This window comes from Clostridium lundense DSM 17049, assembly GCF_000619945.1.
GTDB lineage: Bacteria > Bacillota > Clostridia > Clostridiales > Clostridiaceae > Clostridium_AO > Clostridium_AO lundense.
In genome coordinates, this window is record NZ_JHVC01000006.1 from 57,672 (window position 1) to 115,342 (window position 57,671).

Genomic DNA, 57,671 nt, shown 5'->3' on the forward strand with positions numbered 1-57,671 from the left:
TACTACATCACTATTAGTTGCAACACAATTTTCAGGTACAATAACTTTATAGTTTAAAAAATAAGCATCATGCACTGTAGATCTTATACAACAGTTAGTTTTAGTTCCACATATTATAATATTTTCTACTCCATGCTCTCTTAAAATCAAATCCAAATCAGTTCCATAAAAAGAACTATATCTTCTCTTTATTACTGTAAAATCCGTTTCTTCATTGTAGCCAAGACATGGCATTATTTCATCTCCGCCTGTCCCATGTATGCAATGTTTTCTAACAGCTGCAAGTTCTGAGTCATATTTACCTGGCCTATGAGAATCTACCACAAATATAATCAAGGCATTTCTCTCTCTACATTTATCTATTACCTTTCTTATTCTTGGTAAAATCTCTTCATTTTGTGGATAATAAACAAGCCCATTAGGATCTGCAAAATCATAAACCATATCTATTACTAAAAGCGCTGTCTTATTCATCGAATCCCTCCCTTGATAATCTTCCTTTGTTTTGTACAATGGCAACAACAGTCAAAATAATTACTATAAAAATAAATGGTATCATTTGGATGAAACTACCTGGTATATTTAAGCTTTGTAATCGCATTTGTAAAGAATCTGCAAATCCAAATAATACACTAAATATAAATGTTCCAATAGGAGTACCCTTTCCACAGAAAATAGCTGCTAATGCAATAAACCCTCTTCCATTTGTCATATTTTCAACAAACATATTTAGGTTTTCCAAAGATAAATTAACACCTGCTAATGCACAAAATACTGAACTTATTAATACTGAAGAATATTTTATTTTGTTTATATTTAATCCAACAGCTTTTGCAGCTTCTTCATTTTCTCCAACAACCCTAACATATAATCCAAATTTTGTTTTATATATTATAAAATTTACTAATATTACAGATAGTAAACTTATATAAACTATAGGAGTTTGATTATTTAATATAGGGCCTATAAAAGGTATTTTATTTAACATCGGTATACTTATTCTATGAATTCCTACAATTTGAGGATTAGAAAATACACCTCTTGTACCAAAAGCAGTCTGCAAAATGTATGATGTCATACCTGCCGCAAATATATTTACAGCAAGTCCAATAATTATAAAATTACCTTTAAGTGATATTCCAAATACAGAAAATAACAATCCAGTGATTAATGATGCAATAACAGCTAATAATATCGCTATCCAAACATTTCCTGTAAGATAACTTACTATGACTGATACAAAAGCTCCGATAAGCATCATTCCTTCAAGAGCTATATTTAATACCCCTGCTTTATGTGTGAAAAGCCCTCCAAGTCCTGCAAGTATAATTGGTGCAGACATTCTAAGTGCTGAATTTAATATAGAAACTATATCCATACTCTACATCTCCTTTTTAACTTTTTTACTAAAGGATTTTTTTAGAGCTGTAAATCTTGGATGCTTTATTACCAAATCTACTGCTAACAAGAAAATAATTAGTCCTTGTAATATATTAATTAGTGATCTTGGAACTCCTACTGCCAGCTCCATAGTACTTCCACCACTTTTTAATATTCCAAAGAATATAGCTGCAATGAATACTCCTATAGGATTATTTTTACCGAGAAGCGCTATAGTCATTCCATCCCATCCATATCCTGGAGAAAAGTTTGCTATAAATCTATGATGTACCCCTAATATCTCACCAGCTCCAGCAATTCCACCTATCATACCACTTATAACCATAATCATTACTATTTTTAAGGATGTATTCATTCCATTTGCTTCTGCAAAGTTTCTATTTTCCCCTATGGATCTTATTTCCAATCCTAATGTGGTCTTTTTAAATAAAAAATAAGCAAAAATCACTACTGCTACTGCTATAATAAATGACATATTAAATTGAGATACTCTTGAAAACCTTGGTAACTCTGATGAAGTCCTTATAATTTCTGTAGCTGCAAAACCAACACCTTTTGCCTTAAAAGGATAACTTGCTAAATATCCTGTAAATAATGTAGCTACATAATTAAGCATTATAGTAACAACCATCTCATCTACATTTAAATATCCCTTTAAGAATCCTGGTATTGCTGCAAACAATCCTCCAACTACAGCTGCAGCCAATAGACATAAAATCACATGAGCTATATGTGGAAGTCCAGTAACATATGCTCCAACATAAGCCGCAGTAAAGGCTCCTAAATATAGTTGACCTTCCACACCCATGTTGAAAATATTGGCCTTAAATGCAATGGCAGTAGCAATACCTGTATATATTAACGGTGTGGCACAAAACAACGTATTATAAAAGCCACCATTTCCAGAAAAAGCACCTTTAAATAATGCTGAATATGCCATAAAAGGATTTTTACCAGATATAGCGATTAAAATTCCACCAATTATAAAAGCTATAAATATTGTAACTAAAGGTCTTATGATTACACTCATATATCCTTTTATTTTCTCCATTAAGCTTTCACCTTCTCATCTTCTTTTATTCCAGCCATAAGGCATCCTAATTTCTCATTTGTAGCTTCTTTAGAAGAAAGTTCACCAATAATCTTTCCTTTATACATAACTATTATTCTGTCACTTAAACTCATTATCTCTGATAGTTCTGAAGAAATTAAGATTACAGCATTTCCTTCATCTCTATATTTAACTAATTGCTTATGAATAAACTCAATGGAACCTATATCTACCCCTCTTGTTGGTTGGCTAGCTATAAGCACCTTAGGATTCATAGAAATTTCTCTTGCTATAACAACTTTTTGAGCATTTCCTCCTGAAAGCTTACCTACACCTTCAGTTTTAGATCCTATTCTTATATCAAATTCCTCTATAAGATCATCTGATTTCTTTTCTATTTCTCTTAGATTCAAAATACCTTTATTAGAAATTGGTTTTCTTTTATGGTATCCAGCTATAATATTTTCAGAAATAATCATATTTTTGCATAACCCATGCCTATATCTGTCTTCTGGAATGATACCTATACCCCTATTTTTTATGTTATAAGGTGTAGAATTAGTCATGTCTTTATTCATAAAAGTTATACTTCCTTCAGTACTCTTCAAAAGACCTGACATTACTTTTATAATTTCAGACTGTCCATTTCCTTCTACTCCTGCAATTCCAAGTATTTCTCCCTGCCTTACTTCAAAAGATACCTTATCCAAAACCTTGATATTTCTTTTGTTGTAAGTTGATATATCTTTAACCTGGTAAACTAAATCACCTGGTTTGCTTTCATCTTTTTCAACTTTTAATAAAACATCTCTACCAACCATCAATTTAGCCAACATTTTTTCATCTACATCTTTTGTCTTGACAGTATCAATAACTTTTCCTCTTCTTATAACAGTTACACTATCTGAACATTTTTTTACTTCATTTAACTTATGAGTTATTATTATTATGGTTTTACCTTTATTTTTAAGCTCAACTAAATCATCTAAAAATTCATCTACCTCTTGAGGTGTAAGAACTGCTGTTGGCTCATCTAATATTAATATGTCTACATCTCTATAAAGCATCTTTAATATTTCTACTCTTTGTTGTATTCCAACAGATACATCTTGAATTTTTTCTCTTGGATTTATATCTAGCCCATATAATTTTGATACTCTTTCTACTTCTGAAAAAGCTTTTTTGTAATCTAATTTTATTCCATTCATAAATTCCTGACCTAAAATAACATTTTCTGCAATAGATAAGCTTGGTACTAACTTAAAATGCTGATGCACCATTCCTATTCCAAGTTTTATAGCATCTTTAGGACTTTCTATATTCACTTTATTTCCCTTAATATGTATTTCGCCTTCATCGCTTTTTAAAAGACCAAAAAGACAATTCATAAGAGTACTCTTACCTGCTCCATTTTCACCAACAATGGCATGTATTTCCCCTTGTTCCACAGATAAATTTATGCTGTCATTTGCTACAAAGTTTCCAAATCTCTTAGTAAGATTTATAGTTTGGATAATCTTCAAGGATACCACTCCTTTTTATTAGAATATTGCAATAAGAAATCTTATTGCAATATTCTTAAATTTGTCATAATCCTGTATATTATTTCTGAGTTACATCAGTAACTTTTATCTTTCCATCAATTATATCTTTTTTAATTTGTTCAATTTTAGTTAAATATTCTGCTGGAATTTTACCTTTTGTAAATTGCATTGAACTTAACTGTACACCATTTTCTTTAAGACCTAATGATAATGTTTTCATGTCGCTTATTTTTCCATCCTTTAATGCCTTAACAAGATCATATACAGCTACATCTGTTCTTTTCATCATGCTTGTTAAAACATTTCCTTTAGCTATATAGTCTTGGTCTGAGTCAACACCTATAGCGAATACGTTTTTATCTTTTGCAGCACTTATTACACCTTCACCAGTTCCACCAGCAACTTGATAAACTACATCAGCACCTTGTTCTATTTGTGATAATGCCATTTCTTTTCCTTTTCCTGGATCACCAAATGAATTTGTATATCCTGATAAAACCTTTACATCCTTGTCAATTGATTGGGCTCCTTCTTTATATCCAACAAGAAACTTATTTATTCCTGGAGAATCTATTCCACCAACAAAGCCTATAACCTTTTTATCATTCATTCCCTGTACTTTTGCATCTTTTGTTACCATTGCAGCAAGTGCTCCTGCAAGATATGAACCCTCATGCTCTTTAAATATTACTGAAGTAACATTAGGCTGATCTACTTCTATATTAAATATTGCAAATCTTGTATCTGGAAATTGAGGTGCAACATTTTTTAATATATCAGCATGTGAATATTCAAGTGTCATAACTAGGTTATAGCCTGCCTTTGCAAGTTCAGTTAGATATTTTTCTCCTTCTGAAACATCCTTTGGTTCAACAACCTTGATGTCTACTCCTAATTCCTTTGATGCTTTCTCAAGTCCAAAATAACCTGAATCATTATAAGATCTGTCTCCTAAACCACCTTGGCTACATATTAATGCGACTTTTACTTTTTTGTTATCACTAGCCCCTTTCTTAGGTTCTTCTTTTTTCCCTCCACATCCTACAATGCTTAGCGCAAAAATTAGAACTAAGAGCATAGCGAAAATTGATTTTACTTTTTTCATTATAAAGTACCTCCCTATATAATATTTTTTTATTTATCTTATTTGTTCAATATAAAACTTAGATATATCACATCTATATTTTGATATAAAATATTCTATGGGTTTTTCTTCGCCATTAATAATTCCATAAACTAAACCATTAAATAATAAAATAGGACTTCCTACACTTATTTGTAGTAATTCTGCTTCCTTTTCATTTGCTAGTACTGCTTCAATAGTTCTAACTGAATGATTAATTTTTATATTAAACTTATTTTCAAGAATGTTATATAAAGACTCTTTTTCAAAATCATATTCTTCTATACCTTGTACATATTTATATACTGTATGTGAAGTTGTTATATTAATTGGCACATTATCTCCATATAATACCCTTTCTAATTTAAACAACTTCTCTTCTGAATCAATTTGCATGTGCGTTGCTATATTTTTTGTTACAGGAATAACTGCTGAACTCAATAATTTTCTACCTGGATTTAACCCCATTTTTTTTATGCTTTCAGTGCAACTTGTTAACTTTATAAGTCCATCATCCATTTTCTTCTTTTGTACAAAGGTCCCTTTACCCTGAACTTTAGTTAATAACCCTTCATTAACTAAAATATCTATAGCCTTTCTTACAGTAGTTCTACTTAAATTAAATTTTTCTATTAATTCTCTTTCAGATGGTATTGTTTCACCAGGTTTTAACTCTTCGTCTTCTATCTGTTTCTTTAAAAATTCAACTAACGTATAGTAAAGAGGAACTGGCGGATTGCTTTTAAAGTTATTCATATTTACCTCCTTAAATTCATCTCTATATTATGATGTCATGACGTAATTACCACTTGCTTAATAATATTATACTACATATTTTAAAAAAATCCTCACATTTTTAAAAAATTTTTTATAATTTTTTAATATATATTTATAAATGATAAATTATTCCTTTTTATACATAAATACACACCCTAAATATCGGCTAATTTTTCCATATATTTAGGGTGTGCACATAAATATTCTATTTTAATTCTCCTACTTCATATTCCACTATTTCTACTAACTTATGACTTGATACTAATTTATAACATTTATTCATATCTAAATACATAATTCTGTCATTATCTAACGTAGCCACTTCTTCTCTTATTTTATTATAAGCTGCTCTAGTTCCAGGAGCTAGCTTTTCTCCAGCACCAAAATCTATTGCTTGGGCTGCTGTCATTATCTCTATGCTAAGTACATTCATAACATTATTTAAAATTTCTCTAGACTTTCTAGCTGAAATAGAACCCATACTAACATGATCCTCTTGATTAGCTGAAGTAGGTATAGAATCTACACAAGCTGGATGAGCTAATACTTTATTTTCTGATACCAGTGCTGCAGCTACATATTGTGGTATCATAAATCCGCAATTTAGTCCCCCATTTTTAACCAAAAATGCTGGCAATCCACTTAAACTAGGATTTACAAGTCTTTCAATTCTTCTTTCACTAACATTTGCAAGTTCGGCTACTGCAATGCCTAAAAAATCAAACGCTAAAGCCATAGGCTGTCCATGAAAATTCCCTCCAGATATAACTTGTCTACTTTCTGCAAATATTAATGGATTATCTGTAGCGGAATTTATCTCTGTGCTAATTCTATCTATAACATAATCTATAGCATCCCTGCTGGCACCGTGAATTTGTGGTACACATCTTAAAGTATAGGCATCTTGTACTCTTATATCACCTTGTCTTGATGTAGATTTACTTCCACTTAAAAGTTTTAACATATTTTTCGCGCAATTAATCTGTCCATTATGAGGTCTTACTTGTTGAACCTTTTCATCATAGGCATCAATTATGCCGTTTAATGCTTCTGCTGTCATAGAGGCAGCTATATCTGCTAATTTTGTTAGTTTCTTTGCATCATAGGCTACTAAAGCTCCAACTGCTGTTAGCACCTGAGTACCATTTATTAAAGCCAACCCCTCCTTGGAAATTAACTCTACTGTATTTATCAAAGCTTTATTCATAGCTTCTTTTCCAGATAATCTTTCTCCTCTATAAATAGCCTCTCCTTCTCCTAACATTACTAAAACCATATGAGCTAACGGACATAAATCTCCACTTGCTCCTACAGATCCTTTTTCTGGTATTACAGGATGCACACCTTTGTTTATCATTTCTATCAATGTGTTTAGTGTACTTAGTCTTATTCCTGAATATCCCTTTGCTAAAGCATTAGCTCTTAAAAGCATAGCAGCTCTTACTACTTCTTCTGGATAAGGATTCCCTACACCACAACAATCACTTACAATTAAATTTTTTTGAAGATCCTTAGTCTGATCTTTTGATATAAGAACATTGCTAAATAATCCAAAACCAGTTGTAATTCCATATATAACCTCTTCATTATCTACAAATTCGTCTACTACTGCTCTTGATCTATTTACCTTTTCAATGGCTTCTTTAGCCAGTTCCACCTTATAATTTTCTCTAGCTACCTTTACAACATCCTCTAACGTTAAACTATTTCCATCAATATATATAACCTCCATCTAGTAACTCCTCCTTTAAATTGTAATTAATTAAACTTTATATAATATTTTTTAGAACATAAGAGCTCCAATTAAACCAAATATAAGTAGTGGTATATTGTAGTGTAAAAATGTTGGAACGCAGGTATCCCAAATATGATCATGTTGACCATCTGTATTCAATCCTGCTGTTGGTCCTAAAGCTGTATCTGAAGCAGGCGAACCAGCATCTCCTAATGCTCCTGCAATAGCTATTAATAAAATGGTAGACTTTGGACTAAAACCTACTGTTGCAGAAAGAGGAACATATATAGCTGCTAAAATTGGAACTGTTCCAAAAGAGGTACCAATACCCATGGTTACAAGCAGACCTAATAATAACATAACTAAGGCCGCAATAAATCTATTTCCACCCATAGCCCCAGCAGCTGCATTTACTAAACTTTGAACACCGCCAGTTTCCCTAATTACAGCTGCATAACCAGCTGCAACTAACATAACAAATGCTATAAGTCCCATCATCTTAATCCCACCATTTAATAATTCATCTAAATCACTCCACTTAATTGCCTTTGCTATTAACATAATAGCAAGACCTACAATTGCACCTAGCGGTAATGATCCAAATTTCAGCTGAATACCTAACGCTGCTACTCCAGCAGCCAATGTAGCCCAATGAGCTGAAGTTACTTTAACTTCCTTAATTTCTTCCTTCACAGCTGCTACCTGATCTTCTACCATTTCTTCCACTTCATAGTTTCTTGGTTTTCTATAAGTGAAGAGAGAAATAATAAAACCAACTAGCATAGCAAGCCCTCCAACCCAAGTAGCCTTCCAAACCATGTCTAAACTTATAGGCATTCCATTAGCTATCATCTGGTCTTTTATTATTCCATGAAATATTAGACCATAACCAATAGGCCAAGTAATATATGGAGCTTTAAGTCCAAATGCTAATGCACATGCTGCTCCTCTTCTATCCATTCTTAACTTATTCATTAATGGCAATAATGGTGGTATAAGAATTGGTATAAAAGCTATATGAACAGGTATAACAGTTCCTGATAAACAAGCAACTACAGCAAATATAATTAGTAAAATAATTTTCTTTCCTTTAATCCAACCAGCTATTTTTATTGAAAGAACTTCTGCAGCACCAGTTTTATGTATTGCTGCTGCTAATGCCCCAAGTAAAATATAGCTTAAAGCTGTTTGAGAATTTCCTCCCATACCTGAAATTAATACATCCATAGTTTTAGAAATAGGCATACCTGACACAGCACCACCTACCAAAGCTGCAATTATTAATGAAATGATAACATTTAATTTTAAGAGACACAGTATTGTCATAACTAAAACTGACAGTACCACAGGATTTGTTAACATATAATTTCCCCCTTGTTATTTGAAATTCATGCAAACATATAACGTGATTAAAAGATAAATGCAGCTATACGAGAGTAATTATTGAAAATTATGAATATTACCTTTATAATTTACCTTACCCTAGTTTATATCAAAAACTAGAAAACTAAATATACAATTGGAGCAGCTATAATTAAAGAGAGTACTACCCTTTCAAACCATATAATTACAATATCCTTTATACTAATAGGAATATCTGTTGCCAAAATACATGGTACTGATGCTGATAAAAATAGTATTTCTGATATACAAACTATTGCAATTATAAACCTTGTACTAAACTCTGCTCCTTTAGCTACAATAGCAGGTACATACATGTCTGCTAACGTTATAGCACTAGCTTTTGCTGCTAATAATGGATCTGGTATCCTAAGCAATGATGTAAAAGGATAAAATAAATATCCAACAACATCAAATATTTTTGTATATTCTGCCGCTAGTAACGCAAGAACACCTATAGACATAATATTGGGGCCAATATTTATGGCAAGTTTAATACCATCTTTAAGATTATTTGTAATATTTTCCACTAAAGAAGGTGCTTTTGCCATAGTTTTCATTTCTTCTTCCCAAGCCCTTTTAATAATGTCACCCCTCTCTTCTGATTCTAAATCAGGTTCCACATTATTATAATAAGTTTCTGGTTTTTTACTTAAAGGATATATTTGTGCCGTTATAGCTGTTACAACAAATGTAACTACTAAAGTAATCCAGAAAAAAGCACTCCAGTGTTCCATAATTCCTAAAGTACTTGCAACAATAATCATAAAAGTTGCAGACACAGTTGAAAATCCAGTAGCTATTATAGAAGCTTCTCTTGTATTATATTTTCCTTCTTTATAAACTCTATTGGTAACCAATAATGCCAAAGAATAGCTTCCGACAAAAGATGCTACTGCATCAATTGCAGAACGACCTGGAGTCTTCCATATAGGTCTCATTACAGGTCTCATAAATACACCTATAAATTCCATCAATCCATAATCTACAAGAAAAGCTAAAAATACAGCTCCTATAGGAACTATAGCAATTACTGGTACAACAACAATTTTAAATACATATGGTACCATGTTAGGCTCTAACAAGAATGCAGGTCCTACATTAAATATAGCCATAAATGCTGTTATTAAGCCTACTATACCTAGCAAAGAAAAAACTGTGGTTGTCTTATTTTTGTTCCAGGTTTTATTAATAAATGGTATTATAGTACCTATGGCTATCATTATCCCACCATAAACAGGTATGAAATATGGTATTTTTCTAATCCATGTAACGATATGATCTATTGGAATAGTCTTTTTATCTCCAATTGTAATTGAAACAAAGAACATAAATATACCAATTAAACTGTACGTAACTAATTTTATTCCATTGAAATTTCTGTTTTTTTTACTAGAAGTATTTATTACATTATTCATACTTCTCCACTCCTATTTCAAATAATTTATGACTAAATATTATTGGAGTATTGTTTTAGATAGTTAATCTCCTGTTGAAATTTTTCTTTTATATTTTCATCTTTAATTAATGGAAGGTTTGCTTCTATATTTAATACACAACCTAAAATTGCTGCATTAACAAGCAAATTTCCTTCCTCCAAATCTGAAGCTGCATTAGGATTAGACTTATCCTTAAGCAAAACTCCAAGATCAAACACCCATTTACAAATTTTCCCATTATATAAAGGCACCGTAGCCGCTCCTACTGCTGCCTTCTCAACAGCTAAACTCCGAGCTGATTTATCATCCTCAGTTTCCTTAGGCATTGCATAAGCCTCTTTTATTTTTTTGAATGACTCTGTATCCTTTACCGTTCCTTCAAGTAACTCACTGCTAAGTTTATCTGCCTTATCAGCAATAGACGTATACTCTTCTTTAGAAAGACCATATCCCTTTTTTATAGATAATCTAGCCACCATACCAATAAGACCTGCAGCCATTGCTCCTGCTAAAGCTGCTGCTGATCCTCCTCCTACTGTAAAATCCCTAGAATCTATGATTTTATTTAATACATCAAACTGAGTCATTTTAATCATCCTTTTTACTAATATTATTTATCCGATAGCTACGCTCCTGGATAAGTTCTTCTAAGGTTCAGATGGAGAGAGTAGTTCTCTTAATCCAACTCTACCTGAACCTAAGAATCACTTGATAAAAGAAAATCCTGATAAACTATTTTCTATTACAACTTTACCTCTCTTTATAACCTTTTCTACCACATTTCCTCCTAATCGATATACCACATCCTCATAGGTAGGAACATTCCATATTTGAATATCTGCTAATTTCCCAACTTCAAGAGATCCCCTATCACACTCTAAGCCAAGAGCAATTGCTCCTCCTAAAGTAGCTGCTCTTAAAGATTCTGCAGCACTCATACTATGCTGTCTACATGCAAGAGCCATTACAAATTGCATAGACTCATTCCAACAACCCGGACAACAATTAGTAGCCAAAGCTATTGTCATTCCCTCTTCTATCATTGGTCTAGGATTAAAAGGTTTTGGATGATTAACAGCGAAATCGATTACAGGAAGTAATACTCCTGGTACATTAGCTTCTGATAGTTTTCTTAATGCAGTCCTTGGTGTGTAATTTAAATGATCTGCTGAAACCATCCTCATGTCTGCTGCCAAATCAGATCCGCCTATATATGAATAAGCATCAGTGTGTATCTTAGGTTCAATACCAACATCTCTTGCGGCTTGAAGTATTTTTTCACATTCTTTTTCAGTATAATGTCCTTCATCACACCATATATCACAAAACTTAGCTAGTTCTAGTTTTGCTATCCAAGGTATCATTTCTTTTAATAGTATATTTATATATTTTTCACGAGGAATATCCTCTGGCCAGCCATGAGCTCCTAAAAATGTAGAAACTATATCTATAGGTAGACTCTCATTTAACTGTTCGTTAATCTTTAACATTTTTATTTCATCTACAGTAGTAAGTCCATAACCACTCTTACTTTCTACAGTGGTAGTTCCAGAACTCAACATATTATATAATCTAGCCGCAGCTGTTTTATATAAAGATTCTGTTGAAGCATTTCTTGTCATTTCTACCGTTACCATTATACCTGTTTTAATCCCCATATCTTGTAGTATTTTTGGATCATCTGTAATTAATCTAGCAGCATATTCCTTAACTCTAGATCCTCCAAAAATCAAGTGAGTATGAGCATCAATAAAGCCTGGTACTACTACCTTTTCTTTCCCACTTATCACTTTTGCTTTACTACAATCTACTGCATTCATAACTTCTTCTTTGGAACCTAATGCAGCAATTTTTTCTCCTACTACTGCAATCCACCCATTTTCTATTACTCCAATAAAGTCTAAAGCATCTTTTTTACAGGTTACTAATTGAGAACAGTCAGCAATGACTAAATCAGCCTTCAATTTATTTTTCTCATTTTCCAATTTAGCTCACCTCTAATAATGCAACTTGTACCTCCCCAATTAAGGCACATTTAAAAAATAAATAAGTCAGTATGCTAGGCTATTTTGCATCATACTGCGTCATCAGAACCCACTGATAGCTCTATAGCAGTGGGACCTGTTTCCTTGTCTGATACAAAATATCCATCGCATCTTTGACTTGTTATTTATTTTAATGTGCCTAATGAAAAGGTACAAGTGCCATAAAAATTATAAGTTATTATTCTATCATCTAGGAGCTTTTCCGTTTGGTCCAAAGGTTGCTGTTGGTGTCCACCATAGAGGAATCTTAATGCTATCAGTTGTGTATTTTCCTCTTCCTTCAGCAATTTCTTTTGCGGTTTCATATCCAGCTTGAGCATGTCTTACAATACCTATTCCAGAGTCAGTTGTCATACAAGCGTCAAGTCTCATAGCCGCTTCGTCAGTACCATCTGCAATCATAGTAACTCCTGTATGAACAGCTTCACCCATGGAATAGTTAGCCTGTATAGCTATTAAATCACACATTCCTGCACAGTTAAGTAATCCATTTAGATATGGCCAGTCAGAGATTAAATCTCCACCATCTTTCATATTTTCTGATTCAAATGTTGGATTAACTATGGAACCACAGTCTAAATTATCTCTTGAGAAAGCTACTGGGCCCTTAATTTCCCCTTTCTTTATAAGTTCATTTATAGCTAAACCAAATTTTCTACGTTCACCAAATGCCATATAACAAACTCTTGCTGGAAGTCCTTCTATTGGAAGATGTTTATGAGCTAATGTAATCCATCTTGTTACTAGTGGGTCATCTTTGAATAATTCTAATGCAAGTTTATCTGTTTTTGCTAAATCTTCAGGATCTCCAGACATACAAGTCCATCTAAATGGTCCACGTCCTTCACAGAATAGAGGTCTAATATATTCAGCAACAAATCCTGGAATTATGAATGCTTCTTCATTAGACATTCCTGCATCACGACATTCTTTTCTTATACTTGTTCCATATTCAAATACTGCAACACCTTTCTTAAAGTATGCATTCATTGCTCTTAACTGCCTTATCATTGTTGCTCTAGCTTTTTCTAGATAAAGCTCACGGTCTTTTTCTCTTAATTCATCTGATTCTTCAGCAGTATATCCTGATGGAATATAAGAAATTGGATCATGACATGGACACATTTCGCTCATTATGTCTGGTATAAATCCCTTATTGTAAGCTTCCCAGAATAAATCAGCAGCGTTTCCAACAACTCCTATTGATAATGGTTCTTTTTTCTCTGCTGCATTTCTAGCCATTTCCATAGCTTCATCCATTGAGTAGACTATAGTATCCATGTAATTCTTCTCTATACGTCTTTTTATTATCTTTTCATCAGCATCAACTACTACAGCAACTCCACCATGCATTTTCATTGCCCAGCTCTGATTTCCTCCCATTCCACCTGCACCAGCTGTTAAGTAAATCTTTCCTGATAAATCACTATTAAATCTCTTTATTGCTATGGCTGATAGGGTTTCAAATGTTCCTTCTATAACTCCCTGTGTACCTATGTATTCCCAAGGAGCAGCTGTATACTGAGCAAACATTGTTAAGTTCTTGTCTTGAAGATCATAGAATGTTGGCCAGTCAGCCTTCATAATATTAGTAGTTGCCATAACAACACGTGGGGCTAATTTATGAGTTTTAAATATTGCTACTGGCATACCTGATTGTATAACTAAAGTTTCATTATCTTCTAATTCTTTTAGAGACTTCACTATAGCATGATATGATTCCCAATTTCTAGCACACTTTCCATTACCACCATAAATAACAAGTTCTTCAGGTTTTTCAGCATTTTCCATGTTGTTTTCTAACATTCTAAGTATAGTTTCTTGTTTCCAACCTTTACACCTTAATGTTGAACCTCTTTGAGCCTTAACTGAATATAGAATTTCTGGCTTTTCCATTAACAATTCCCCCTTAATCTTATATATTTATTTTTATTTATTAATTATTTTATTTACACTTTTATATACAGCAAACCTTATGCCAATGGGTTTATTGTAAAACAACCCCATAAAAGTAATGGTTTACATAGATTTTTGCTAATATTTAAAATACTCTCAATAACAGTCGCATAAAATTTATGCAGCTGTTTACGATACCTCTTAATAATCAATGGCAAAAAATTCCTGCTGGATGCATAAAATTTATGCATCCAGCAGGAATACATAGCTTAATACTTATCCTCTGGTCTTTTTATATTAAGTTTTTTTAATCTATACTCTAAGCTTTGGCGTATAATACCTAAGTCTTTGGCCGTTTGAGTTAAATTCCATTTATTCTTGCCTAAACCTTCTAATATCATTTTTCTTTCAATACTTTTTAAATAATCTGGCAAACTACTTTTTTCATTATTAGATAATTCATTGACTACTACATTTTTTATATATATAGGTACATGATCTGTAACAAGTTCTTTTTCACCATCCTTTACCCTCACCATAGCATTTTCAGTAAAATGCTCTAACTCTCTAATATTACCTGGCCATTTATAACTAAACATAATCTTTCTTAACTGAATTGAAAAAGTTTCTACACTCTTATTTAATAACTTATTATATTTTCTTATAAAAAACTCTCCAATGGATATTATATCTTCTTTTCTTTCTCTTAAAGAAGGTATATAAAGACAAAGTCCTGCTATCCTATAAAAAAGATCTTGTCTTAATCTTTCTTCCTTAATAAGCTTTAAAGGATCTTCATTTATAGCACTAATTACTCTACATTGAATTGGAGTTATTGATGAACTTCCTACTCTTCTCACAACCTTCTCTTGTAATACTCTTAAAAGTTTAGATTGCATCGAAATTGGCATAGAATTAAGTTCATCTAAAAAAAGAGTGCCCTTTCTGGCTTCCTCAAAAAGACCGCTTTGAGTGATAGCTCCAGTATAGGCACCCTTTACTGTTCCAAATAAAATACTCTCTAGTAAATTTTCAGGAATAGCTGCACAATTAATTGCTACAAATGGCTCATCTTTATTTTTTCCAAAATTATGAATGCTCTGTGCAAAAACCTCTTTTCCCGTTCCTGTTTCACCAACAATCAATACCGAATTATTTAACATTCCTATAGTTTGTGCTTCTCTTATAACATTCTTGGTAACTTCGCTATCCCCTATAATATCTTCAAAGGTATAGGTAGTTCCATTATTTTTATAGTTTTTTTCCTTTACCTCAATGGTACTAAATAGTTTTCTTTTTAATTCAATAGTTTCTGAAAGCAATGCTTGTAGGCTTGTCTCATTTTTGCTAATAGAATAAACAGCTATAGCTTCCCCATCCTTTATTATAGGATAAGTACTATATGATAAGTACTTAGGAACACCATTTTTAAATACATGAGCCCTATACTTTTCTATTATAGGCTCTTTAGTTTTAAAGACTTTTTTATGCTCAGCCATTTCAGGCTCAAATTCTGGATTATATTCATAAGCCTCCCAAAGGTGCTTTCCAACTACAAACTTTGAAGATAATCCTTCTAAGTTTTCTTGAGCTTTATTGTATAAAACAATTCGTCCATCATGGTCGCTAATTATAACCCCATCACATATAGATTCAATTATTTTTTCTAGACAATAAAGCTTTATATCTTTATTATTTAAATTAGTTATTTCATGTAAATTTACTATATAAATTTTCTCATCTTCTAAGTATAGTCCAAACATATTAAATATTCTTCCAGATAAAGTCTTTAATTTTCTTTCTTTTTTTATTAAATCCATTGCAGAAAATTTAAAAATTTCTGAAAAACTTTTATTCAATAAGTTCTTACCTTCTCCTATATTCTCTAGTATGTTATCTTCCCATAAAATCTCCTCCATTTCATTAAGTATAATAATACCTAAATCATACTTACTCAATAAATTTCCTAGAACCTGTACCTTCAACTTTTTTCACCCTCTTAATCATAATATTACATTTTTTTACTTCTGTATATTTCAACAATTTACTCGCTAATTCCTTCTTTTTTTGCTATTATTTTACATAGGGGTTCTATAAAATTTATCTTCACACAAAGTTTATAATTCCATAATATAATTTTATGATATACTATTGTTACAATTATCTAAATTGTAGATGGAGATGAGGTTATATGAAATTATGTGAGATATGCAATAAAAATGTGGCTACAATATTTACAGCAAAAATGGAAAATAATAAACCTCACATTATTGGGGTTTGTATGGATTGTGCTAAAAAATTAGGGCTTAATATGCCACTAAATCAGTTAATGGAGTCTACAGGTATGAATCCTGAAGATATGGAGATATATGCTGATGAAATGAATAACATGCTTGAAAATGTTGATATGAATGATCTTATGAACACAGAATCATTTAATAACTTTTTTAAAAACTTAAATAATGTTTCATCAGGTAACAATATTCAAAATTCTAGTGAAGAAAAATCTAATAAAGATGAAAAAATCAATTCAGATATAAAAACTAAAAATACAATATTTAAGAAAAAGAGAAATAACTTAGATAAGTATGGAACAAATTTAACAGATAAAGCTAAAAAAAATGAAGTAGATACTGTTATTGGAAGAAACAGAGAAATAGATAGAGTTATCCAAATATTAAATAGAAGAACTAAAAATAATCCTGTACTCATAGGTGAACCTGGAGTAGGTAAAACTGCTATAGCAGAAGGATTAGCAGTTAGAATTGCAGAAAAACAAGTTCCAGAGAAATTATTCAATGCAGAAGTATATCTCCTAGATTTAACTTCTGTGGTTGCAGGTACTCAATTTAGAGGACAATTTGAAGGTAGAATGAAAGCTATTATAGATGAAGCAAAAGAAAATGGAAATATAATTTTAGTTATTGATGAAGTTCATAATATAATAGGTGCTGGTGAAGCTCAAGGGGGAGCTTTAAACGCTGCAAACATCTTAAAACCTGCTCTTGCAAAAGGTGAAATACAGGTAATTGGAGCAACAACCTTAGAAGAATACAGAAAATATATAGAAAAGGATTCAGCTCTAGAAAGAAGATTTCAACCTGTAATAGTAGAAGAACCATCACCTGAGGAAACTATAGAAATACTAAAAGGAATAAAAAAATATTATGAGGATTATCATAAAGTAAAAATTTCTGATGCAGTAATAGAAGAAGCAGTAAAATTATCTGTTAGATATATAAATGACAGATATTTGCCTGATAAAGCTATAGATGTAATTGATGAAGCAAGCTCAAGAGCAAATTTAAAAAATAAAGGTCTTGTAGAACTTAAAGCATTAAAAGAGGAACTAGAAAAATTACAAAAAGATATGATAGATGCTGCTGACAAAGGGAATTATGAAAAGGCAGCAGAATACAAAACTGATGAATGTAGACTACAAGGAAAAATAAGTAAACTTAGTGAAGAAGTTAGTAATGTAGAACTTAGCTTAGATGATATTGCTTTTGTTATAGAAGCTTGGACAAAAATACCTGTTCATAAAGTAAAAGAAAATGAAGGTAATCAACTATTAAATCTTGAGGAACGACTTCATAAGAGAGTAATCGGTCAACATGAGGCAGTAAGGGCTTTATCTAGATCAATACGTCGTAATAGACTTGGCTTTAAGAAAAAACGTAAACCTTCCTCCTTTATATTTGTAGGTTCTACTGGAGTTGGTAAAACAGAACTAGTAAAAGCTATTGCCTCAGAACTTTTTGGTAATGAGGAAGCTTTAATAAGAATTGATATGTCTGAATATATGGAAAAACATACTGTATCCAAACTTATAGGTTCCCCTCCAGGATATATAGGATATGATGAAGGAGGGCAATTAACAGAAAGGGTACGTAGAAAACCTTATTCAGTAATTCTTTTTGATGAAATTGAAAAGGCTCATCCTGATGTATTTAATATGCTTTTACAAATACTTGAGGATGGAAGACTTACAGATAGTCAGGGAAGAACAGTTTATTTTGATAATACTGTAATAATAATGACCTCTAATGCTGGAACTAATTTTAAAACTTCTAAAATAGGTTTTGGAAATGAAAACTATGAAGCTCTTGAATCTTATGTAAAAGATGCTTTAAAAGAATTCTTCAAACCTGAATTTTTAAATAGAATAGATGAAATAATAGTATTTAAAAATCTTAAAAAAGAAGAACTTTACAGCATTATTGATTTAATGTTAAGGGAAGTAAAAGAAGAACTAAGTGAGAGAAATATAAAAGTATCTGTTCTTCCTGAAGTAAAAGACTTCATATTAAAGGTAGGTTATGATGAAAAATATGGTGCTAGACCTTTAAGAAGAGCTATTCAAAAATATATTGAAGACGAAATTGCTGAACAATACTTCTTAGATAATGTAAAAGAAGGTTCTAATATAGAAATAGCCGTTGAAAAGGAAAAAATTATTTTACGAAATTTAAACAATAATTAATAATATTAAAAGAACCTATACTAATTTTATTTTGTATAGGTTCTTTTAATATTAATTTTTCTATATTAATAAACAGAGTTTTTGACCTCAGAAGGAGTTTTCACTATTAACCCTTTTATTAAAAGCTTTATGCTCCAACCTTGGATAGCTTGTCCAATCCTGCATTGATAAATTTCCATTTTCCATTTTTATTTTCATACCCTTTAGAATATATAGCTCCCTCTTGAAAATCATAACCGACTTTGTTAAGTTCTTCACGATTTTCTTTATTGCTTCTTACATCATTTAAATCTTCAACATTAATTTCAACTCTATTCCCTTCCTTTGTCTCCACTAATGCTATAAACTTTGGAAAAACACTTTCCTTATTATTAACACAAAATAAATCTACAATCTTAAAATTAACACACTCTTCTAAAGACAATCTATCTCCATAAATACCCCATCCTTGAGCTAATGAAGCATAATCTCCTACTTTAAATACACTTTCTCCAATCATACATGCCTTTACTCTATCTTTTAACAACATATGTATCCCTCCATTATCTTCTTTAGTTCATTTGCTTGATAATATTATAACAACATTGTTAAATATTTGTCAATATAATTTTAAATAATTTTCTGAAATTTAAATATTTATTTCACTGCCAACAGTAATATATTCTACTTTATGACCTAATATTTTTTTCAATCTATCATATCCTTCTTTTCCAGTGCAATGACCTGTATACACTTTACCAATATTTTCCGAAGCAATAAAATTAGAAATAACATCCACCTTTTCTTGCTTCATGCAAAATAACCCCCTACTAGGAACAGTCATAAGATGAAATCCTCCAACAATAGCTTTAATATGTTCATCCTTAAAAGTATATTTTGCAGTTTTAATCATATTCATAATTCCATTATGCGAACATCCTGTAAAAGTTACTATTCCATCTACTTCTCTAATAACTAGCATAAGCTCATGATTGAAATCATCCTTTACATACTTATTCCCTTCTTTTTTATAAAGGCTCTTATTTCCTTCAGGCATAGGATATTCTTTTATTAAATCTGTAATAATAAACATATTTTTATGTATTTCCTGCAGCTTGTCCACCAATACTAATCTATCCATATATTTGTCTAAAACAGTTTTATCAATACCTATGTATTTATATAGACCTAGTTTTCCAGCATAATAATCCTTACAAGCATCGGTTTTTAAATATATCTTTGCTTTATCATTCACATTAAAAAAGTCTAATAATCCTCCTACATGATCATAATGTCCATGAGAAAGTATAGCCATATCTACCTTACTGAGATTTATACCAAGTCTTTCTGCATTTTTAACAAATTTTCCTGATGAACCTGTATCTAATAGTATCTTTTTATCTTCACTTTCTATATAAAGAGATAACCCATGTTCTACCTCTAATTCTTCCCTATCACATATATTCTCCATTAAAACTACTACCTTCATTTATTTATACCTCTCTTCTAATAATATAACTCTGTAGTAAATTCCATATAACTGTAACAAATCCTCTTTTTAATGACATGCTAATTGATAAAGTAGCATATAACTAAAACTTTTCTTGGTTACCAAACAATAAGAAAGCCTTTCCATAAAAATTAATTGATTCTTATGGAAAAGCTCTCTTATTGGCTCTTCTTCGTTGGAAATATTACCTTATAATTCTAAAATTATACTAAATAATCTCTACTCCTAATCTCATTAATTCTTCAAATACTTCTCTGTGCCCATTCTCTTCAACATAAGCTACTCCCTCTTTATATACACTTACATTAAATCCTTTTTTTAAAAGTTCTTTTATAGTTTCCTTTACACAAAATTCAGAAGCAATGCCACATACAATAACTTCATTACTCATCTTTCCCTCTATTGATTTTCCTTCTATATTTTTAGCATTAACTGCGGAATATTCCTCAACAACATCATCTATACCTTTATAAAAAATATTTTTTTCTTTTAATGGAGATTGAACATAATTTTCAATTTCATTATAAAACTTATTATGTAATTTAGCTCCATCTGTATTTTTCACACAATGTATTGGCCAAATTCCTCCATTAATTTTAAAAGATTTGTTACTTTCTTTATGCCAATCACAAGAATACACTACTACTGAATCCTTATTATTATTTATAAGTTTTATGATATTTTCCACAGCCTTTTCTCCATTAGTACATGCCAAACTTCCAGTTATAAAATCATTCTGACAATCTACAACCAAGATTGATTTTCCCATAATAAAACCCCTTTTCTATCTATTGTATGTTAATATTTTATCACATTGTATTGTCAGGTGTATATACGCTTTTAAATTCTTCTTGTAGAAAAAATCTCTTTTGCTAATTCAAACCCAAAATTAGCAATAGCTATTCTATCTTCCTCATCACCATTATATATAGGTGAAAGATTATATTTTTTGCAAAGCCTATTTATTATTTTTACATTAGCTATAAGTTCGTTATGAGCCGAAGTTCTTTCCTTATCTAATCCTTCAATATAATTTCTATAATCTTCTCCATCCTTATAGTACTTTGCAATTAAAATTCCGCCCTCAAGAACGTTTACATCTTTAATGTACTCTGCTGCAGATTCTATTAAATCTTCGAGTACCTCTACACAGTCTAAATCCTCTGAATTTGAAATAACAAGTCCAATTTCCCTTATTCTTTCTCTTAACATTTCCATCCCCCCCTATTTTATATACTTTTTATATTGATTCCTTACATTAAGTATATATCAATTATATTTAATTAATTACTATATACATTTTTTTATTATATTGATATATTTCTCTTTTCCATACTCTTAAAGCATTTATAGAAATAAACAGTTCCTATTATGTACATTCTAGAAGTTATAAAATAAGGGATTTCATTAACCTTATATTTTAAATAAACATTAAAATAAGGTACTACAAGTCCCGCTCAAAAGCCTATTATTGCTGAAACTATTCCATAATTACAATTATAACCCAAGTCTTGAAAAAAACAAAACTATCAAACTTTTCAATCTGATAGTTTTTATATAACACGTTTATAAAATTTACTATAATTTTATGTTAATTGTTTATTTTAACTACTTCATCCTCTATACTAAACATATTTTTCTCAACTTGTCCTAATTCCTCAACCTGTTCATTGGTTTTCAACAAGTTTTCATCTACAGTATTAGCTATATATATAATAAATTTTTTTATTTCGCCTAATATCTGTTCTATATCTTTTAAAGAATCAGCAGAATTTAAAGACAGCTTTCTAATTTCTGTGGCAACTACTGAAAATCCTTTTCCATATTCTCCTGCCCTAGCTGCTTCTATGGCTGCGTTTAATCCTAATAGATTGGTCTGTCTAGCAACATTTTTTATAAAATCTAATACTTTATTTATATTTCCTATCTCATTTTCTAGCTTTCTTGCAGTATCCCTTATATTTTCACTAGTTCCTGATATATCTCCAGCTGACTTAGAAATATTTTTAATTACCGCTGTAACTTCCTGTATTTGAGCTGAAACTGTACTAATAGTTTCCTGCTTTTTTTCTTCCTTAATTCTTTTATCAATTTCTTCTTCAATAATCTTCGAAGCCATTTGTTGCAATGGCTTTACAACTTCTGGATCACCTGTTAATCCAATACATCCAACTGTCTCTCCATTTATAACTACAGGTCCATTATATCCTGGTAAAACTCCTTTAAGTTTTTTTGCTTCCTCTACAGTAATAGATGCTGACTTTATTTCACCATCCATAATTTTTTTTGCAGCTCCATGAATATTACCAAGCCTCTCTTTTTGGGCTGTAGCAATAATTTCCCCATCTTCACCCATTATATTTACATTTTTACCTGTAATATCATATAACATTTCTACAGTTTTTTCTGCCAAATCTTTTGGTATTCTATGCTTCCATTCCATTAGTTTACCCCCCTAAAATTAAGTCTTAAAAATTACGTCTAGTTCTAAACCTTCAACTTATTTACACATTTATTATAGTTATCCCTATAATTACATTCGCTTACATTATATCATTTAATGTCTAATTTTAAAATAATTTAGTTTAATTAAATTTAATAATACATTTTATGTAGAATTTTTATAACATACAAAAAAATAATAAAGAATAAAAAAATATTCTTATTCTTTATTATTTTTTATTTATTTTTTAAAATCCTCCAGCTCCTCCTCCTCCAGCGCCACCACCACCTGATGAAAATCCACCACCACCACCCACTGATGGGCCTGACACATTAAAAGATGAGTTTATACTAGTATTAAAATCATTTAGTCCAGTTTTACCATTATACATTCCTGAATAAAAATAAAGCCAACCATAACCATAATAATTATAGCCATCATTATGATATATATTATCTATAACATCTTTAAATTCATTTATTTTTTTATCCTCTATTCCTAAAACTAATGAATATACAAAATACCTATCCATAGGATACATATGAAACAGATATTCTTTATCCTTTTTTAAAATACTTTCCTTAAAATTTCTCCACCTTTTATATTCTTTAATTCCATAATCAGTTTTTTTATAAATTAATTTATTTATACAAATACCTATCAATATAATGTATGGTGTCATTGCCATTAACCCATATAATCCAGAAAACACCATTAATGCTATACTAATTATAATCATCACTATAGATAATCCCACCATAGTAACCCCATAGTCTGCACTCTTTAAATCGAAATATCCTCTTTTCTTTGTCTCTTCCTTCACAAGATTAGTCCATTCATTATATGCCTGAACAAAATCTCCACTATTTTTCTTGCTATACTCTTTTATATTCTCAGTGGTTACTGAGTATGCATCTCCTATTCTATCTATTATCCACTTTATAAAATATTTTTCATGCTCCAAAAGCAGTTCATCATCTTTAACTTTTGTTATATTATAGTTTTTAGGTTTATCTTTTATTTTTCCCCATGAAGTTTTTTCATTTGGTTCTTCTATTGGTATCTCTTCTATTTTAAAGTAACCTTTTCTATTTAAGTCTAGTATTGTAGCCAACAATGCTTTTGAATCTATACTTAAATTATAAAATTGACTTAATACTGCTGGAGTACATTCTGATGGTAGCATATCTATTTCATTTATTTCCAATACGTCTTTTTCTTTATATCTTTTTTTTGAAGCTAAAATAATATATATACCAAGTAAACTTACTATAACAGATGCATATTTTCCTTTTTTCCTTGATTCTTCTTTTCTTGCCTCGTCCTCTTTAATTCTATTTATATAATATTTTTCTTCTTCCATTATTTGGGCATAACCATCCTTGTTTATTATATTATTTGAACTTTTTATATAATCTTTAGGAAATACTATTCTAGCAGCTACCAAATTATTTTCACTTACATTACTAACATTTAGATTTATAGCATTATTATTTACAAACTTTATTACACCATTCAAAGGCCCATGAGCAAATATTTTCACTCTATCTTTTTGAAAAGCATAAGGAAAATTAATATTTACATTAAAATTATCTATATATGTTTTATTTTCTTTTCCAAGAAAATTATAATATAACTCTCCCACATCATTATATTTCTTACATATATTTTTAACCTTATATACTATATTAAATGTCTTTTCTCCGTCTTTTGATGGTGAATAAATTTTTATGCTCACATTATCATTAAATTGATTTGTTTCATAAATTCCTGACTTTCCTTCTTGGCCCTTATCTACTTTTTTAAATAACCTATCCGTATTTGTACCCTTTTCTATTACTTTCAAATCGTCAATACCACTAGTATCGGTTGTGACTATTTCTCTGTATACTCCATTAAAATTTCCACTAAACTTAAAAGTTATATACTCATTTATAATAATAGAACCATCTTCTACAACATCGCATTTCACATTCCAATTTGTTATTTCTATACTGCCCTTAGCTTCTACATTAGTGTTTAAAATAAAAGTTAAAATAAAAAATAACGTCAGAGTTCTTATAAAATTTCTCATTTTACTAATTCCTCTTCTCTTTTTAATCCATAGATTAATTACTTAGAATCTATTTCTACATTTCTAATCTTTTTCCTTCATTATATACATAGAATATTTTTTCACCTAATATCCGTTATTTTTATAAATCTATATCCATTATTATAAAAGGCATTTACAATCTGTTTTAATGGTGAATTTTCACTATATACATATGTGGGATAGCCATTATTTTCTTTACTTAATTTAATATATTCAAATTCTATATTAGGATGATAAAAAAAGCTGGCCAAAGTATTCTTATTTAAATTTTTTATTTTTCTTATCATATTATTAGTATCCCCTTTACCGTCCACATAATCAAGCGGTGTAGGTATATATTTTATTACCCTACTTCCTTGTTTTCTTCTAGCCACATTATTTCTATTTCCAAACTTAGGTGGCTCATACATATATTCAAAATATTTTTCTATTTCCCTATGTTGAGCATCTGTTGCATCATAATGAGGACTTTCAAAAAAATGAATAGGAACATTTATTTTTTTTCCAACTTGAATAGATTTTTGCACAATATTCTTAGTTTCTTCCTTACTTTTATTTCTTTTGCCACTTAATTCTGTACCATCTATACTAATTTCTTTACCATATTGATGAGTATACCCATGAAGGCCTATAGTTCCATTTTTATCAACAAGATAGTCCAAAGTATAAACAAAGTCCACATTATGCATAGTGTATTTTTTAGAAATATCATTATCTATACCTTTTTTAGGATTAATATATCTAGGAACCCAAGCTACATGAAATGGTATAGATTTTGAATAAAGATAATCTCCTACTATTCTTAATTTTTCTAGGCTTTCACTGGTTGAATATCTATCTTCCGAGGATATATCCTCAAGCCTTATTAAAGCAACTTTATTCAAATTTTTATTAGTGTACATATTTAATTTATCTTTATTATAAAACAACGATACTGTTTTATTTTTAGTATCCCAAGAAGTCTTTAAATTCAGCATTTTTGTAAAATCATACAATGAAATATAAACTAAATCCCCACTTAACATAGGAGCCTCTTTTAATTTTTGTAAATTATTGTTTTTTACAAAATTATTTTTAACTAAATCCAATACTAAATTATTATTATTTAAATTAAACTGTATTTTGTTATCTTTATAACTATATTCTCCGCCAAGATTTTGAATAAACTCAGTTATAGGAATAAAATATCTATTATTCTTTATATAAGTCGGAAAGTCGCTATTAATTTTATTTTCTTCTAACTTAAATGTGACATTATCCTTAAGTAAATTCAACTCATTAAATTCCTTCATATTTCCTTTATTATTATCCTTAGCTAATAACTTTTTACTTTCATACCAATTATTATTATGACTGTAAAATTGCATATTAGGCATTGCTAATAACACTCCAATCAGTATCATAAATATAAATTTTTTACACCTTATTCTCATATATTTCTCCCCTTAATTTTATACTCTAAAATTATGATACGTTATTTTGTTTATAAAATTCCTATAAAAAAATTTTTTTTAAAAACCTATTGCATTATATTTTCAAATACACTATAATTAAAAACAAATTTGAAGTTGTGAAAGGCAGTAGTAAATGATCCTTCATTTTCAGAGAGCCGATGCTTGGTGAAAATCGGTAGTGAAGCTTGTTGAATCCGGCCTGGAGCTGTATAGGGGTAAAAAACCTATGCCGGACTAATCCGTTAAAATTAAGAGACTACTTGCAAGTAGTAAAATAAGGTGGTACCACGTGGAAATTCCCCGTCCTTAGCATTTAGCTAGGGGCGGTTTTTTTATACTTAAAATATGTTTGCTTAGTTATTTCTTAAAAAATTGAAAGTAATTGAACATTTTTAACATATTAGCATATTATAGATAATTAAAATTAATTAAATCGGGGCGAAATAAATCTAAATATTGGAGGGTTATTTATGAATAAGTTATTAATGACACCAGGACCAACAAATGTTCCTGAAAGAGTTATAAAGAAAATTAGTGAAGGAATGCTTCATCATAGGACTTCAGAATACAGTAAAATATTTAAGGAATTGAACGAAAGATTAAAATATGTTTTCCAAACTCAAAATCCAGTACTTACTTTTCCATCATCTGGTACTGGTGGATTAGAAGCTGCTATTGTAAACTCCTTTTCCCATGGAGATAAAATCTTAGCAATATCCATAGGTGATTTTGGAGATAGATTTATAAAAATTGCTAAAGCATATAATCTAATTGTAGATGAAATTAAGGTTCCTTGGGGAAAAGCTGTTACTATAGATGAAATTAAAGAAAAACTTACAGATGAACATAAAGGTCTTATAGTTACCCATAATGAAACTTCTACTGCAACTGTAAATCCTATAAAAGAAATTGGCGAATTTTTAAAAAATAAAAATGTAATTTTTATAGTTGATGCTGTAAGTTCTCTAGGTGGAATTGATATAAAAATGGATGATTGGGGCATTGATGTTTTAGTTACTGCTTCTCAAAAAGCTTTAATGAGTCCTCCCGGACTAGCTTTTATAGGAGTAAGTGAAAAAGCTTTAGAAACTGCAGCAAAATCAAATTTACCGAGATTCTATTTTGATTTTCTAAACGCTAAAAAATTCTTGGATAAAAAAAATCCAGAAAATCCTTATACTCCTGCTGTTCCTCTTATTGTTGGAGCAAATGAATCATTAAAAATGATTGAAGAAGAAGGATTAGAAAATGTATTTTTAAGACATAAGAATTTAGCAAATAAATTTAGAGAAGAAGTTAAAGGAATGGGACTTGCCCTTTTTGCAGATTCAAATGCTTTTTCAAATACAGTAACTGCAATAAATATAGAAGATGGCAAAGCTTCTTTTATAAAAGAAAGATTAGAAAAAGACTATGGAATTATTATAGCCGGCGGTCAAGGTCATACAAAAGGAAAACTTATAAGAGTTGGACATATGGGATATGTTAATGAAGAAATGATAGATAAAACTTTAAACGCTTTAAAAAATTTAATTTAGAAACTATATACAGTAAAATTTGAAAATTAAAACAACAAAAATATATTACTAATTTGGAGGTAACAATTATGGAATTAAAAAAAGTATTAATAATTGATAAAATAGACGATTTAGGAATAGAACTTTTAAAAAAGGAACCAAACTTTCAAATAGATATAAAAATAGGAATAGCAAGAGAAGAATTGTTAAATATAATTGGTGAATATGATGGCCTTATTATTAGAAGTGATGCAAAAGTTGATGCTGAACTTATGGAAAGAGCTAAAAAGCTTAAAATAGTTGGTAGAGCTGGTAATGGAGTAGATAATATTGATATTCCCGAAGCTACAAAAAGAGGAATTATTGCAGCTAACACTCCTGATAGTAATAGTATTTCTGCTTGTGAACTTACAATAGGACTTTTACTTTCCCAAGCAAGAAATATTGCTCGTGCTGATAAATTCTTAAAAGAAGGTAACTGGGATAGAGATAGTTTTATGGGAAGTGAACTTTTCAATAAAACTTTAGGTATAATAGGCCTTGGTAGAATCGGCGCTCTTGTTGCCACAAGAATGAATGCTTTTGGTATGAATGTTATAGCTTATGATCCATATATTGCTGATGAAAGATTTGAAAAATATAATGTAGAAAAGAAAAATACATTAGAAGAATTATTAAAAGAAGCAGACTTTATTACAATTCATACTCCAAGAACAGAAGAAACTATAGGAATTATTGGAGAAAAAGAAGTAGATCTAATGAAAGACGGTGTTAGAATCGTAAATGCTGCTCGTGGAAAGCTTATTGAAGAAAAAGCTTTATGCAAAGGACTAGCAAGTGGCAAGATCGCTAGTGTTGGTATAGACGTACACGATAAGGAACCTAGATACAGTGCAGAATTATACAATTTCCCAAATGTAGTAGTTACTCCTCATATAGGTGCAACTACAGTAGAAGCTCAACAAAATGTAGGACTAACTATAGCAAAACAAGTTTTAAAAGGAATTAAAGGCGAAATTGTTCCTAATGCAGTTAACCTTCCTGCTATTCATAGAGATGAATTAAGAGAAATTCAACCTTATATTGATCTTATGGAAAACTTAGGCAAAGTGTATTATCAGCTTAACAAAGAAGCAATTAAATTTGTGGATATAACTTACTGGGGCGAAATAGGCACTCAAGATACTGAAATGATTACTATAGCCTTTACTAAAGGTTTATTAGAACCTGTTATGGTTGATAGAGTGAATTATATAAATGCTCGAATCAAAGCAGAAGAAAGTGGTATAGGAATAAATACTAAAAATATATGCAAACACTATAATGGCTATTCAAATTTAATTACTATAAAAATAACTGATAATAAAGGGGAAGTATTCACTTTATCAGGCACTATTTCAACTAAGGGAGAGGGAAAACTAGTAGAAATTGCAGGCTATGAAGTAGATGTTAAACCTTCTGACTATATGTTATTCTTACAAAACAAAGACGTACCAGGTGTTATAGGCCAAGTGGGAACCTTTATAGGAAATGAAAATATAAACGTTGCTACAATGCAGGTTGGAAGAAAATTAAAAGGTGATAAGGCAATAATGATTTTAAATATTGATGACAGAATTCCTAAAGAAGCTTTAGATAGATTTGTAAATATAGATAATATAATTTGGGCAAGGGTTATTGAACTATAATCTTTATATTAAATCATAGATAATAGATTATAGATTATAGATGATTAGTAATTCTAAACTGTCCTCTATATTCTATACTCTCCTATCTCTCTACTGCGACTTTTGAACCAAATTAGCTTTTAAATTAATGAAGGGACTGAGTGAAATGTTTAAGTATATTGGTTATGCTGCTTCTATAGGAGAAGAAAATATTTATAAAACTATAGATTTTGCAAAAGAAAATAACATGAATGCTGTAGAAATAAATATGAATGTTCCTATATACTTTCCGGAAAATTTTAATAAAGAAGAAAGAAAAAGAATTAAAGAGTATGCAGAGACCAACGGTGTAAAACTTACTATGCATGCTCCTGAAGACATTACACTTCTTCAGCTTCATCCTTCTATAAGAAAAGCCGGCTTAGATAGGTTAAAAGAAATAATAACTTTTGGAATAGATATTGGTGTTAGCAGAATGACTCTTCATGTAGGCAGCGCAGTATGTTTTACTTTAATAGATAGAAAAAGCTATATGGAAGAATTTTATGAAGAAAACTATAAAAACATATTAAAAGAAAGTCTTCAAGAATTAATCCACCATGCTGGGGATAAATTAATGATATGTGTGGAGAATTCCGGAAGATTTCCAAAAAAAATAGTTCAAGAAGTTCTTCAAGAACTTTTAAAAACTACCAATCTCTATTTAACTTGGGATATAGGCCATTCCTATGAAAATAAATATAATGAAGTGGAGTTTTTTATAAGAAATATTGATAAAATTAGAACCTGCCATCTTCATGATAATAACGGCAAAAGTGATCATCAAATTATAGGTACAGGGAATTTAGATTTTACCAAGCATTTTAATCTTATGAAAGATAAAGAAATTATATATATTATAGAAGTAAGGCCTAGAGAAAATGCAGTTAAATCTTTGGAGATATTAAAAAAACATTTCTAAACTAATTTTATAGCTTAAAAATTTTACTTAAGCAGAAATATAGGCAATTTAAGCCTATATTTCTTTTTATGATTATTTAAACCCTTCATTTTATCCTTTCTAACTGCTTATCATGATATTTTGAAAGAATTGCTAATGATAATATAGATCCAACTAATGCAAACAGCATGTCCCATTGTGTATCCCATATATCCCCTTGAGTTCCTAAAAAAGCTTCTGCAGCTGTGCCTGTAAATTTGGCTACAGCAAATTCGATAAGCTCATAAGAAGCACTAAGAGCCAAACATATAGAAACAATAATAAATCCTAACCATCTCTTTTTATTTACAACATTTTTTCTTATAAAAATCTCTCTTGTAACCATAGCTGGTATAAAACCTTGAGCAATATGCCCTAACCTATCATAATAATTTCTCGCTAAATTAAAGATATCCCTCAACCAATTAAATAAAGGCATTTCTGCATAAGTATAATGTCCACCTACAATTAATATTAATGCATGAATCGAAATTAAAATATAAACTAAAGTTGTAAATTTAAACTTACTATATGTAATTACTAATATAGTTCCACCTATCAAAACCGGAAGAACTTCTAAAAGCCAGGTGAAAGTATCAAAAGGATTAATACCAGACCATATTAAAATAATTATTATACTCATTAATAAAAATAAATGTAGCTTTTCTTCTGCCATATTCTTCTCCTTTCTTCTATCTTAATAAGATTATATAATAAAATAACTTGAATTAAAGCATTTTTATGTTAAATTATTATTTGTAGAGTTTGAAAATATGTTAATTATTATTTCTAGAATAAGATTAAGTAACTATATAAACTATAGTAAATTATCAAGGTGGTGTTAAAAATAAATAAAAGTGATTTTTTATCTTATTTAAAATATAATTGCAATATAAATTTAACAAAAGAACAAGAAGAAGTGGTTTTTAATATTTCTGGCCCTATGGCAGTAGTTGCAGTACCTGGTGCAGGTAAAACTGCTACTTTAATTTCTAGAACTGCAAATCTTATATTAAACCACAATGTAAATCCTAAAAGAATACTTGGAGTTAGTTTTAGTAAAGCTTCTGCTATGGATATGAGAAATAGATTTAAAAATTTCTTTGGAACTATAATAAAAGATACAGTTCCATTTTCCACTATACACAGTTTTGCTTATTATGTAATAAATAATTATTCTTTTAGACGAAATGCAAAGTATACCATAATAGAATCCAAGAATTCTCCAGTAAATCGTGTAGTCTTGCTAAAAAACATATATACTAAATACAATAATGACTTTATAAATGATGATAAATTAGAGGAACTATCCTCATTTATAGGATATTTAAAAAACATAATGGTGTCCTTTGAAAACACTGAAATATATAAGGAAGCTTTTCCAGTTCCTAATTTTATGAGTATATATAAAGAATATGAGTTGTATAAAAAAAAGAATAATTTGCTAGACTATGATGATATGTTAGTAAAATGCTATAAAATATTAAATGAAGATAGCGAAATATTAAATTTTTATAGAAATTTATATGATTATATTGAGGTAGATGAATGTCAAGATACCAGTAAAATTCAACAAGAAATAATAAAACTTATTGTAAAACCAAAGTTTAATTTATGTATTGTTGGAGATGATGATCAAAGCATATATTCTTGGCGAGGTGCCTTTTCTCAAGGACTTTTGAACTTTAAAAGGGAATATCATAAAGATGGAAAAATATTTTTTATGCAACAAAACTTTAGAAGTAGTAAACAAATAGTAAGTACTGCTAATGAATTTATTAAAATGAATAAAAAAAGATATAATAAAGAATTATTTACTGAAAATGAAAACGGCAATGAAATAAACTTTATTAATGTAGAAAACGAATATGCTCAAATAGATTTTTTAGTTAAAAAATTAAAGGAAGATGAAAATTTAAAAGAAACTGCAATACTCTTTAGAAATAATATTTCTTCTATTCCTTTAGTAGATAGATTGGTAAAAGAAAATATTCCTTTTTATATAAAGGATTCTGTTCCTTCCTTTTTTAATAGCTGGGTAATTAAAGATATTTTATCCTTTCTTCAGTTATCCTTTGACTTAACTGATATAGATGCCTTTGAAAGAATATATTATAAAATGAAAAGTTATGTAAAAAAGGATGACCTAAATATACTTTATAATAGAAAAATTAAAGAAAGTATTTTTAAAACTCTTAGCAGTAATGAGAATTATTTTTCCTCTTCATATAGACTAAAATCCTTCGAAGAAAAATTTTTAAAACTTTCCTCTTTATCTGGAGATGAAGCCATAAATTTTATAAGATATGAACTAAATTATGAAGAATATATGATGGATTACTGTGAAAAATTCAAATATAATATGGATAATATCCAAACTATACTAGGTATTTTAACCATGGTTCTATCATCATATACAAGTCTACAAGATGTAGAAAACAAATTAAATATTTTAAAAGAAGAAATGGAAATGAGTAAGTCCAAAGGGAAATTTAACGGAGTAACCCTTTCCACTATGCATAGTTCAAAAGGATTAGAATTTGATACTGTATATATTATAGACTTAATTGAAGATATTTTACCTTCTCCTGACAGTATAGAAAAATCTAATAAAGGAGATAAGACTTGTCTAGAGGAAGAAACTCGTTTGATGTATGTTGCTATAACTAGAGGAAGAAAAAATCTTTACTTAATAAATCCTCTTAAAAAAAATAATAAAAAATGTACTCCTTCTCAATTTGTACAAAAACTTTATAATATAGTTAATAAAGATAAACTTTCTAGTAACTTATCCAATAATCTAATTAATGATAATAATAGTTTTCATAAGATTCCTTTAGAGGAAGGAACACTTATACAACATAAATCCTTTGGCATTGGTAAAATATTGACTATAAATGAGGATATTCTTACTATAAGCTTTGGAAATGGACTTATAAAAAATCTTTCCTATACTTTATGCTGCAGTAAGAATTTAATTAATGCCTTTGGAGGAGAATAAGCTATCACCTATATAAATATTTGAATTCATTAATAATTATAATAGAAAAGAGGAGGTTTAAAATATTTATCTCCTCTTTTTTACTTACTATTAGCATATAACTTAATAATTCTTAATTTACTGCTGCTTATATTGAGGTTCTTGTTCCTCAATGTATTGTTTTCTTGCCTCTAAAACTTTTAATGCATCTTCAAAAGTTTGAGCTAATTGTTGAAAATCTTTTTTTGCTACTTGATCTTCTGTTTCTAATGCAAATGTTTTCATTGTAGCCGCTACTGATTGAACTCCAGCTATAGCTTGCTGCATTTGTGTTCCTACTGTCATCACCATCACCTCCCTTCACGGGCTTTATTTGCAATTAACCTTTAGGCTTAAAAATTAATGAAGCTATAAATGCAAATATTATAGCTGCTGAGATACCAGCACTTGTAATCTCAAATATACCAGTAAGCACTCCTATAATACCAGATTCCTCAGCTTCCATTAATGCACCTTTTACTAATGAATTACCAAAGCTACATATTGGCACAGAAGCACCTGCACCTGCAAATTTTACCAATGGGTCATATAATCCAAAACCACCTAATATGGCCCCTACTACGACTAGAGTACTCATTGTATGAGCAGGTGTAAGTTTAAAAACATCCATCATTATCTGACCAATCACGCATATAATTCCACCAACAATAAATGCTTTTATAAAAATTCCCAATTTTTATCCACACCTCTCTTTAAATTTCTATAGATACTGCATGGGCAATACAGGGTATGCTTTCTTTTTGTTGATAGGATAATGGAGATAATAATGATCCTGTTGCGACAACCAATATTCTTTTCAATTCACCTTTTTTCATACGATTAAGTAAATGACCATATGTAACTACAGCAGAACATCCACAACCACTAGCCCCAGACATTACAGGCTGATCATCCTTATAAATTAACAACCCACAATCAGTAAATATCTCTCTTGGAATTTTTAAGCCATGTTTATCTAATAAATCTCCAGCAATCCTATGCCCAACTCTTCCTAAATCTCCTGTAGCAATTAAATCATAATAAGACGGTTCTATATTTAAATCTCTAAAGTGCGCCTCTATTGTATCTACTGCCGCTGGTGCCATAGCAGTTCCCATATTAAACGGATCTGTAATTCCCATATCTACTACTTTACCAATAGTAGCACAAGTTACTCTTGGCCCTTCACCTTCATCTGCTAATAAACCTGCTCCTGCTCCAGTTACTGTCCATTGAGCCGTTGGAGGTTTTTGCCCTCCGTATTCTGTAGGATATCTAAATTGTTTTTCTGTTGCCATATTGTGACTGGATACACCTGATATTACATATCGTGCTAATTTACTATTAATTAATAAAGAGGCCAATGCAAGGGCTTCCATGGAACTGGAACAAGCACCAAAAATGCCTAAGTAAGGAATCCCCAATGTACGAGCTGCAAAACTACTAGGAGTAATTTGATTAACTAAATCTCCACTTAAAAAAAATTGAATATCTTCTTTTTTAATTTTTCCTTTATTAATTGCTGTTTCACAAGCTTCTTCTAACATTTTTTTTTCGGCCTTTTCAAAACTTTCCTGTCCTAACCATACATCTTCATGAAGAATATCAAAATCATTTGCTAATGCTCCTTTAGCTTCAAATGGACCTCCAACTGCCGCTGATGATATTATTACTGGTTTAGATTCGAAAACCCATGTTTGATGCCCTTTAAGCATTTACATCCCACCTAACCATTTAATAGTTATTTTTATTATTGCCACAATAAAAGCTGAAAAGACTCCAAAAACAATTACTGATCCTGAGATTTTAAACATATTTCCTCCAACACCTAAAACATAGCCCTCCGTTCTATGTTCAATAGCAGCTGATGCCATAGTATTTGCGAAACCGGTAACTGGCACAGCAGTACCTGCTCCAGCCCATTGTGCAATATGATCGTAAACTCCAAAACCAGTAAGCAAAATAGAGGTTATTATTAAAATAGCTGATGCTGGATTTCCTGCAGTTTCTTTTGTAAAGTTAAAATATTTTATAAAAAACCACTGCAGTACCTGACCTATGGTACATATAAATCCTCCAACAAAAAATGCTCTTACACAGTTTTTTACAACTGGGCGTTTAGGTTCCCTTTCTTTAGCAAAATCCTGATACTCTTGCTGAACAGGAGTTAATTTTTTCTTTTTTTTATTAGACATAATCTCATCCACCTTTTAATGTAATAAATATGGTTCTAAATCATCCATTACTTTTTTTAATTTATTAGCATTGTTTAAATACATTTTTCTAGTTTCTAAGTCACCAGTTTCTAATGAAAAAGATAAAATATCTGCCTGAGCCTTTGAAATGTTTGCATAAAGCATTTCTTTAACCTTAGGCTGCGTAACTTGTATTGCATCATCAAAAATATCTATAAACAAATCTCCTGAAGAATCTACTTGAGCAATAAATACATTATCTAGAGACACTCCTGCATTTGATAATTCAGCCTTTAACCACTGCCTACTAAGCCCTCTATTTAACAGAGATTCATCAAGAATGTTTCCATCTAATATTACAGTTTCAGGCTGTGAACATGGTGCAACTTGTTTTCCCAAATCCTTTGGAGTAATAGGTTTCTTATCTGACTTTAATAAGACATTTATATCTCCCGTCGTCTCCATCACTGCAAATTCAACATCTGCTAAATTAAAGGCATTTTTGGCTCGCAATTCTCTTAATAATTCTTCACCAGTATACCTAGCTTCCATTAAATTTTCTTCCATGACTTTTCCATCTTTTATTAGTACAGTTTCTCTTCCATTTACAAAATCATGAACCCATTTACTTTTCACTGATAAATAATCCAATACTAAAGAAAATAATACCCAAACCCCTAATGCAACAAACGCAAAAGCAAAGTTTGTTATTAACCTCAAAGAAATTAATGAAACCATAATACCAATTACAATGTAACTTACAAATTTAAAAGGAGTTACTTTTGATATATTCCCCCGTCCAATAATCCTCATTATTCCTAAAGTTAAAAAAAACAAAATTACGTTTCTTAATAATACTATAATCCAATTTTGCATAATCCTTCACCCTTTAATCTTCTTTATATTGAGGTTCTTCAAACTCTAATGTTTTTATTCTATCTTCTATATCTTTAATAACTGACTCTGTAGTATTAAGCGCTTCCTTATAGGCATTTACTTCTTCTTTATTTTTACTTTGTAATGAATAAATTCTTAAAGTGCTTTCAACTCCCTTTAAGTTAGCTAATGTTTGTTTTACTTTTGACTCTACTGTCACTTACATCATCTCCCTTAATCCTTATACATAACTGAAGTTATTATTAGCAAAATTCTGAAAAATATTATTAAAATATTATTTATATGTTATAATTGCCATAACAAATTTTTTACTTAAGAAAACTTTGATGTTAGTAAAATTTAGCTATTCATTAAAAGTTATCTAAATAAAAAGAAATGAGGTGAACTTAAGAAGAGGACTAATCATATATTCCTCATTCTAAAATTACTTATGAAAAAAGTACTAGCATATTTAATAAAATTTATTTTAGCAATTGCTGGAGTCTTAGGTTCCATTTTCGGATTTTTATGGTTACAATCAAGCTTGTCCAATAATAAAGATTATATTATTTTTGTATCACCAAATATAAATTTAGTAATTTCAATATTTATATGTTTTTCAATAGTAATGCTTCTTAGAAGAATAATATTAAAACGAAAACTATTGGATGATGAATTTGATAGTAGAAATGATGAAATATCAGATAATGATTATATTATGGAATTTCTCAATTTTATAGAACCTAAAAAACACATTGTCTATCCCATATTAATTATATTTTACTGTATACTTACTTCTTATGCCTTGACAAATTACTCTGTAATCTATGAAAATTCCATTAAAAAATATTCAATAATTTATCCTAATGGTAAAGATTATACCTGGAATGATGTAAAAGACGTTAAAGTTGGTATTACCAAAAGCCGTAAGAGGCAGTATGATTTTTATTACACAATTGAACTTAAAGATAATTCTAGTATAAACTTAAATTCTAGCAATGAAACAAGGGGTAAGGAAATTCATGATATTCTTTTAGAAGTTGATAATAAAATAAAGAAAAAACATATACCTAAAATTATAGATAAAACTAATTTGAATAATTACGGAACTGGATTAGATGAGATTTATATTGAAAAAATAAGAAAACTATTTGTTGAGTAAAACTTGTAAAAAAGTGCATCACACTTTTTTAGAGTACAGATAACAAAATGCAAAACACAAATTATGAGAAATAATATTAGTCTTAAACATATATCCATAACTTCTTTTATTTCAAAATTCTCTAATTGTTTAATCATACTTTACTTTTAGTGAGAATATGTATAAGCAATACACACTCCCTAATATTCACTTCTTCTCTCTTTTATTCTTTTACTGCTAATGCAAAATTTATATTTTCAAAAGCGGTATAATCATCATCTCTTCCTTTAAAATAGTTTTGTCCAATTTCTGAAGGAGTCAAATGTTCATAGAGTTGAAAACCCGTTTTTTCCAAATCAGAAACTAATTTCCTATATGAATAACAACTTTTCATAGGCTCTCCACTTTGACTAGCTGCATGTATCATATTTTGTACACGCCTTGTTGTTTTTTCAATATCATATATGTTATGATCTGCGTAATCAAAAACAACAGAGCTGCCTTTTGGTGAAACATTTGATATATCTTTTAATGTATTTACTATTTCATCTCTGCTTAAATAATAAGTTACACCAAGCCAACTATAGAAACTTAATTTATCTTTATCAAAAGTTGATTTTTCCATTTGTTTTATAAAGTTACCTTTTGAAAAATCAGCAGGTATAAAATGTAAGTTTTTAGGCATTTCCCATCCGGCCATTTTAATTCGTTTTAATTTTAATTCTTGGGTAGCAGGATGATCTAATTCAAACACATCAATATGATCTAATAACTCCTTGTTTCGAAATGCAAAAGTATCAAACCCTGCCCCTAAAATAACATATTGTTTTACACCAAATCTTACAGCAAGTTTTAACATATCTTCTGTATACCTACTACGTGATAAAGATATTGGTGCTATTTGATTTTGGATAACTATCTTTAAAGCTGATTCTTTATCCTTACAAACTTTCGCTTTATCCGGAACAAAAAAACCTATGCCTCCTGCTAAATTATTACTAATATTCTCATATTCTTCTTCTGTAATCAGTTGTTGTACAAGAAAATCATCAAAAACCTTAGGTGACTCATTTTGGGAATGATACGCCCTCCCAAAAGCGGTTATTAAAGCCGTAATACTTGCCTTGTTATCCTCCATTATATTCCCTCCTAAAATTATTTTCAAAAGCTATTGACATTTTCATTTAATTATGATATAATGTAATTTATTATCTTTGTATATTTTATGATTTATTTCTATCTTTGTCAATATGAAATAAAAAATTTACTATTATAAAAAAGCTTTGAACAGTCTTATAAAACTATTCAAAGCTTTTATTTTTATATTCTAATTTTTTAGTACATAAATATAAACAGATTTCTTCATAATGAATTTATCAATATCCTAATTGTTTTCCGACAATAATTACTTTTATTCTTCCCTTAATAAACTGCCCTGTAATAACTACAAAGTCATTACAAATTCTATTTGGACTTTTACAATCTATACAATATCCTAAATTAGTACAAGGAGTATTTTTTCCTAATCTTTTTGCATCAATTGGTGCAGCATAATTTCTTACTCTATTTTCTGCTTCTTTCACATCCTTAACAATTTTATTGATTCCACATACTAAAATAACCTGCTCGGGTCCATATATCATAGGGGCAACTCTACTTCCATTACCATCAATATTATAAAGTTCACCATTTTCCGTTAAGGCATTAGTACTACACATAAAAGTGTCCGCAGAAAAGTTTTTAATATAAATTTGCTTTTTTTCTTCACTTGTAATTCCATCTTTATACTTGTCCAAAAAAGTATACTTGCCTTTACGAAGAAAATCTATTACACCTGTTTGAAATAGTGTCATAGAGTCCCCTACACCAACCACAGAGTTTTCAGCAATGAGCTCTTTTAAAAGTTCTATCAATTCAACATCATCTTTAACAAAGAAACCTTCCATATTACGTTTTCTTAAATTATCTATAGTCCTATCAACTTGATTTCTTATATACCATAAAACATTACTATCCATAAAAATTATCTATCCTTTCCATGTTATTTAATTATCTTTACCGTGATATAACCAATTATTATAATCCAAATACATATTATAATACCTGCCACAACCCAGTTTTTAGGCTTGCCTTTCTTAAAAATATCTTCTGATTGTTGTCTGCATTCATCCATAATATCTCTTGGTATTAGTTTTACCGCAAAAGCAATACCAAGTGGTATTAAAACTAGATCATCAAGATATCCTAGAACCGGTATAAAATCAGGTATTAAATCAATAGGACTTAAAGCATAACCTACTACTATTATTAAAACTAATTTTGTATAAAAAGGTATATCTGGTCGTTTATATGCCAAATATAATGCTCCAATCTCCTTTTTTATTTCTTTAGCTTTTTGTTTAATATATGAAAACCAAACTTTAAATTTATTATCCATAAATCACCTCAAAATTAACTTCCTAATTAGTTTTTAACAATTTTTATTCTAATATGTATTATAATATATCCTATAATACTTTAGAAAGTCTTATCTAACATGAAATCTTTATGTAAAGGAGAAATACAAAATGTCACAACAATCCGATGATAGAAGATCTATACGTACAAAAAAGCTCATAAGAAATGCTTTATCACAATTAATTGAAGAAAAAGGATTTAATAATATATCAATTACTGAGTTAACTAAAAAAGCTGACATAAACAGAGGAACATTTTATTTGCACTATATTGATAAATACGATTTATTGGAACAAGTTGAAAATGAAGTAATACAAGAACTTTATGAACATGTAAAAACAGTGGGTTATATAGATATACTAAATATAAGTTCTGTAAACAAACCCATTCCATTTATAACAAAAATTTTAGAATACATTAAAGAAAATTCATTATTTATGAAAGCCATTTTAGGTCCAAAAGGTGATCCTAATTTCCATAATAAACTTAAGCAACTTATAGAAACTAATTTATTTGAAAAGAAATTATTATTTAAAACATTTAAAAAAGAAAATATGTTAATTCCGGAAGAATATTTTGTTCCTTATGTGCTTTCTGCTCATTTAGGAGTAATTCAGCAATGGCTTCAAAATGGAATGGAACAATCTACAGAAGATATGGCATTGATTTTATCAAAAATGTTTTTTCTTGGTCCACTAAAAGTAACTGGATTAAAATAATATGGAAAATTTACATATTTATCATTACATTAATAAAATACTATAACACTTACCTTTTTAAAATATTAATAGACAACTTTTCACAATGTGTTTATTAATGATCAATTATAGATATTCTGTTTATTGAATATACATTTATATTTGATTATAATAATTACATGCAGGATACTCAACATGATGTTGATTAAATTTTGTAATTTCATTAAAATACTGTTAACTATGTGAGTATTTTTTATTTCAAAAGGAAGTGAAACTATGGATAATAAATTTGATAAAAATATGAACAATTCTCCATGTATTAGAATCGAACATGTTAATAAATCCTTTGGAAAAAATCAGGTACTTTTTGATATTAATTTAAATATATCTTATTCTCAAATTTTAGGACTACTTGGTCCATCAGGTTCAGGTAAAACAACTTTAGTTAAAATGATTTCTGGAGTTGATGCTCCAACTAGTGGAGAAGTATATTTATTAAATGAAAAAATGCCAAAGCTTTCAATGATGAATAAAATAGGGTACATGTCCCAATCTGATGCTTTATATAATGAGCTCACTGCAGAGGAAAATCTAAAATTTTTCGCTTCTATGTACAATATTAAAGGATCAAAACAAAAACAAAGAATTAATGAAGTTATGCAACTTGTAAATCTATCAGATCATTTAAAAAAACAAGTAAATCAATATTCTGGCGGCATGAAACGTCGTCTATCTCTTGCAATTGCACTTATACATGAACCACCAGTTTTGATACTAGATGAGCCTACTGTTGGTATTGATCCACTACTTCGCAAATCTATATGGAATGAATTATACAAATTAAGTAATAATGGTACCACTATTATTGTTACTACCCATGTAATGGATGAAGTTGAAAAATGCAATAATCTAGGAATGATCCGTGACGGCAAATTAATTGCTGTAGGTTCTCCAGAGGAGCTTAAACGTGCTACCTCTTCAAATACAATTGAAGAAGCATTCTTATATTATGGAGGTGCATCAAAATGAGAGTAGAATCAGTTATGATTAGAATTTTACTTCAACTTGGACATGATAAACGTACTATTGCTCTAATGATTTTTGCACCTATATTAGTATTAACTTTTATGTCATTTATTTTTAATGGTTCAACTTATCATCCTAAAATAGGAGTAGTTAATGCTCCACTTAGCTTCATAAATGCCCTAGAAGATAAGGATGCAAAGGTTATAAGATACGATGAATCAAGCTCTTATGAAGCACTTAATTCATCAAAAGTTGACGCAATAATTAACTTTGAAAATGGAACTGCCCATATTGAATTAGAAGGTAGTGATCCAAACAAAAGTAATGCTGTTATTATGCTTACACAAAGTATTACTCAGCAGTCACTTTCCTCCCCTAAACCAGACATAACTCATTTATATGGTTATGAAAATATGTCCTCTTTTGATAACTTTGGTCCTATACTTATTGGATTCTTTGTATTCTTTTTTGTTTTTCTAGTAGCAGGAGTTTCATTTCTTGGTGAGCGTACTTCTGGCACTCTTGAAAGACTACTTGCTACACCAATACGTAGATGGGAAATTGTTGTGGGTTATATTTTAGGATTTGGAGTTTTTACTGTAATACAGTCTGCCCTTATTGCCTGGTATTCAATTAGTGTTCTTAATATAATGATGGTAGGATCATTTGCTCTAGTACTTCTTATAACTGTACTAACTGCAATGGTTGCTCTTTCTATTGGTACATTCATATCTGCATTTGCAAACAATGAAATGCAAATGATTCAATTTATACCTATAATTCTAGTCCCTCAATTATTTTTTTCAGGATTATTTGACTTGAGCACCATGTCTCCATGGCTTCAAGCTGTCGGACGTTTTACACCATTGTGGTATGTAGCTGACGCTTTAAGAAATATCATGGTGCGCGGAAAAGGCTGGGATGATATTTTAATTAACGTAGTCGTTTTAATTATAACTTGCATCTTCTTCATGATGGCAAATATATTAGTTCTAAAAAAATATCGTAAAATATAATACAAAGCAGGTGATTTTTATGAAGAAAATATTTATGTGTATTTTATCCATTGCTTTTATTGCCACAGGATGTTCTGCAAAATCAAATAATTTAACTTTAAAGGGAGATATTGAAAATAATATTATATCTGCTAACAGCACCGTATCTGGTAAAATAGTTAAAATGAACAAACAGCAAGGAGAAGCAGTTAAAAAAGGAGAAATTATAGCTATAATAGATAATACAAATCAAAAATATACTGTTGATCAATTAGAAGCAGTTATAAAAATGAAAAAAGCAAAACTTGAGGAATTAAAATTAGGAACTCGACCTGAGCAAATACAACAAGCAGAAGCGCTAGTACGCGCTAGTAAAGCACAATTGGATCTTTTAACTTCTGGCAACAGAACTGAACAAATAGAACAAGCTAGAAATAGTGTTTCAATTGCACAGGAAGCCTTAAATACTGTAAAACTAACCTATGATCATTTAAATACACAATATAATAATACTTTAAAATTATACAACATAGGTGCAGTATCTAAAAGTGAATTAGATGAGGCAAAATACAAATTAGATACAACAGCTAATCAACGTTCTTCGGCACAATATCAATTAGAAAATGCTAGACAACAATTGTTATTGCTTCAAAATGGTGCAACAGTTCAATCAATTGCTTCAGCTAAAGCAAATTATGATGCAGCCAATGCACAGCTAAGTTTACTTAAAAGCGGGGCAACCAAACAAGCTATTGAAGCTGCTCAAGCTGATTTAGATCAGTCTATAGCTCAATTAAATCAAGCTAAAAACACATTAAATAACTGTAATATTATTGCTTTAAATGATGGAATTATAATAAGTAAAAACTTTCAATTAGGTGATATAGTTAATGTAGGTAGTAATATCGCTGATATAGCTATTTCAAATGATTTATATGTATTATGTTATATACCTGATGAATATTTAGATAAAATTTATTACAATCAACCACTAACTGTAGAAACCTCTATTGGTTCTCAGACAGGAAAAGTTAATTATATTGCTTTAAAACATGAATATACACCTAAAGATAAACAATCTACTTCTGACAGTAAACATATGGCTACTAAAATAAAAGTTGCTATAAAAGATACTAAGGGAATATTAAAATCTGGAATGTCTGCAAATGTTAAAATACCTTTAAAATAATATTGTTATATAGGTACAAAATACCGTAAAGTCCAGAAATGATATGCTCCACTTAAAGTAGACAGATTAAAAAATAAAAATCTGCTACTAAAAAGAAAAATATATCATAAATGAATTTTACGGTATTTAAAAGAAATTACACCTCATTACTTACCTTTTCTAATAATGCTATGAAATCTTCTTGTTTTTTTACATCCAAATATAAATCCACCAATACTTTAGTTGACATATTATTATATCCTTTATGTCCATTATTTAATATACTACCAAGTTTTATCATAAAATTTTCTTTGTTTATTTCTATGTCCTTTAACATTTCATTTCCAATATATTCAACTAATTCTTCTTTTAAAGTTTCTCTTAAGTTATAAGAAAAATTCTCCATGTATGCTCTCACTTCTTCTGGATATACTGAAAAGTCTTCATCCAATAGATCTTCTATATTAAACATAACCTTCTTCCTCTCCTATCCCCTTACTACACTCTTTAGTTAAAAACCTAATATTTTTTTATTAAGGCACTTTATAATCTACTGATTTTATGTAATACATCTTATTTTAATTTTTTTATAAGCTTAGGTAAAGTAATCATTCCTATTATAGCAACTAAACATATTATAGTTAATGGTAATATGCAGTAGGATTTAAAAAATCTAATAACAAACAACTCTCTTGTAAAAGGTAATAAAAAACTTAATATAAATAATATTGACATAACAATTACAATAGAAAATCTATAAAAATTTAGTGGAGTAGATACTTTAAGTAAAACAAATAAGCTTAATCCTCCAAAAATAATTAAAGCTAAAGTACGACATTGATCCAAAGGTAATCCCCTATAGTATCCAAATAAAAATATAATAGTAGTCCCTATTCCTATTAAAGCTCCATTTGGAATTGAGGCTCGTAAAACTCTTTTCAAAAAATCACTTTCTATTATATCTGTATTGGGAGATAGAGCTAAAAAAAATGAAGGAATTCCTATAGTTAATGTACCTACTAATGTTAATTGTATGGGTATAATAGGAAAAGGCACTAGCAGTAATCCAAATATTATAGAAAGAATTATGAAATACACAGTTTTGGATAAAAATAACTCAGAAACCTTTTCTAAATTATTTATAAGTCTTCTTCCTTCTAAAACTACATGAGGCAAAGCCGCAAAATCTGAATTTAATAAAACAAGCTGTGCCACTGCTTTGGTAGCATCTGAACCACTAGCCATAGCAATGCCACAATCAGATTCTTTCAATGCTAATACATCATTTACTCCATCACCGGTCATGGCCACTGTATGATTATTCTTTTTAAGGCACTTTATTATATCCTTTTTTTGATGAGGAGAAACTCTTCCAAAAACGCAAGTATTTTCTACAATCCTTCTTAGCTCCTCCTCATCTTTTGGTAAGTTTCTAGCATCTATGTAATTTTCACCATTTTTAACTCCCACTCTTTTTGCTATAGACGATACAGTTACTGGATTATCTCCAGATATTATTTTTAATGATACATTTTCTTTATTAAAATAGTTAATAATTTCTTCAGCATTTTCTCGTATAACGTCCTCAATAAATATTAATGCAGCATTTTCAACTTCTCCGTTTAATTCTTCATCAAAATTTTTTCCATTAAATTTTGATAATAATAAAACTCTTTTTCCTTCTTTAGCTGCTTCTTCAACCTTATCAGATATTTCCGTATATCTATCCCTTAATATCATTTCTGGCGCTCCAAAAACCCAGGCACCTTCATCTTCAAATTGTACTGCTGACCACTTTCTTTTAGATGAAAAAGGTATCTTATTTTTCACTTTTAAATTTGGGTTATGGCCATATTTCTCCAATAAAGCTCTTTGTGTTGCATTACCATCTTCAAAGCTATGAACTATTGCTGAAAGAATTTTATCTATTTCTTTTATGTCTTTATTTTCAAAAGGAACTACTTCACTTAATTTTAAGTCTCCTTTAGTTATAGTACCTGTTTTATCTAAACACAATACATCTACCCTAGCTAAAACCTCTGTTGCAGGTAATTCTTGAATAAGGGTGTCCCATTTAGAAAGCCTTATAATTGATACTACAAAAGTAGCACTAGTTAAAAGCACTAATCCTTCTGGTACCATACCAACTATGCCTGTTACAGATGCTATTAATGCCTCTTGCCAGCTTCTATTTGAATAAACTATCTGTGTAAAAATTAATAATGACCCTATAGGTATAGCTAGCCATATTATTATTTTAAATATTTTATTTATCGATATTTGGAGCTCAGAATTTATAAGCTTGAACTTTTTAGCCTCATCTGCTAACTTTGCTGCATAGGTATCCTTTCCTACATTTATAACTCTTCCGTAAGTTTTCCCTGATGTAACAAAACTTCCTGACAAAAGTTTATCCCCACATTTTTTTAAAATAGAGTCTGCTTCCCCTGTAATCAGCGACTCATCTACTTCTATTTCATCATTATTACATATCTCACAATCTACTAATATTTGATCTCCAGTACTTAATACAATAATATCGTCTATAACAATTTCTTCTATATTTACATTAACAATCTTATTATCTCTTATTACATCTATTCTATTTTCATTAATAAGTGATAATCTTTCCAATATACGCTTGGCACGAATCTCTTGAAAAATTCCTATTATAGTATTACTTATTATTACTCCAGCAAAAATAGCATTTCTAGGTGATCCTGCTATAAGTACTGCCATAGCTAAAACAGCATTTAATGCATTATAATTTGTAAATAAATTTGCTCTTATTATTTGCCCAAAAGTACGTGAAGGCGTTTTAGGAATAGCATTTACTTTTCCTCTTTTTATTCTATCTAATACTTCATTTTCACTAAGTCCTTTTATCATTATATCATCTTTGTCCTTCATCCTAAATTTCACCACCTAATTCTAATTATAAGCTATTTATAATAAATTAAACTCATTAAAATTGAAAAAAATATTTTATTTTAACTAAAAAAGTTGTTAACAACTCTTGTTAACAACTTTTTTTAGCTATTTTTTAACTTTTACTAACTAATGATTAAACACATAAAATTTAAACTTTAATTTCATTTACCCTCTGCTAAAATTTTATTTACTAAACAAACTAATTTATCTTTAACATAGTCCTTTTTCATAAAACGAATAGCACCAAGATCTTCACATATTCCAAGTTCATCTGAGAAGTTATCCTTGCCTCCATCTGAAAGAACTATAATTTTTGTGTCTTTATATTCTTTTTCCAATTCTATTAATACTTCTATTCCAGTTTTTTTAGGCATATATACATCAGTAATTACTAAATCAATATTGCCATTTTTTTTAAACAACTCAATACCTTCTTCACCATTAGAAGCCTCATAAACTTTATAGTTTTCATCTTCTAAAAGGACTCTTATAAATTTCCTGATACTTATAGAATCATCAATTATCAATATATTTTTTTGTTCTTCATTCATAATAATAGTCTCCCCCTTTGTTTATTAATACCCCACATTTACAAGATACAAACATAAGCTTATGCTAAATGTATTATATGGTGGCAGTAAAATTACTAAATTAATACCATAATAACATAAAAATTATATAGTAACTAAGCATTTATTTTTCTTTTAACAATAAATTAACCGTTGGTATATCTGCTGGTGCCCAATTTAATGAAAGTAAATTCTTTTTATCCAACCATATAAGTTTATCATGTTCATTAGCTATTGGACATCCTCCTACTATTTTACATCTAATAGTAGTTAAATTTACTATAATATCTTCGTATTCATAACTACTATTATTAAATATATCTATAAACTTAATATCACAATTGAGTTCCTCTTTAATTTCTCTTATTATCGCATCACTAACTTTTTCATTCTTCTCAACTTTACCACCTGGAAACTCCCAGCAATTAGGCAAAGTCATGTTAGTAGAACGAAGGGCACAAAGTATCTCATTATTTTCATTTTCAATAATTGCACCAACTACTTGTACTGTTTTCTTCATTTGTAACACCTCTTATATATACTAATGTTTTTCTTCTTTATTTTTATTAAATGGCTATCCACTCTAATACCCCTATCTCTTCAACGTGGAAGTAAAGAGCAGCTACGTCCCTGGATAAGGATTTCTCCAACTTCTAAAGAGCAATACCCCTAAGAATTCTATTTATTCTTTTTCTCAATAATAATATCCATTAACTTAATTCCCCTATTAGCTAATTTTACAAATAATATAAATCCATATAATATAATCCCAAACTTTAAAAGTAATATTATTAATGTTACACCATAACCTTTTATGTAAATGCTCATTTATAACATAATAATAACATATCATCCTAGTAATCACAAAACTACTTGACAATACATAGTAGCTACAATATATTATTAGTATAAGCTATTATGTAATACATGGTAGGTGATGATATGGCGCGTAATACTCAAATGTTAAAAGGATTATTAGAAGGATGCATACTAAAAATCATAAGCAAAAATGAAACTTATGGTTATGAAATATGTGAAAAGCTAGTGAAATTTGGCTTCAAGGAAGTGACTGAAGGAAGTGTATATCCTATTTTAATAAGACTTGAAAAAAAGAAGCTTATATTTTCAATTATGAAACCATCCCCACTAGGGCCTATGAGAAAATACTATTATATTACTGATGAAGGTAAAAATGAATTAATGGAATTTATTGGTACTTGGTCTGAAATGAAAGAAAATGTTCAAAATGTATTGGAGGAATAATCATGTTTTTAGAGTTAAAGCTTTCAAAAATAAGATCTAGAGAAGAAAAAAAATTAAATAAAAAAAATTATGCTTCATTTAAAGAAATAGAACAATACATGAGAAATAGCACCTTAAGCTCTATTGAAAGAGAAGAAGTTTTTCAACAAATATTAGACATGATGCTGCAAGCTCAATGTGAAAATAAAAGTATAGATTTATTTTTAGGAAATAATCATAAAAATTTTTGTGATTCAATAATTAACGAATACAATAAATCAAAGAGCTTTATGTTGAAAGCTATAAGTCTTATTGAAGAACTTATTATATATTTTATAGCATGGATATCATTAGATATGCTATTTAGCTTTTCACTGAAATTTAACCTAAACTCTTTAATAACAGCTTCATTATTATGCATTATAACCTTCATAAAAAAATCTAAAATAACATCTACAACAGAAAAAAATATAAAATCTTCTATTAATAAATCATTTTTATTTATAGTTCCGTTAGTTTTTTTTACAAAAATTATACTAAACATTATTACATCTATCTTTAAAATTAACACAGATATAAATATAACCTTATATTCTGCAAGGTACTTTTTCATAGGTTGTATACTATTCTTGTTAATATCTCAATTGTATAAGATAAAATCTAATACAATGAGAATCTTACAGTAAAATTCAAAATATAGTATACATGAAAACTGATGGGGCACATTAAAATAAATAACAAGTCAATTATCGACGGATATTTTGTATCAGACAAGAAATCAGGTTTCACTGCTAATAGAGCTATCAGTGGTTTCTGATGACGCAGTATGATGCAAAATAGCCTAGCATACTGACTTATTTATTTTTTTAATGTGCCTAAAGTAGATGAGTTTATATAAATTCATCTACTTTATTAAATTCTTATTATTCTCTTTTAATCTTTAATTTCCCTTGTAATAACTTAATTAATGGTATTGCAATAATCATACCAGCAGTTACCTGTCCAATATTTCTTGGAATACCTGCAAGTGCTATTGCTAATGCTTGACTATAAGAATCCGCTCTAAGTAATATAAATTTTACTAAAATTATTTTAGCTATAAAATATCCAAATACCATCCAAGCTCCTGCAATTATAAACGCAAAAATATTATTAATAATATTTTTACCTTCGTAATCTCCTCTATATGCAATAGATGCTGCAATAAATGCCATTATCCCCTTTATCACAAAAGTAAATGGTACATAATATCCATATCCAGTTAAAAAATCAGCTAAACTCATTCCTAATGCTGCTGTTAACATCCCTTTTCTCTTTCCAAATAATATTGCTGCAAAGAATACCATACTATCTCCTAAATGGTCATAACCAATTCCCATTAATGTGGGAATCTTTATTACCATAGTTGCTATACATGTTATTGCTGCCATAACAGCCATTTGAGTAATTTCAATTGTTTTTGACACTCTTATCTCATTTTGCACAATACTTTGTTTCATTGAATACCCTCCTTTAACTCATATTCCACTTCCTGTAAAATATTCTATAATTAGTCTAATGTATTGTTGATATATTTACAACTGTATCCATACACTTTTAAATTTAAAATTGGTCGAAGTTTTTATGTTCAAAATACAATATATGGTTATATTACATTTTCTATGATATACTATAAATGTAGTGAGGTGTTAAATAATGAACGAAAAAAATAGATTTAAATGGGGACTAGCTGGTTTTTTATTTGCAATAATTTTTTTCTTTATGTTTGCATCTATCTTTGGAAGTGATCCATTAACTTTCATTAAGGATAATTTTGTTATTGAAACAGTAATTGAACCCTATTTTAAACTTTTATGTATATTACTAGCTTCTATTATTCTATTATTCTCAGTTTGTAAAAGGAAAAAAGTAAATAGATACTAACAAAAATAACGTCATGGAATCAATTCCATAACGTTATTTTTGTTACTTAATCTTTATTACCTATCTATAGTTATTCTTTTTCTTCCACAGATTTTTTTATAAGTTCCCATACTTCATCATCGCTCTTATCATTAATAAATCTATAACTATTTCCATCTACAGTGGTATCAAACTGACATATTGGTGAATACTCACAAAATCTGCAAGGAGTTGAGCTATCCTTTTTCTTATATGGTTTTATTCCTATATTCCCTTCTAGCATTTCCTCACAAAGATTTACTATGGTTTCCTTTACATACTTTCTTAGTAAATTGAATTCTTCATTTGTTGCTACAGAAGAACTTTTTGAAAGAGAATTATCCTTATTCATTCTTACTGGAAGAATATCTGAATATCCATTTATACTCTTATCCATAGCTTTTATTATATCTGGATCCGCTAAAAGAAGCCCTTTCATCTTCAATTCCTTTAATAACTTCTTTTCTACTTCATCCTCATCTATTTCATCCTTAGTTCTTATAATTGGATCATCAACTTTGAAATATAACATTCCTGCTGGCATTGCATTTTCTTTATACTTTTCTTCAATTTCTGTTAAAAGAGCATCTAAATATACCAACAGTTGAATCTGAAGTCCATAATACACATCCGATAATTTAAAATCTTTGCTTCCTGATTTATAATCTATTATTCTGATATAGGTTCCTTCTTCTTCTTTTAGCTGGTCAATTCTATCAATTCTTCCTATTAAATTCACAGTCTCCCCTGAGTGAAGTTCTACAGAAATAGGTGAAAATTCTCCATTAATTCCAAAAGACAACTCATATCCTGAAGGTTCAAATTCTCCCCTAGTTATCTGCTCTCCAATTATAGATATAGCTTTTGAAAGAATTCTTTTTATTCCTTCTGTCATATGTTTATATCTTGGAGAACTGTTTAATATAGAACCTGGCATATTTGCCACCTTTTCATCAACTATGGTAGATACTACCCCTTCACAAAGATCCTTATTTACATCTTCCCATGTTATATTCTTTTCCCTTAATCGTTTAGAGAAAGATTCTAATACCTCATGCATAAGTGTTCCTACATCTGGGGTTGATAATTTGTATACTTTTCTATCCTTTGCTTTCATGCCATACTTTACAAAATATGAAAAAGGACATTCCGCATACTTTTCTAATCTAGACACACTTATATTCATTTTGTGTCCATAAAGCTTTCTTACCTTTTTTGTATCCATTATCTCAGCTTCATTACTATAAGAAAAACCTTCTAATATGTTAGTTAATTTCTCCTTCCAATAATCATCATTTATATACCAATTATATACATCCAGCCATAATGGACTAACCTCTAACCCCTCAGTACTACTTCTAAGCTTACCTATAAGCTCATTAAAAGTAGCTTTAGGTGCCGCTACCATTCTTAACTCCTCTTCCTCTGTATTTTTATTTATTATATTGCTATCCTCGCACATGTTTGGGAAAATTTTTTTAAGTCTAGATACAACTATGGATGGTCTTAAAGTCTTGCCCTCTAGATCTGCCATAGGATAACTTATTCTCAAATAATTACTCATAGTAGTTAATGTTATATATGTTAAAAACTGCTCTTCAAAAGCTCTAGCCTTAGTATCCTTTGCTAATTCCAACCCCTTTGAACGTAAATCTTCTCTTTCCATATCTGTAAGTATTCCTTCTGAATTTATTACTCCTGGAAATATACCATCATTTACACCAACTATATATAAAGCCTTTATATCATGGCTTCTAAGACGTTGAATACTACTTACTAAAACTTGATCCAAAGCTGGAGGAATAAGACCTACTTCATATTCTTCAAAACCATTTTTTAAAAGCTTTGCAAATATATTAGGGTCTAATTTTTCTTCTCCCATAACTTCTACAATTTGATCCATAAGCTCCACTACTATATTCCATATTTGATTAAATTCATTTACCTTATCTAACCTATCTTCCTCTTTAAACTTTTCTATCCATGATTCAATCTTTTGTGGTACATTTATACTATTTAAAAAATCATAAAGAGCGGTGCACATCTCTTTAGCATTTTTTTTATTATTAATATTTTCATGAAATTCTTTAAGTGGAAGAACTATTTTATCTTTTATCATATTTATTTTATGTAAATTTTTCTGCTCTTCTTCAGATATTTCTTCATCCTTATTAAAACTATATCTTATTCTATATTGCCATTTAGGAATTTCAGTCCATTTCTTTCCCCTTATTCCATTAGCTAATACATAATTTTCAATTAAGTCTACTTCTTCCCTACTTATATCAGTAAGACCAGTTTTCAAATATCTAAATACACTTTCATAACTCCATCTTTTACTGAATATTTCAATACAAGAGATAATGAGAACTATAAGAGGATTATTACTTATTTCTATTTTTTTATCTATAAAATATGGTATTTCATATTCATTAAATATAGCCCTAGCTAAATTTTCATAACCGTCTAAATCTCCCGTTATTACTGCAATATCTTTAAACCTAAAATTTCTATCTCTAACAAGCTTTAAAATATCTCTAGCAGTTTCTTCAATTTCTGTATACTTATTTAAAGCCTTAAATATGCAGATATCATTTGTATCTCCCTTATAAGTTTTGTATGGAAAAGAAAATAAGTTTTTCTCCATATGACTTAATTCCCTGCTCTCTTTAAATCTATAGCAAGGAGCACATTCTAGTTCTATAGGCTTTTCATATTTTATATTATTTCTTTCCAAAATTCTCAAAAGTTTTTCTTCTGTATTTTTTATAGGATAAAATAAATCTAAATTATCTACAGATTTTCCTCCACTTAAAGCATCTGTACTTAATGTTATATTTACTCTTTTAGCTTTTTTTAATATTTTTTCCAAAATTCTATATTCTTGAGGAGTAAAATCAAAAAATTCATCTATCCAAACTTCAGCTTCATTAAATAATTTAGATTCATCCAATTTATTTACTAATATAGTTAGGTCATCTTCTGGATCTATATATTTTCTATAAAGATTTTCTTGAAATTTAGAATATATTAAAGCTATATCAGATAACTTATCCTTTAAATTCTCGTTTTCCGCTGCTTCTGAAGATTCATACACCATTTCCGGGGTAATATTGTATCTTTTAAATTCTGTAATAAGCTCAGCCATTGTAGTTACAAAACCTTCCCTCTTAGAAGCTTTCGCAAATATTTTAAACCTATCATTTAACTCATCCATTACCTTATATATAAGCATGCTTTTTCCTGATTCATTCATATGTATATGAGTAATTCCACCAACTTCATTAAATACCTTATAAGCCATTCTTTTAAAACTTAATACTTGTGATCTTGATATAGCTTCTTCTCCTATATAATGAATTAAATTCTTTTCACTTTGAAAAGAAAATTGTTCAGGTACTAAGAGTATTAATTGGCTTTTATCACCCTTTTCTAATTTTCTTTTTATGTCTTTAAGACAGTAGTAACTTTTACCACTACCAGATCTTCCATATATAAATCTTAAACTCATTTCATTCACCTCAAAGAAATTTAATACAATTTTATTCTATATGCACTTACTAATTATAGAATAAATAAAATTATAGGATAAATAGTAATATATTTAACTATCTATCCTATAATTATTATACTATATTTGAAACCTGTACTACTGTTCTTTTCATGCTTTTTATTATTTAGTTAAAATTGTCTATAGCTAAAATCCATTACAGATGTTTTCTCTCCACTTCCTTTTATTAGTATAGTATTATTGAATTCTACAAGTCCTTTCCCCTCACAATACACTTTTATTTCCTTATAAGTGTTTTTTGGATATCCTTGTACTCCTTTAATTACTGTTTCTGTTTTTACTAAATTTTTATTATCTTTATCTTTAGTAACATCTACAATTGTGTTTTTAGCAATATATTTATTTCCCTTAAATTCCACTTCATTTTCCCATGTGTTTCCCTTTATTATAGGCATTTTCAAAATAGTTCCTTTTTCGATAGCTGCATATTTCTTTTTCATATCACCATTTTTCTGAATTTCCTTAACAGAATCTGCATCAATAGTGTATTCCTTTTGAAAATGAAATTTATCTTTAGCTGGCCCTTCTCCATCAGATTCATTTTTTATTTCCCCATTAAACTGTAATATCAAAGATTCTTTAGTGCCAGTAATCTTATCTAATTTTATTACTTCTCCATACTCTAATGTACCATTATAATGAAATTCCCTCATTTCATTAGTAGAAAAATATGCTGATAGTTCTTTACTATATTCTTTTACATTTAATTGCCCTTTATCTTGTGCTTTTACTATATTATCTTGTGCTTTTACTATATTATCTCCCTTTAACATAGATGAATTTATATTGTTTTTTGAACATCCCATTAACGAGAAAGCTAATACCGATATAATAACAGAACTTAGTATTATTTTTAAATTTTCTTTCATTAACTTATCCCTCCATTAATTTATACTAATTTTTTATAAGTATCTTATGTTATATTCATAGTACTATATTCTCCTCATTTAAGAATTACATAGGATTTACAAATATATTACAAAGTTATTACAATATACTTTTCACAATTTCATCACAATTAACACAAAGTTTAATCATAAATATGTTTTATGATTATTACATAAGATAAAAGAAAGTTGCACTGCAACTTCTTAAAATTAGGAGGTATGTTTTATGAAAAAGAAAAATATTATTGCTGCTTTAGCACTTACATTATCAATAGGAATGGGAGCAACTGCATATGCTGCTACAACTACATCTCCAAATTCCAGCATATCAAATAAAGTAAATGCTACTTGTGAAAGATTAGGTATTGGAAGAATTACTGGTATGAGGGGGTACGATTCAGCAATCTCTATTTTAAAGGATAAACTTAAATTAACAGATTCTGATATAACAAAAGCTAGGGAATCAGGCAAAACTTTAAGAGATTTAGCTTTAGAAAAAGGAATGACTGAAGATCAATTTAAACAAGCAATGATAGATGCAAAAAACAAGTCTATAGATGAGGCTGTTAAAAATGGTACTTTAACTAAAGAAGAAAGCGATAAAATTAAAACTACTATTAAAAATAATATACAAAATTGTGATGGTACAGGTTGTGGAAATTCTATGAGAGGCCAAGGCCAAGGTCAAGGTCGTGGAAGAGGCATGAATGGTATGAGAGGTATGCAGCAGGGTAACTGTCTTAAGTAAACCACAAAACCGTGTGAAAAATTCACACGGTTTTTTTATATATTTCCACTATAATGCTTACTATCTTATACATTTTATCCTTATTAGTATCTAAAAAATCTAGTTGATTCATCATCTTTTCTGTGTACTCTGTACTTTGTTATCTAAAGAAGCTTCTTCACCTATTATTTTTATACCTTTTTCTATATCCTCTAGTGTAAGCCTAGAAAATCCTAATCTTAAAGAATCATCTCCTCCACCATCCGTATAAAATATATCTCCTGGTGTAAAAATAACTCCTCTTTTTACACATCTATTTAATAATTCTCTAGAATTTATATTCATTAACTTAATAAATAAATATAGCCCGCCGTCTCCTAAAATATATTTATGTGGTATATACTCCTCACAAAGTCTCTTTGCCAATTCATATTTTTCTCTATATATATTTCTGACCTTTTTAACATATTTTTCAAAGGAACCACTTTTCATATATTCATATAAAATTGCTTGATCTAAAAATGATGTATGGATATTTCTACTTCTCTTAACACTTTCTAAAGTATCTATAAGTTTTTCATCTCCAAATATCCATCCTATTCTCATGCCTGGAAAAAGTATTTTAGACAAACTCCCTATATAAACTACTGAATTTTCTTCTCCACTTATAGCAGCAATGGGAGCCATATGTGCGCCTAAATGTTGAAGTTCCTCATTAAATCCATCCTCAATTATAGGGACTTTGTATTTCTTCAAAGTATTATATAGCTGTTCCCTTTTCTGAAATGACATAACCATTCCTGTGGGATTATGATAAGAAGGAATAATATATGCTAATTTAACCTGGTTACTTTTAAGTTTTTCCTTTAAATCTTCTAAATCTATTCCATCTTCATTAATCCTTATTCCCACTATATCTAAGCGATGTAACTTCATTAATTTAATAGCTGTATTATGAGTAGGATTTTCACATAATATTTTATCCTCCTTAGATGTGAGAGAGGATAATAATATATCAAAACCTTCAGTAAAACCATTGGTTATTAGTATACTTTTCCCCTTAGTATTTACCCCTTTTTCCTTCATATAATTCATTAGAAATTCTATAAGATATTTATAACCTTTAGCATAGCCATAATTTAATATTTTTTCTCCTTCTAAAGTTATTCTATTTAAAAAAGCTCTTTTTAACTCTTCAACATCAAATAAACTTTCATCTGGTGCTATACTCTTAAAAGAAATCATGCCTTTCTTATATAATTGTTCATGTTTCATAATATCTAATTCTTCCGCAGTTTTAGCATAATTATTGATGTTATCTAACCATTCTATATTCCAATCACTATTTACATTTATATTTATTTTACAAACAAAAGTACCTTTCCCTTTTTCAGTATAAACTAATCCATTGTCTTCAAGAAGTTCGTAAACCTTCATTATAGTATTTCTACTAACATTAATCATAGAAGACATTTCCCTAGTAGAGGGTAACTTACTTCCTTGAGGAAGCATACCATTTTCTATTATTTCCTTTATATATTTATATATTTGAATATAGGCAGCCTTTCCATCTTTTAATTTTATATTGTGAAACAATTAATTCACCTCAATATTTGCTTGTATTTAAAGAAGACTCTATAATCTTATCTAAAAGCTCACTAAAGCTTAATCCAAATGCTTTTGCACTTT

53 protein-coding genes and 1 other annotated feature (2 of these 54 cut by a window edge) are annotated in these 57,671 nt (G+C 29.3%); of the genes, 14 read left to right on the top strand and 39 right to left on the bottom strand.

Annotated features, from left to right (window positions below; all coding sequences use genetic code 11):
* From T514_RS0107720 to T514_RS24140, 13 genes are all read right to left on the bottom strand, one after another.
* Window positions 1-474, bottom strand: partial view of a cysteine hydrolase family protein gene (locus T514_RS0107720; RefSeq protein WP_027624254.1) — the 5' portion only. Its footprint begins 93 nt before the window's first position; only the first 474 of its 567 coding nucleotides appear in the window; it begins with the start codon at window positions 472-474; the stop codon falls past the left edge of the window.
* Complete coding sequence (locus T514_RS0107725) at window positions 467-1,378, bottom strand: ABC transporter permease (RefSeq protein WP_027624255.1); 912 nt, start codon at window positions 1,376-1,378, stop codon at window positions 467-469. The genes T514_RS0107720 and T514_RS0107725 overlap by 8 nt, the downstream gene beginning before the upstream one ends.
* 3 nt (window positions 1,379-1,381) lie before the next feature.
* Window positions 1,382-2,452 (bottom strand): ABC transporter permease, encoded by a 1,071-nt coding sequence (locus tag T514_RS0107730; protein ID WP_027624256.1) that lies wholly within the window; start codon window positions 2,450-2,452, stop codon window positions 1,382-1,384.
* A complete protein-coding gene (locus T514_RS0107735; RefSeq protein WP_027624257.1) occupies window positions 2,452-3,975 on the bottom strand; it encodes an ABC transporter ATP-binding protein in 1,524 nt (507 codons plus the stop codon). Before T514_RS0107735 ends, T514_RS0107730 begins: the two co-directional genes overlap by 1 nt.
* Before the next feature lie 79 nt (window positions 3,976-4,054).
* On the bottom strand, window positions 4,055-5,101 hold the full coding sequence (locus tag T514_RS0107740; RefSeq protein WP_027624258.1) for a BMP family lipoprotein: 1,047 nt from the start codon (window positions 5,099-5,101) through the stop codon (window positions 4,055-4,057).
* Window positions 5,102-5,134: 33 nt separating this feature from the next.
* Window positions 5,135-5,875 carry a GntR family transcriptional regulator gene (locus T514_RS0107745; protein WP_027624259.1) on the bottom strand — a complete coding sequence of 247 codons (741 nt, stop codon included), beginning with the start codon at window positions 5,873-5,875 and terminating at the stop codon, window positions 5,135-5,137.
* Between the two features lie 226 nt (window positions 5,876-6,101).
* A complete protein-coding gene (gene hutH / locus T514_RS0107750) occupies window positions 6,102-7,628 on the bottom strand; it encodes a histidine ammonia-lyase (protein WP_027624260.1) in 1,527 nt (508 codons plus the stop codon).
* 51 nt (window positions 7,629-7,679) lie between these two features.
* Window positions 7,680-8,993: a Na+/H+ antiporter family protein gene (locus T514_RS0107755; protein ID WP_027624261.1), complete on the bottom strand. Its 1,314-nt coding sequence runs from the start codon at window positions 8,991-8,993 to the stop codon at window positions 7,680-7,682.
* Between the two features lie 137 nt (window positions 8,994-9,130).
* On the bottom strand, window positions 9,131-10,450 hold the full coding sequence (locus tag T514_RS0107760) for a YjiH family protein (RefSeq protein WP_034868532.1): 1,320 nt from the start codon (window positions 10,448-10,450) through the stop codon (window positions 9,131-9,133).
* A 32-nt stretch (window positions 10,451-10,482) separates the two neighbouring features.
* Window positions 10,483-11,058, bottom strand: coding sequence for a cyclodeaminase/cyclohydrolase family protein (locus T514_RS0107765; protein ID WP_027624263.1), 576 nt, complete (start codon window positions 11,056-11,058; stop codon window positions 10,483-10,485).
* A 117-nt stretch (window positions 11,059-11,175) separates the two neighbouring features.
* Entirely contained in the window at window positions 11,176-12,456 is a 1,281-nt protein-coding gene (hutI, locus tag T514_RS0107770; protein ID WP_027624264.1) for an imidazolonepropionase, read from the bottom strand.
* Between the two features lie 246 nt (window positions 12,457-12,702).
* Complete coding sequence (locus T514_RS0107775) at window positions 12,703-14,412, bottom strand: urocanate hydratase (protein WP_034868535.1); 1,710 nt, start codon at window positions 14,410-14,412, stop codon at window positions 12,703-12,705.
* 269 nt (window positions 14,413-14,681) lie between these two features.
* Entirely contained in the window at window positions 14,682-16,397 is a 1,716-nt protein-coding gene (locus T514_RS24140) for a sigma-54 interaction domain-containing protein (protein WP_051541917.1), read from the bottom strand.
* Window positions 16,398-16,603: 206 nt separating this feature from the next.
* Between T514_RS24140 and T514_RS0107785 the strand changes: the two genes are divergently transcribed.
* A complete protein-coding gene (locus T514_RS0107785) occupies window positions 16,604-18,895 on the top strand; it encodes an ATP-dependent Clp protease ATP-binding subunit (RefSeq protein ID WP_027624266.1) in 2,292 nt (763 codons plus the stop codon).
* Between the two features lie 127 nt (window positions 18,896-19,022).
* Here the strand turns inward: T514_RS0107785 and T514_RS0107790 are convergent, their stop codons facing one another.
* From T514_RS0107790 to T514_RS0107820, 7 genes are all read right to left on the bottom strand, one after another.
* The gene (locus T514_RS0107790; protein ID WP_027624267.1) at window positions 19,023-19,424 is read right to left on the bottom strand and encodes a hypothetical protein; all 402 of its coding nucleotides are present in this window, start codon (window positions 19,422-19,424) and stop codon (window positions 19,023-19,025) included.
* A gap of 99 nt (window positions 19,425-19,523) precedes the next feature.
* The gene (locus T514_RS0107795; RefSeq protein WP_027624268.1) at window positions 19,524-20,363 is read right to left on the bottom strand and encodes an MBL fold metallo-hydrolase; all 840 of its coding nucleotides are present in this window, start codon (window positions 20,361-20,363) and stop codon (window positions 19,524-19,526) included.
* Window positions 20,364-20,592: 229 nt separating this feature from the next.
* On the bottom strand, window positions 20,593-21,153 hold the full coding sequence (locus tag T514_RS0107800; RefSeq protein WP_027624269.1) for an isochorismatase family protein: 561 nt from the start codon (window positions 21,151-21,153) through the stop codon (window positions 20,593-20,595).
* 71 nt (window positions 21,154-21,224) lie between these two features.
* The gene (locus tag T514_RS0107805; RefSeq protein ID WP_027624270.1) at window positions 21,225-21,596 is read right to left on the bottom strand and encodes a DUF3232 domain-containing protein; all 372 of its coding nucleotides are present in this window, start codon (window positions 21,594-21,596) and stop codon (window positions 21,225-21,227) included.
* Between the two features lie 379 nt (window positions 21,597-21,975).
* The gene (locus T514_RS27515; protein ID WP_027624271.1) at window positions 21,976-22,827 is read right to left on the bottom strand and encodes a methyl-accepting chemotaxis protein; all 852 of its coding nucleotides are present in this window, start codon (window positions 22,825-22,827) and stop codon (window positions 21,976-21,978) included.
* Between the two features lie 247 nt (window positions 22,828-23,074).
* Complete coding sequence (locus T514_RS24145; RefSeq protein ID WP_051541919.1) at window positions 23,075-24,901, bottom strand: DUF2207 domain-containing protein; 1,827 nt, start codon at window positions 24,899-24,901, stop codon at window positions 23,075-23,077.
* 101 nt (window positions 24,902-25,002) lie between these two features.
* On the bottom strand, window positions 25,003-26,355 hold the full coding sequence (locus T514_RS0107820; RefSeq protein ID WP_034868538.1) for a DUF2334 domain-containing protein: 1,353 nt from the start codon (window positions 26,353-26,355) through the stop codon (window positions 25,003-25,005).
* Between the two features lie 128 nt (window positions 26,356-26,483).
* Window positions 26,484-26,687: a binding site (T-box leader), on the top strand.
* A 159-nt stretch (window positions 26,688-26,846) separates the two neighbouring features.
* On the opposite strand from T514_RS0107820, the gene T514_RS0107825 reads away from it, so the two are divergent.
* The 3 genes from T514_RS0107825 to T514_RS0107835 all read left to right on the top strand — a co-directional run bounded on the left by T514_RS0107825 (window position 26,847) and on the right by T514_RS0107835 (window position 30,521).
* Complete coding sequence (locus T514_RS0107825; protein WP_027624273.1) at window positions 26,847-27,914, top strand: pyridoxal-phosphate-dependent aminotransferase family protein; 1,068 nt, start codon at window positions 26,847-26,849, stop codon at window positions 27,912-27,914.
* Between the two features lie 68 nt (window positions 27,915-27,982).
* Window positions 27,983-29,581 (top strand): phosphoglycerate dehydrogenase, encoded by a 1,599-nt coding sequence (serA, locus tag T514_RS0107830; RefSeq protein ID WP_027624274.1) that lies wholly within the window; start codon window positions 27,983-27,985, stop codon window positions 29,579-29,581.
* A 145-nt stretch (window positions 29,582-29,726) separates the two neighbouring features.
* Entirely contained in the window at window positions 29,727-30,521 is a 795-nt protein-coding gene (locus T514_RS0107835; protein WP_034868541.1) for a sugar phosphate isomerase/epimerase family protein, read from the top strand.
* 85 nt (window positions 30,522-30,606) lie between these two features.
* Here the strand turns inward: T514_RS0107835 and T514_RS0107840 are convergent, their stop codons facing one another.
* On the bottom strand, window positions 30,607-31,215 hold the full coding sequence (locus tag T514_RS0107840) for a DUF2238 domain-containing protein (protein WP_027624276.1): 609 nt from the start codon (window positions 31,213-31,215) through the stop codon (window positions 30,607-30,609).
* Between the two features lie 162 nt (window positions 31,216-31,377).
* Here T514_RS0107840 and T514_RS0107845 point away from each other — a divergent pair, with 162 nt between their 5' ends.
* A complete protein-coding gene (locus tag T514_RS0107845) occupies window positions 31,378-33,540 on the top strand; it encodes an ATP-dependent helicase (protein ID WP_051541920.1) in 2,163 nt (720 codons plus the stop codon).
* Between the two features lie 117 nt (window positions 33,541-33,657).
* On the opposite strand, the gene T514_RS0107850 is transcribed toward T514_RS0107845, so the two are convergent.
* The 6 genes from T514_RS0107850 to T514_RS0107875 are packed head-to-tail and all read right to left on the bottom strand — an operon-like array spanning window position 33,658 to window position 36,849.
* A complete protein-coding gene (locus tag T514_RS0107850) occupies window positions 33,658-33,864 on the bottom strand; it encodes a DUF1657 domain-containing protein (RefSeq protein WP_027624278.1) in 207 nt (68 codons plus the stop codon).
* Between the two features lie 34 nt (window positions 33,865-33,898).
* Window positions 33,899-34,252: a stage V sporulation protein AE gene (spoVAE, locus tag T514_RS0107855; RefSeq protein WP_027624279.1), complete on the bottom strand. Its 354-nt coding sequence runs from the start codon at window positions 34,250-34,252 to the stop codon at window positions 33,899-33,901.
* 19 nt (window positions 34,253-34,271) lie between these two features.
* Window positions 34,272-35,273: a stage V sporulation protein AD gene (gene spoVAD, locus T514_RS0107860; protein ID WP_027624280.1), complete on the bottom strand. Its 1,002-nt coding sequence runs from the start codon at window positions 35,271-35,273 to the stop codon at window positions 34,272-34,274.
* Complete coding sequence (spoVAC, locus tag T514_RS0107865; RefSeq protein ID WP_027624281.1) at window positions 35,274-35,753, bottom strand: stage V sporulation protein AC; 480 nt, start codon at window positions 35,751-35,753, stop codon at window positions 35,274-35,276. It abuts the gene before it with no gap.
* A gap of 15 nt (window positions 35,754-35,768) precedes the next feature.
* On the bottom strand, window positions 35,769-36,629 hold the full coding sequence (locus T514_RS0107870; protein ID WP_027624282.1) for a DUF421 domain-containing protein: 861 nt from the start codon (window positions 36,627-36,629) through the stop codon (window positions 35,769-35,771).
* A gap of 13 nt (window positions 36,630-36,642) precedes the next feature.
* A complete protein-coding gene (locus T514_RS0107875) occupies window positions 36,643-36,849 on the bottom strand; it encodes a DUF1657 domain-containing protein (RefSeq protein WP_027624283.1) in 207 nt (68 codons plus the stop codon).
* A 231-nt stretch (window positions 36,850-37,080) separates the two neighbouring features.
* Between T514_RS0107875 and T514_RS0107880 the strand changes: the two genes are divergently transcribed.
* Window positions 37,081-37,791 (top strand): hypothetical protein, encoded by a 711-nt coding sequence (locus T514_RS0107880; RefSeq protein WP_027624284.1) that lies wholly within the window; start codon window positions 37,081-37,083, stop codon window positions 37,789-37,791.
* A 202-nt stretch (window positions 37,792-37,993) separates the two neighbouring features.
* Here T514_RS0107880 and T514_RS0107885 read toward each other — a convergent pair whose 3' ends face one another.
* From T514_RS0107885 to T514_RS0107895, 3 genes are all read right to left on the bottom strand, one after another.
* Window positions 37,994-38,908: a class I SAM-dependent methyltransferase gene (locus T514_RS0107885; RefSeq protein WP_027624285.1), complete on the bottom strand. Its 915-nt coding sequence runs from the start codon at window positions 38,906-38,908 to the stop codon at window positions 37,994-37,996.
* A gap of 238 nt (window positions 38,909-39,146) precedes the next feature.
* Entirely contained in the window at window positions 39,147-39,788 is a 642-nt protein-coding gene (locus tag T514_RS0107890; RefSeq protein ID WP_027624286.1) for a lactate utilization protein, read from the bottom strand.
* Window positions 39,789-39,811: 23 nt separating this feature from the next.
* Window positions 39,812-40,207 carry a YkvA family protein gene (locus tag T514_RS0107895; protein WP_027624287.1) on the bottom strand — a complete coding sequence of 132 codons (396 nt, stop codon included), beginning with the start codon at window positions 40,205-40,207 and terminating at the stop codon, window positions 39,812-39,814.
* A gap of 130 nt (window positions 40,208-40,337) precedes the next feature.
* Here T514_RS0107895 and T514_RS0107900 point away from each other — a divergent pair, with 130 nt between their 5' ends.
* From T514_RS0107900 to T514_RS0107915, 4 genes are all read left to right on the top strand, one after another.
* Window positions 40,338-40,946 carry a TetR/AcrR family transcriptional regulator gene (locus T514_RS0107900; RefSeq protein ID WP_027624288.1) on the top strand — a complete coding sequence of 203 codons (609 nt, stop codon included), beginning with the start codon at window positions 40,338-40,340 and terminating at the stop codon, window positions 40,944-40,946.
* 255 nt (window positions 40,947-41,201) lie between these two features.
* On the top strand, window positions 41,202-41,954 hold the full coding sequence (locus tag T514_RS0107905) for an ABC transporter ATP-binding protein (protein ID WP_084284418.1): 753 nt from the start codon (window positions 41,202-41,204) through the stop codon (window positions 41,952-41,954).
* Complete coding sequence (locus T514_RS0107910) at window positions 41,951-42,967, top strand: ABC transporter permease (protein ID WP_027624290.1); 1,017 nt, start codon at window positions 41,951-41,953, stop codon at window positions 42,965-42,967. Before T514_RS0107905 ends, T514_RS0107910 begins: the two co-directional genes overlap by 4 nt.
* 19 nt (window positions 42,968-42,986) lie before the next feature.
* Complete coding sequence (locus T514_RS0107915) at window positions 42,987-44,135, top strand: HlyD family secretion protein (protein ID WP_027624291.1); 1,149 nt, start codon at window positions 42,987-42,989, stop codon at window positions 44,133-44,135.
* Window positions 44,136-44,271: 136 nt separating this feature from the next.
* Here T514_RS0107915 and T514_RS0107920 read toward each other — a convergent pair whose 3' ends face one another.
* From T514_RS0107920 to T514_RS0107935, 4 genes are all read right to left on the bottom strand, one after another.
* Entirely contained in the window at window positions 44,272-44,586 is a 315-nt protein-coding gene (locus tag T514_RS0107920; protein ID WP_027624292.1) for a hypothetical protein, read from the bottom strand.
* A 101-nt stretch (window positions 44,587-44,687) separates the two neighbouring features.
* Window positions 44,688-47,024 (bottom strand): cation-translocating P-type ATPase, encoded by a 2,337-nt coding sequence (locus T514_RS0107925; protein ID WP_027624293.1) that lies wholly within the window; start codon window positions 47,022-47,024, stop codon window positions 44,688-44,690.
* 182 nt (window positions 47,025-47,206) lie between these two features.
* Window positions 47,207-47,596 carry a response regulator gene (locus T514_RS0107930; RefSeq protein WP_027624294.1) on the bottom strand — a complete coding sequence of 130 codons (390 nt, stop codon included), beginning with the start codon at window positions 47,594-47,596 and terminating at the stop codon, window positions 47,207-47,209.
* Between the two features lie 142 nt (window positions 47,597-47,738).
* Complete coding sequence (locus T514_RS0107935) at window positions 47,739-48,134, bottom strand: (deoxy)nucleoside triphosphate pyrophosphohydrolase (protein WP_027624295.1); 396 nt, start codon at window positions 48,132-48,134, stop codon at window positions 47,739-47,741.
* Between the two features lie 422 nt (window positions 48,135-48,556).
* Between T514_RS0107935 and T514_RS0107945 the strand changes: the two genes are divergently transcribed.
* Together T514_RS0107945 and T514_RS25625 are read left to right on the top strand one after the other, a co-directional pair.
* The gene (locus tag T514_RS0107945) at window positions 48,557-48,877 is read left to right on the top strand and encodes a PadR family transcriptional regulator (RefSeq protein WP_027624296.1); all 321 of its coding nucleotides are present in this window, start codon (window positions 48,557-48,559) and stop codon (window positions 48,875-48,877) included.
* Between the two features lie 2 nt (window positions 48,878-48,879).
* On the top strand, window positions 48,880-49,542 hold the full coding sequence (locus T514_RS25625; RefSeq protein ID WP_027624297.1) for a DUF1048 domain-containing protein: 663 nt from the start codon (window positions 48,880-48,882) through the stop codon (window positions 49,540-49,542).
* A gap of 237 nt (window positions 49,543-49,779) precedes the next feature.
* Here the strand turns inward: T514_RS25625 and T514_RS0107955 are convergent, their stop codons facing one another.
* Window positions 49,780-50,355, bottom strand: coding sequence for an ECF transporter S component (locus T514_RS0107955; protein WP_027624298.1), 576 nt, complete (start codon window positions 50,353-50,355; stop codon window positions 49,780-49,782).
* A gap of 196 nt (window positions 50,356-50,551) precedes the next feature.
* Here T514_RS0107955 and T514_RS0107960 point away from each other — a divergent pair, with 196 nt between their 5' ends.
* Window positions 50,552-50,779, top strand: coding sequence for a hypothetical protein (locus T514_RS0107960; protein ID WP_027624299.1), 228 nt, complete (start codon window positions 50,552-50,554; stop codon window positions 50,777-50,779).
* Window positions 50,780-50,849: 70 nt separating this feature from the next.
* Here T514_RS0107960 and addB read toward each other — a convergent pair whose 3' ends face one another.
* Entirely contained in the window at window positions 50,850-54,308 is a 3,459-nt protein-coding gene (gene addB, locus T514_RS0107965; protein ID WP_027624300.1) for a helicase-exonuclease AddAB subunit AddB, read from the bottom strand.
* A 170-nt stretch (window positions 54,309-54,478) separates the two neighbouring features.
* Entirely contained in the window at window positions 54,479-55,237 is a 759-nt protein-coding gene (locus tag T514_RS0107970; RefSeq protein ID WP_027624301.1) for a hypothetical protein, read from the bottom strand.
* 244 nt (window positions 55,238-55,481) lie between these two features.
* Between T514_RS0107970 and T514_RS24155 the strand changes: the two genes are divergently transcribed.
* A complete protein-coding gene (locus tag T514_RS24155) occupies window positions 55,482-56,003 on the top strand; it encodes a hypothetical protein (RefSeq protein WP_034868547.1) in 522 nt (173 codons plus the stop codon).
* A gap of 111 nt (window positions 56,004-56,114) precedes the next feature.
* Here the strand turns inward: T514_RS24155 and pdxR are convergent, their stop codons facing one another.
* A complete protein-coding gene (pdxR, locus tag T514_RS0107980; RefSeq protein WP_027624302.1) occupies window positions 56,115-57,578 on the bottom strand; it encodes a MocR-like pyridoxine biosynthesis transcription factor PdxR in 1,464 nt (487 codons plus the stop codon).
* 10 nt (window positions 57,579-57,588) lie between these two features.
* Window positions 57,589-57,671 carry the 3' portion of a D-alanine--D-alanine ligase gene (locus T514_RS0107985; protein ID WP_027624303.1) on the bottom strand. Its footprint extends 823 nt past the window's final position, so only the last 83 of its 906 coding nucleotides appear in the window; its start codon lies off the right edge, out of view; its stop codon occupies window positions 57,589-57,591.

What these genes read in the sequence shown, in the direction of transcription:
- T514_RS0107820 (WP_034868538.1), bottom strand. Translation starts at nt 26,355, where the DNA reads ATGAGAATAAGGTGTAAAAAATTTATATTTATGATACTGATTGGAGTG.
- T514_RS24155 (WP_034868547.1), top strand. Translation starts at nt 55,482, where the DNA reads ATGAAAAAGAAAAATATTATTGCTGCTTTAGCACTTACATTATCAATA.
- T514_RS0107870 (WP_027624282.1), bottom strand. Translation starts at nt 36,629, where the DNA reads ATGCAAAATTGGATTATAGTATTATTAAGAAACGTAATTTTGTTTTTT.
- T514_RS0107850 (WP_027624278.1), bottom strand. Translation starts at nt 33,864, where the DNA reads ATGACAGTAGGAACACAAATGCAGCAAGCTATAGCTGGAGTTCAATCA.
- T514_RS0107825 (WP_027624273.1), top strand. Translation starts at nt 26,847, where the DNA reads ATGAATAAGTTATTAATGACACCAGGACCAACAAATGTTCCTGAAAGA.
- T514_RS0107930 (WP_027624294.1), bottom strand. Translation starts at nt 47,596, where the DNA reads ATGAATGAAGAACAAAAAAATATATTGATAATTGATGATTCTATAAGT.
- T514_RS0107925 (WP_027624293.1), bottom strand. Translation starts at nt 47,024, where the DNA reads ATGAAGGACAAAGATGATATAATGATAAAAGGACTTAGTGAAAATGAA.
- T514_RS0107960 (WP_027624299.1), top strand. Translation starts at nt 50,552, where the DNA reads ATGAACGAAAAAAATAGATTTAAATGGGGACTAGCTGGTTTTTTATTT.
- T514_RS0107835 (WP_034868541.1), top strand. Translation starts at nt 29,727, where the DNA reads ATGTTTAAGTATATTGGTTATGCTGCTTCTATAGGAGAAGAAAATATT.
- T514_RS0107890 (WP_027624286.1), bottom strand. Translation starts at nt 39,788, where the DNA reads ATGGATAGTAATGTTTTATGGTATATAAGAAATCAAGTTGATAGGACT.
- T514_RS0107795 (WP_027624268.1), bottom strand. Translation starts at nt 20,363, where the DNA reads ATGAAGGTAGTAGTTTTAATGGAGAATATATGTGATAGGGAAGAATTA.
- T514_RS0107970 (WP_027624301.1), bottom strand. Translation starts at nt 55,237, where the DNA reads ATGAAAGAAAATTTAAAAATAATACTAAGTTCTGTTATTATATCGGTA.
- T514_RS0107945 (WP_027624296.1), top strand. Translation starts at nt 48,557, where the DNA reads ATGGCGCGTAATACTCAAATGTTAAAAGGATTATTAGAAGGATGCATA.
- T514_RS24145 (WP_051541919.1), bottom strand. Translation starts at nt 24,901, where the DNA reads ATGAGAAATTTTATAAGAACTCTGACGTTATTTTTTATTTTAACTTTT.
- T514_RS0107905 (WP_084284418.1), top strand. Translation starts at nt 41,202, where the DNA reads ATGGATAATAAATTTGATAAAAATATGAACAATTCTCCATGTATTAGA.
- T514_RS0107910 (WP_027624290.1), top strand. Translation starts at nt 41,951, where the DNA reads ATGAGAGTAGAATCAGTTATGATTAGAATTTTACTTCAACTTGGACAT.
- T514_RS0107840 (WP_027624276.1), bottom strand. Translation starts at nt 31,215, where the DNA reads ATGGCAGAAGAAAAGCTACATTTATTTTTATTAATGAGTATAATAATT.
- spoVAD (WP_027624280.1), bottom strand. Translation starts at nt 35,273, where the DNA reads ATGCTTAAAGGGCATCAAACATGGGTTTTCGAATCTAAACCAGTAATA.
- T514_RS0107800 (WP_027624269.1), bottom strand. Translation starts at nt 21,153, where the DNA reads ATGGGAAAATCAATCTTGGTTGTAGATTGTCAGAATGATTTTATAACT.
- hutH (WP_027624260.1), bottom strand. Translation starts at nt 7,628, where the DNA reads ATGGAGGTTATATATATTGATGGAAATAGTTTAACGTTAGAGGATGTT.
- T514_RS0107885 (WP_027624285.1), bottom strand. Translation starts at nt 38,908, where the DNA reads ATGGAGGATAACAAGGCAAGTATTACGGCTTTAATAACCGCTTTTGGG.
- T514_RS0107765 (WP_027624263.1), bottom strand. Translation starts at nt 11,058, where the DNA reads ATGACTCAGTTTGATGTATTAAATAAAATCATAGATTCTAGGGATTTT.
- T514_RS0107755 (WP_027624261.1), bottom strand. Translation starts at nt 8,993, where the DNA reads ATGTTAACAAATCCTGTGGTACTGTCAGTTTTAGTTATGACAATACTG.
- T514_RS25625 (WP_027624297.1), top strand. Translation starts at nt 48,880, where the DNA reads ATGTTTTTAGAGTTAAAGCTTTCAAAAATAAGATCTAGAGAAGAAAAA.
- spoVAC (WP_027624281.1), bottom strand. Translation starts at nt 35,753, where the DNA reads ATGTCTAATAAAAAAAAGAAAAAATTAACTCCTGTTCAGCAAGAGTAT.
- T514_RS0107740 (WP_027624258.1), bottom strand. Translation starts at nt 5,101, where the DNA reads ATGAAAAAAGTAAAATCAATTTTCGCTATGCTCTTAGTTCTAATTTTT.
- T514_RS0107900 (WP_027624288.1), top strand. Translation starts at nt 40,338, where the DNA reads ATGTCACAACAATCCGATGATAGAAGATCTATACGTACAAAAAAGCTC.
- T514_RS0107775 (WP_034868535.1), bottom strand. Translation starts at nt 14,412, where the DNA reads ATGGAAAAGCCAGAAATTCTATATTCAGTTAAGGCTCAAAGAGGTTCA.
- T514_RS0107785 (WP_027624266.1), top strand. Translation starts at nt 16,604, where the DNA reads ATGAAATTATGTGAGATATGCAATAAAAATGTGGCTACAATATTTACA.
- T514_RS0107730 (WP_027624256.1), bottom strand. Translation starts at nt 2,452, where the DNA reads ATGGAGAAAATAAAAGGATATATGAGTGTAATCATAAGACCTTTAGTT.
- T514_RS0107725 (WP_027624255.1), bottom strand. Translation starts at nt 1,378, where the DNA reads ATGGATATAGTTTCTATATTAAATTCAGCACTTAGAATGTCTGCACCA.
- T514_RS0107955 (WP_027624298.1), bottom strand. Translation starts at nt 50,355, where the DNA reads ATGAAACAAAGTATTGTGCAAAATGAGATAAGAGTGTCAAAAACAATT.
- T514_RS0107935 (WP_027624295.1), bottom strand. Translation starts at nt 48,134, where the DNA reads ATGAAGAAAACAGTACAAGTAGTTGGTGCAATTATTGAAAATGAAAAT.
- T514_RS0107760 (WP_034868532.1), bottom strand. Translation starts at nt 10,450, where the DNA reads ATGAATAATGTAATAAATACTTCTAGTAAAAAAAACAGAAATTTCAAT.
- T514_RS0107915 (WP_027624291.1), top strand. Translation starts at nt 42,987, where the DNA reads ATGAAGAAAATATTTATGTGTATTTTATCCATTGCTTTTATTGCCACA.
- T514_RS0107805 (WP_027624270.1), bottom strand. Translation starts at nt 21,596, where the DNA reads ATGTTAAGAGAAAGAATAAGGGAAATTGGACTTGTTATTTCAAATTCA.
- T514_RS0107895 (WP_027624287.1), bottom strand. Translation starts at nt 40,207, where the DNA reads ATGGATAATAAATTTAAAGTTTGGTTTTCATATATTAAACAAAAAGCT.
- serA (WP_027624274.1), top strand. Translation starts at nt 27,983, where the DNA reads ATGGAATTAAAAAAAGTATTAATAATTGATAAAATAGACGATTTAGGA.
- T514_RS27515 (WP_027624271.1), bottom strand. Translation starts at nt 22,827, where the DNA reads ATGGAATGGAAGCATAGAATACCAAAAGATTTGGCAGAAAAAACTGTA.
- T514_RS0107920 (WP_027624292.1), bottom strand. Translation starts at nt 44,586, where the DNA reads ATGTTTAATATAGAAGATCTATTGGATGAAGACTTTTCAGTATATCCA.
- T514_RS0107790 (WP_027624267.1), bottom strand. Translation starts at nt 19,424, where the DNA reads ATGTTGTTAAAAGATAGAGTAAAGGCATGTATGATTGGAGAAAGTGTA.
- T514_RS0107745 (WP_027624259.1), bottom strand. Translation starts at nt 5,875, where the DNA reads ATGAATAACTTTAAAAGCAATCCGCCAGTTCCTCTTTACTATACGTTA.
- addB (WP_027624300.1), bottom strand. Translation starts at nt 54,308, where the DNA reads ATGAGTTTAAGATTTATATATGGAAGATCTGGTAGTGGTAAAAGTTAC.
- T514_RS0107880 (WP_027624284.1), top strand. Translation starts at nt 37,081, where the DNA reads ATGAAAAAAGTACTAGCATATTTAATAAAATTTATTTTAGCAATTGCT.